Source organism: Microcystis aeruginosa NIES-4325, assembly GCF_008974145.1.
In the GTDB taxonomy this organism is placed as follows: domain Bacteria; phylum Cyanobacteriota; class Cyanobacteriia; order Cyanobacteriales; family Microcystaceae; genus Microcystis; species Microcystis aeruginosa_G.
Genome location: NZ_BJKP01000029.1, coordinates 1 through 47,377 on the forward strand (window position 1 = coordinate 1; position 47,377 = coordinate 47,377).

The following is a 47,377-nucleotide window of genomic DNA, read 5'->3' on the forward strand; positions in this document are numbered from 1 at the left end:
GGGAACCGGCTACAGGCTCGCGAATACCGTCGATGTCTACGGGAGGAGCGGCGATAAAGGCGATGATGAAGCAGGTGGTGGCGGTGAGCAGGGTGGGGATCATGATGACACCGAACCAGCCGACATAGAGACGGTTGTTGGTGCTGGTGATCCACTGGCAGAACTGCTCCCACAGGGAAGCGCTCTCGCGCTGTTGTAGAGTGGTGGTCATTGGTTTATGATTCCTGTATGTATTTAGTTGTCAAGGTTCTTTGTTTGACATGAACTAATAGTATCGTTTTTTTATAGTTATGTAAAGGGGTTTTAAGGAATGTTTTTTTATCAATGTCATAACTTTTACTTATATAGCTGATTGCCCTGTTGACATCCTCCCTGCCTTAAGACACTGTTCGTAAATGAACATCAAGCGGGAATCGGAGCCATCTTATATCATTTAGAAATTTTTCAAGCGATTCTTGCAGGCATTGACTGCGTTAAATAAACCCTATTGCTGAGTTGCAGGGTAAAATAGAAGACATCTCCCTCTGAGATTGAGCAATGAACAGAAATACTATCGAACGGCAACCGATCCTTGCAGCAGTCAGCACTCTTGCTTCCGTTGAGAGTGGTTCACCAGTCATAACCTTAAAATCAAATCAGAAGGGCAAATTATCAAGAATTGCTTGTTAACCCCCCTTTTATAACTGCTAACTGATAACGGATCACCAATAAGGAGGAGAATAAAAGTTGTTAGAAAATGCCAAGAAAATTACGGTTATAGGTGGGGGAATTTGGGGGCAAACTCTCGCTAATTTGGCTAGACGTAATCACTTAGCCGTTCGGGTTTGGTCGCGTCATAGCGGGGAAGATTTAGGGACTGTTATAGCAGATACTGAGGTAATTATTTCAGCAGTTTCGATTAAAGGAGTTGCCCCAACAATCGAAAAATTACAACAATTACAATTAAATTCTCGCATAGTTATCGTCACCGCTACTAAAGGTTTAGATCCAATCACCACTCGTACCCCTTTTCACCTGTGGAATCAAGCGTTTCCTGATAATTCTCTTGTGGTTCTTTCTGGTCCCAATTTAGCTAAAGAAATTAATCAAGGTTTACCTGCGGCGACGGTGGTAGCAAGTTATACTCAAAAAGCAGCAATATTGTTACAAAAATTATTATCTGGGGAATCTTTTCGGGTTTATCTTAATAGCGATCCCTTGGGGACTGAGTTAGGTGGCACTCTCAAAAATGTCATGGCGATCGCTTCTGGGGTTTGTGACGGTTTACAGTTGGGTACTAATGCCAAATCTGCCCTGTTAACTCGCGCTTTACCAGAAATAGTTCGGGTGGGAACTTGTCTAGGAGGTTGTCAAGAAACTTTCTTTGGTTTATCTGGTTTAGGGGATTTATTAGCCACCTGTAATAGTCCTTTATCTCGCAATTATCAAGTGGGTTATCAATTAGCTTTAGGTTTATCTTTGCCTGAAATTTTAGCTAAGTTAGAGGGAACTGCCGAGGGAATAAACACCACAGAAGTTTTGATGAGAATTGCCCCCCCCAAAAATTTATATGTACCGATTACCTGTCAAGTTGATCGTCTTTTACGCAGGGAAATTTCTCCCCAAGTTGCCGTGGATGAATTAATGCGTCGGGATTTAAAAGCAGAATTTGATTAAGAGACAAGAGAAGGGAGATTTTTCAGTGATCAGTCAACACTGATCAGTGGGGAGTGGGGTAGGGCTATTTCATTTAAATTAAGTAAAACTGATTTTGAGTCAATAGATTTGAATTAAGATTCTCAAGTTGATCTTTCTCTAACCCCAAGAGTTGGGCATAGTAATGAATCTTTAATATTTCTCAATAAATGTTGCAGGCTCTACCCCACAAAAGCGTTCTCTTTTAACATAAACAACATCAAGGGATTGCGGGGGGGGTTGGGGTTTTAGGGTTTTGGGTTTTTAGTTGCATTTACCCATTTCCCCAGAATAAGTCATGGTTTTTCTGAGTGTTTAACTTTATTTTATTTGCCTTTTGCCTCTTGCCTTTTGCCTCCCCTGATATGTAGCCTATACTCAACGGATTTAGTATTAGATGGCGGAGTTTTGATTTCTCCTCCTGATTGCTTCGAGATATTTCCCCGAAAACTTGACAGGGAGGAGATAAAGCTTAACTAAATGTTACAATAAAAGCGGACTGCCTCACCGGCCTAGGACTGGAGAAAAATCAGCGATGCTACGACTAGAGAGAATTAGTAAGATTTACCCGACGGGAGAAGTGTTAAAAGATGTCACTTGGGAAGTAAAAACTGGCGATCGCATCGGCTTGGTGGGAGTCAATGGGGCGGGAAAATCTACCCAACTAAAGATTATTATGGGGCAAGTGGAACCTACAGCTGGGGAGATCATCCGTCCTACCAGTCTCCATATCGGCTATCTTACCCAAGAATTTGAAGTGGATCCCCGTCGGACGGTACGGGAGGAATTTTGGACAGTGTTTCAAGAAGCGAATCAAGTCCACCATCAACTAATAGAAATTCCCCAGCGCATGGAAAAAGCTGAGCCCGAAGAGTTAGATCGCTTAATTCATCAATTGGATCGCCTACAAAGACAATTTGAAGGGTTAGATGGTTACGGATTAGAAGCGCGCATCGAGAAAATTTTACCGGAAATGGGCTTTACTGTTGATGACGGCGATCGCTTGGTCAGTTCCTTTAGTGGTGGTTGGCAAATGCGGATGAGTTTAGGCAAAATTCTCCTACAAACTCCCGATATTTTACTCCTCGATGAACCGACTAACCATTTAGACTTAGAAACCATTGAATGGTTAGAAAAATTCCTCAAGGATTTAACCACTCCCATGGTCATAGTTTCCCACGACCGAGAATTTCTTGATCGTCTCTGTACCAAAATTGTCGAAACTGAAAGGGGAGTTTCTACCACTTATTTAGGTAATTATTCTGCCTATCTAGAGCAAAAATACGAACAACAATCCTCTCAGTTAAGTGCCTACGAACGTCAACAAAAAGAACTAGAAAAACAGCAAGCTTTCGTGGATCGTTTCCGGGCCAGTGCCACCCGCAGTACCCAAGCAAAAAGCAGGGAAAAACAATTAGAAAAGGTGGAAAAAATTCAAGCACCAATTGCAGATGTGCGTACCTTAAAATTCCAGTTTCCTCCGGCAGTGCGTAGTGGTCGAGAAGTGGTAACTATTAAAAATCTTGTTCACATCTATGATAACAAAATTCTCTTTTTGGGAGCAAATCTGGAAATAGAAAGGGGCGATCGAGTGGCGTTTTTAGGACCAAATGGTGCGGGAAAATCGACGCTTTTACGTTTAATTGTTGGGTTAGAAAACCCCACAGAAGGCTCGATCGAAATCGGTAAACATAACGTTATTCCTAGTTATTTTGAGCAGAACCAAGCGGAAGCTTTAGACCTAACTAAAACCGTTTTAGATACCATTCATGATGAAGTTCCCGATTGGAAAGATGTGGAAGTTCGTAGTCTGTTAGGGCGATTTTTATTCAGTGGGGAAACGGTATTAAAAAAAGTAGAATCCTTGAGTGGTGGAGAAAAAGCGCGTCTTGCTTTAGCTAAAATGTTACTTGCTCCCGCTAACTTATTAATTCTCGATGAACCTACTAATCACCTCGATATTCCCGCCAAGGAAATGTTAGAATCGGCTTTAAAAGTTTATGAAGGCACGGTTTTAATTGTTTCCCATGATCGTTATTTTATCTCCCAGGTAGCTAACAAAATTGTCGAGATTCGGGATGGCGAATTAATTGCCTACGCGGGAGATTATCACTATTATCTAGAAAAACTAGACGAAGAAAAACAAAAAGCCGAACAAAAACGCATTGCAGAGGAAAAAGCGGCCAAAGCTGCTGCTAAACGGGCTAAACAAAAGGCCAAAAAAGGTTAGAATATAAAGTACCACCCTATCCACGATTATCTATTCATTAATTAATCTTATGGCATCTATAAAAGTAGGCGATCGAGTTCCCAATTTTTCCCTCCCTTCCCAAACAGGGGCAACGATTAATATCGGCGATTTAATCGGTAAAAAATCCCTAGTAATTTATTTCTATCCCAAAGATGATACTCCCGGTTGTACCGCAGAATCCTGCGCTTTCCGCGATAGTTACGAAGTGTTTACCGATGCGGGTGCGGAAGTTATTGGGATTAGTGGCGATAGTTCCCAATCTCATCAACAATTTGCCCAAAAATATAATCTTCCCTTCACCCTTTTAAGTGATACCGATAACCGAGTGCGGAAATTATTCGGTGTTCCCTCTACCTTATTCGTTCTCCCTGGACGAGTTACCTATATCATTGATAAGGAGGGAATCGTCAGACATATTTTTGACTCTATGTTAGATTTTAAGGCTCACGTTACCGAATCTTTGAACACAATTAAATCTTTTTAGGTTGACGAGAATGGCTCAGTCCACCACAATAAAAGAAATTGCCACCCTCAGCTTGGAAAGCTGGTCAGCTTTTACAACTATGTCGCCAGAATCTTGATAATAATCAATGGGAGAGAGTGACCAATAGGAGAGGCAGCCATCTCGATCGCTGATAATCAGGATTATTTCCTAACTTTTAACTGCCGACATCTGCCGCATTTCTAAATACACTAATAAAGCGTTAATATCGGCGGGATTGACTCCGCCAATTCTCGAAGCTTGGCCGATGGTAGCGGGTTTAATTTTTGTTAATTTTTCCCGCGATTCCATTGACAAAGTTTCGATTTTCATGTAGTCAATATCGGGAGATAAATGACGGTTACTGTGGCGACTAATTTGGTCGATTTGATTTTGTTGTCGCTTCAAATAACCGGAATATTTAATCTCAATTTCTACCCCTTCTCTTTCGGCTAAATTTAAATCGGGATTACCCAAACCATAGCGATCGAGATCGAGATAATGGAAGCTAGGACGACGCAGTAAATCAGCTAAAGAGAGAGAACCTTTGATTTTTTGTTCTGTATCCTTAACGATGGTAATTGCCACCTGATCCCGTTCTTTAATTCTCGTTTCGTGTAGGCGTTCTTTTTCAGCGATAATATTAACCTGTTTAGTTTGGAATAATTGCCAACGCCGGTCATCAATTAAACCAATTTCTCGCCCTAAAGGTGTTAATCTTTGATCGGCATTATCCGATCGCAATACTAATCGATATTCAGAACGACTGGTTAACATTCGATAGGGTTCCCGCAGATCCTTAGTACACAAATCATCGACCAAAGTTCCCAGATAACTTTCCTCCCGGGGAAAAACAATTAACTCTTTTCCTAAAGCAAACCGCGCCGCATTAATCCCCGCCACCAGTCCTTGGGCTGCCGCTTCTTCATAACCGGTTGTCCCGTTAATTTGTCCCGCACAAAATAACCCCTCAATTTTCTTCGTCATCAGGGTTGGATAACACTGAGTTGCTGGTAAATAATCGTATTCCACTGCATAGGCAGCCCGCAACATCACACAGTTTTCTAAACCGGGTAAAGTCCGCAGCATTGCTAATTGAACATTTTCCGGCAGTCCGGTTGAAAAGCCTTGGATATAAAGTTCGGGAATATCGCGCCCTTCCGGTTCAATAAAAATTTGATGACTTTCTTTATCGGCAAAACGGACGATTTTATCCTCAATACTAGGACAATAACGCGGCCCTTTAGAGTCAATAAAACCGCCATAAATGGGGGATAAATGTAAATTATCTCTGATTAATTGATGAGTTGCCGCCGTGGTGCGGGTGAGATGACAGTTCATTTGTTCTCGTTTGATCCACACCTCCGGATCAAAACTAAACCAACGTACCTCGTCATCGGGCGGTTGCGGTTCCATGCGGGAGTAATCCACCGAACGCTTATCCACACGGGCAGGAGTGCCAGTTTTTAGGCGATCGGTCTCGAATCCGAGACGATTTAGGGTTTCTGTTAACCCCACCGCCGCAAATTCGCCCGCGCGTCCGGCGGCCATAGACTTGCCGCCGATCCAGATTTTGCCGCCTAAAAAAGTGCCAGTGGTTAAAATGACGGCTTTAGCGGCGAAACAAGTGCCGAAATAGGTTTCTACCCCTAAAACTTGCTCATTTGCCCCTAAAATCAGGTCTGTGGCCATGCCTTCCCGAATAACCAGATTTGCCTGGGTTTCGACGATACCTTTCATCACCGCCGCGTATTCCCGTTTATCGGTTTGGGCGCGTAGGGCCCAGACTGCCGGTCCGCGAGAGGCATTAAGAACGCGTTTTTGCAGATAGGTGCGGTCGGCCATTTTGCCAATTTCGCCGCCTAAAGCGTCCACTTCGTGGGTTAATTGGGATTTAGCCGGACCACCGACGGCGGGGTTACAGGGTTGCCAAGCGATTTTATCGAGATTAAGGGTGAGGAGAAGGGTACGACAACCGAGACGGGCGCAAGCTAGGGCCGCTTCACAGCCGGAATGGCCCGCCCCGACGACGATGACATCAAATTCATCTTGAAAGTCTGCGGCTGAGGAGAAAGTCATACTTGATCGAGGGGAAAATTAATTAATCAGGCTAATATTCTAGCAATTTTTCTGAGTTTTCCCTCAAATACAATACAATAATACTAACTAAAATCATTGACTACCACCAAAGCGATTGCGTAAATCTAAAAACAATCTATATAATTCCTATTTAACCTTGCCTTTTCAGGGCATTGCCGGCTAATTATAGCGTTTCCTGTTCGCAAGAGGTACATTATCAATGTTGAAAAGCTTAATTATCAACGGTTTAATTGTGTCACACAGGTATGAGAAATGCTATATATTGGGTTAGCTATCGATAGAACTACGCAAGAAGTAATTGGTTGTTATTTAGGAGATAGAAGCTGTGAATCATCTAAAAAGCTCTGAAAAAGTCTTCCGGGAGTTTATCGACAATATGCTGTTACTTACACAGATTTTTGGAAGTCATATAAGACAGTAATTCCTCGTAAATGTCATCGGGCAGTAGGTAAAAAAACTGGTCAAACTAATCATATTGAAAGATTAAATAATACCTTTCGACAAAGGATTTCTCGGCTGGTGAGAGAGAGTCTATCTTTCTCTAAAAAAATGGAGAATCACGTTTGGGAACCCTTTGGTATTTTATCCATGACTACAATGCACAGCAAAGCAAAGGATTAAGTCGCCATCACTACCACCGAATCACACTAAATCCGGTTATTAAAAACTGATTATCTATTTCCTCTTTTGCATTTTGCCTCTTGCCTTTTGCCTCTCCTCATAACTAGCCTGTACTCAACGGATTTAGTATCACCACCTACGGTTTTTTTATGCACATCTAGACCGGCACAATGTTGGTTGGCTACTGGCATAGCTTTTCCTTCCTACTCTGAGTGAGTTGGGCTAATACATGGATACCTAAACCGGTAGATTCTGACTTGCGTGCTTACCTTGACCTTGGTTAAGGGGTGGTAGCGACAATGGGCGATGCCTCTGGGTATCCTGGTTCGACTGACTTTCAGGCTAGAAAGCGCTATTGAGGGAACAACCTTTTTGTCTTAGCCTTAATTGGAGGCTATCATATTTTCATGCTTGGCGGTGCCAACTTTGGCATCGGGACTGCCTTCTGAAATATAAAGTCTCGATTACAAAAACTCACTTGCGAGCAATTCTAACCCCACCATAGAAACAGAAGCCCGTAGAAAAATCAGCCATGAAAGAACACGATGTCGTTATAGTGGGCGGTGGGTTAGCAGGATGCCGCGCCGCCTTAGAAATCAAACGCCTCAACCCGACTATCGATGTTGCTGTCGTTGCCAAAACCCACCCGATTCGTTCCCACTCCGTCGCTGCCCAGGGGGGTATCGCCGCCGCCCTGCAAAACGTTGACCCCAACGATAATCCCAAGGCCCACGCCTACGATACTGTCAAAGGGTCCGATTTTCTGGCTGACCAGGATGCGGTGGATATCCTCACCCAAGAAGCCCCCGAAGTTATCATCGAATTGGAACATCTAGGCGTTTTATTCTCCCGTCTCGAAGATGGACGCATTGCCCAAAGAGCCTTTGGCGGTCACAGCCATAACCGGGCCTGTTACGCCGCCGATAAAACCGGTCACGCCATGCTGCACGAATTAGTCAGCAATTTACACCGTAATCAGGTAAAAATCTACGATGAATGGTACGTTTTACGCCTTATCCTCGAAGAAGGTACAGCTAAAGGGGTAGTAATGTACCAAATCGCTACCGGACAGTTAGAAATCCTCCGGGCAAAAGCAATTATGTTCGGTACGGGGGGCTATGGTCGCGTTTATAACACCACCTCCAACGATTTCGCCTGTACAGGAGACGGTTTAGCTTTATCGGCAAAAGCGGGTATTCCTCTAGAAGACATGGAATTTGTCCAATTTCACCCCACTGGACTCTACCCAGTCGGTGTTTTAATCTCGGAAGCAGTCCGGGGTGAAGGTGCTTATTTAATCAATAGCGAAGGTCGTCGTTTTATGGAAGACTACGCCCCCTCGCGCATGGAATTGGCACCCCGGGACATCACTTCCAGGGCTATTACCCTAGAAATTCGCGCCGGCCGGGGGGTAAATCTGGACGGTAGCGCCGGGGGTCCCTTTGTCTATCTGGATTTACGCCATTTAGGTCGGGAAAAAATTATGAGTCGGATTCCTTTCTGCTGGGAGGAGGCCCACCGTCTCGTCGGTGTCGATGCCGTTGATGAACCGATGCCTGTCCGTCCTACAGTTCACTATTGTATGGGCGGCATTCCCGTTAATACCGATGGTCGCGTTCGCTTAAGTGCCGATACCCTCAGCGAGGGATTTTTCTCCGCCGGGGAATGTTCCTGTGTCTCCGTTCACGGGGCCAATCGTTTGGGCAGTAATTCCCTGTTAGAATGTGTGGTCTATGGGAGAAGAACTGGCAAATCGATCGCTAAATACGTCGAAAAACGCGCTTTTCCCGTCTTTAATCCCGATATTTACCTTCAGGATGCTAAAGAGGAAATCACCGCTTTATTGACCAAAAAAGGCACGATTCGCATCGGTCAACTACGTCAGCAATTCCAAGACTGTATGACCCAACATTGCGGCGTTTTTCGCACCGAAGCGACCATGCGCGAGGGAATTAAACAAATCGGTGAGTTAAAGCGTCAATACGAGCAGATTTACCTCGATGATAGGGGGGATTGCTGGAATACGGAACTAATAGAGGCCTGGGAATTACAAAGTCTCATGGTGGTGGGGGAAATTATCCTCACCTCTGCCCTCAATCGTCAAGAAAGCCGAGGGGCCCACTCCCGCGAGGATTTTCCCCAACGGGATGACCAAAATTTCCTTCAGCATACCCTCGCCTATTATTCCCCCTCCGGCATCGATATCGACTATATGCCCGTGGTGATTCAGGATTTCACCCCCGTGGAACGTAAGTATTAACCTCTGGTCGGACGGTAAATGTAAAGGAATATTACAAACTCCTTGGCATTTACCGAAATTTAGTTCTATACTAGATAAAGCAACGCGGGATAGAGCAGTCTGGTAGCTCGTCGGGCTCATAACCCGAAGGTCAGTGGTTCAAATCCGCTTCCCGCCATTAACCTGAAATAGTCCTAATACTGAAAGCCTAGCTTTTAATTCTGGGCTGGTTTTTACTGCTACTATGACCAGAAATTTGGCTAGAAACCTTTAGCGTAAGAAATTCAAAGAATGCTAGAGGAATTCTGGGGTTAGAAGGATATTATCTTGGCATTTTGTCTGCTAATTCAGCATAAAGAGTAACCAAGAGCCTTATTTCGCCGATTTTTTCGGCCACTGTTGACGGTGATAACTGCTATACTGCCCATGAACATTGACCAGATAGGGAACTAGATAAGTCAGTAATGCCGCCAACCAGCGATCGCTTGTCATCCGCCCGTTGAATATAGCATAACCGTGGTTAATTGTCAATAAAATTGTCCCCACTACTACAGCCACTTTTATCCCGGTGGGGGCAAATTGGGGGGATAATAAAGCCCGAAAATAGCCGATAATTCCTTTCATTACCTATAAATCGCACTCTATCAGGCGAGTAAAGCAGAAAGTCACCATTTTTAACCCGTAGGGAGACTTCCACCAGAGGGCAGGAAAACAGCCTTGAGGAGCTGCTAGACTAAAATCCCAGTGATCATAATCATCGATACGCCATTCATCTTTGTCGCGCCATCCTACCAATTCCCCAAATTTTCTAATCGTTTCCGCGTCTTGGGTACGCAGGGTGTTAATACTACCCCCGACGGCAAAATATAACTTCACCTGATTGCTAAAACCGAAATGATCGCCGCTATAATTTTTCCAAAGGCGATCGATTACCCGAATCACATTAACGGGAAACCGCATCATATCCTCTGGGGTTAAAGTATCGCGGGTTCTGCCGGCAGCTTCGAGGATAACTCGCAGAGTTTCTGCATCTGCTTCCCTAAAGTTCCCCTCAGCTAGGAATTGCTGTAATTTACCATAGCGCTCGATGTCCGGCACTAACATCTGACGAGCTTCGATGAGGGCAACCCGTTCGGTTAAAGATTGCAATTGAGCTAAAATATCCTGAAGTTGGGCGTTAATATCTGACATAAATGTAAGGGGGTTTGTTGGCTGCAAAAATTACCGATTTATCGGCAGAATAATTATTGATTTACCGCTTCTAATCTTGACTTAACAAAGCGATTCATCCATGCTTCTAGATAGATGCGATTGGCTTTTTGTTCTTTTAAATCTGTGGTAGTTAAAGAATAAGGTGCTAATCCTTGAATGGCTGCCGTTGTGACACAAAACATCGACTTTTGAAAAGTTTCGCAGATCTGGACTAATAAATCTTCCTCTTGACGAAAACTCTTTTTATAAATGTCGTGGAGATAATCTGGTAAAAAGTGACGCATATCCTGCATTAGTAGTGTGGGAGGAATCCCTGCACCTCCGATGGGTAAAGGATCTGCATACAAAGCACCATAGGCAAACATTCCTTGATCGTAGGGAATTTGATAAGCTTGGGCATTATAGGAAATTGTACCGGGGAAAGGTGTTCCGCGAAAGAAAACCGCCTCAACGTAGGGGATTGCCGTATCCGCAAGAAAGGTTAATCCTGCCGACTTGGGGATAATATCATAGGTTTGTCCTTTGATTTTTACCTGATAGACAATTGCCTTACTAGCATTATCGACTAAATTTTTCTTAATGTGTGCCACCACTTCGGGAATACTGGTAATTTTTCCGGCATCGTAGAGATCGGATAAACTTAAAAAAGTATCGGCCATAATTCGCCAAAATTGACCTAAACCGCTATAATAGGCCATCATCCGCATTTGTTCTGGCAAAAATTCAGGAAAGGCTTTATTTAAACTTAAAACCAGGGGATTATTCCCAAATTTGGCTTGAATAACCTTGGCTGTCACTTCCCGAAAAGCGGCACCATCTACATAACTATCTAAACCACCCCCACCATGCCAAAACATCGCTTTCATACAGTATTCGGCATACTCAAAATTAATGCGATCGTGCCACCAGTGTTGTAGTAATTTCTGCCAAGATACTTGACCATTAAAATATTTAAAGAAAGGGAAAAAAACCAAAAACTGATTTTCCGCAATATAAATTAAATTTTTGGAATAAGCATCCAACACCACACCGTAACTTTTCAGGATACCCACTACCTCAATTAAATTCTGGGGAGTATCTTTTAACAATGCTTCCCCAGACGTGAGACGATCAATATAGGATGCTAGGGGATGAGAGGAGGACTTGACAGGGATAGTGACCATGCTAGAAGCTTGATAAAATAACTTTCCTTATCTATTTTAACGCATAAAAGCACAACCAATTAGCGGCGGTGGCACGGCGAGTCATACGGGGATTGAATTCACCAATTTTATAACCAGTAAACCCCAATTTATCTTTTAATAATTGTTTATTTTCTGGCAAGATCGATCGAGTTAATTTTACTGTTGGGGGACGATTGGCAATAAAATCCGGGGGTTCGGGATATTCCCGGCGCCAATCTTCCTCTACTTGACTATTATCCCATTTTCCTTGACTTTCATCGTAGCGATAACCTAAAGTTTGCCAAACCAATTTATTAACGGTTTCGTCGTCAATTTCATCGTTAATAATCGCCCAAATTGTCTCTATATTTAATTCTGGTAGTTCCATAGATCAAGTAAATAGCAGATGGGGGGGTCACTGCGTGCGCAACGTTCGGCGTGAGACTTCGGTTCGACAGGCTCACTAACACGAACGCTCAGTCGATCCGTTGCGGGGAGGGGGATGCTTACAGGTGTAGGTATTTTACAACTAAAAGCAAGGGGAGTAGTAAAAAGCATCAACGCGGGTGGGAGGGAAAGAACTCCAACGATGAAGGTGAATCGACAAGCCTTTTAGTAAATCAGCAACGCCTGGTAATAGAACCCAGAAGAAAACAAGAAATCTAACGTCAGGATTTGAGGTGGAGAGTTTTTCTCAAGACAGTGTGTTGGGGGGGAAGTGGCGACAAAGATGCTCTGAAACTATGCACGACCACTGCTTGAGATATTTGTTTTTCAGCATTGCCTTTCACGATGCTAATCTAAATCTCTAGCTTGATTTTCTCACCTTGAGTGTGTGACTGCTCACCTCTTTTTAATAAACCTACACCTGTCAGGGTGGGGTGATGGGGTTTTAGGGTTTTAGTTGAAATTCCTCACTTCCCACTTCCCACCCAATCCAGAAAAATATTAAGTTTTGTTAAGAAGTTGGTGACAAAACACCAGCTTTAATCTCTATTATCGTAGTAAGTGGCTTTTGACCGGAATCAAGCTGGTCAAGATAAATAGTAACTTTTGCCCATCATCAAACAACGATTGTCAGTCTAACTAAAACAGTCGCTGTGGCGATGCCCTCGTGATCAATTCCTATGTCAACCCTGGTTATTGTCGAATCTCCCACCAAAGCTCGGACGATCAGTAATTATCTGCCTAGCGGCTATCGAGTCCAAGCCTCCATGGGCCACATCCGCGATCTGCCCGCCTCCGCCGAAGAAATTCCCCCCGCCCATAAAGACAAATCCTGGGCCAACTTAGGCGTGGATGTGGAGAATGATTTCGATCCCCTCTACGTCGTCCCCAAAACCAAAAGTAAAGTCGTCAAAGAATTAAAAGAAGCCCTCAAAGGCGCGAGCGAATTGATCCTCGCCACCGACGAAGATCGGGAAGGGGAAAGCATCAGTTGGCATCTCCTACAGGTACTCAACCCGAAAGTTCCCACCAAAAGGATGGTATTTCATGAAATCACCAAAGAAGCAATCCAAGCGGCCCTAAAAAATTGTCGCTCGATCGACGAAAATTTAGTTCATGCTCAAGAAACCCGCCGCATACTCGATCGCCTCTACGGTTATACCCTCTCCCCCCTACTCTGGAAAAAAATCTCTAAAGGTTTATCCGCCGGCCGGGTGCAATCGGTGGCGGTGCGTCTGCTCGTGCAACGGGAACGGGAACGACGGGCTTTTAAAACCGCCAATTATTGGGATCTGAAAGCGACTTTAGAAAAGGACAAAAATCAATTCGAGTCGAAATTAGTCACATTAAACGGTCAAAAAGTGGCAAATGGGAGCGATTTCGCCGCCGACACCGGCAGACTGCTCCCCGGTCGCCAAGTCACCCTTTTAGATCAAGCCGCCGCCGCCGCCTTAAAAGAACGCATCCAAGACAAAGTCTGGCGGGTTAGCCACACCGAAGAAAAACCCACCACTCGCAAACCATCCCCCCCCTTCACCACCTCCACCCTACAGCAAGAAGCTAACCGGAAACTCGGCATATCCGCCCGCGACACCATGCGAATCGCCCAAAATCTCTACGAACAGGGCTACATCACCTATATGCGGACCGATTCCGTCCATCTTTCCGATCAGGCCATCACCGCCGCCCGTCATTGCGTAGAACAAATGTACGGAAAAAACTATCTCAGTCCCCAACCCCGGCAGTACACCACCAAAAGCAAAGGCGCACAGGAGGCCCACGAAGCTATCCGGCCCGCCGGTAGCAGCTTTCGCCTGCCCCGGGAAACCGGCCTGAGCGGACTAGAATTCGCGCTCTACGACCTAATCTGGAAACGTACCGTCGCCTCACAGATGGCCGATGCCCGTATTACCCAGATCGCCGTCAATATTCAGGTAGAAGATGCCGGATTTCGCTCCTCCGGTAAAAGAATCGACTTCCCCGGCTTTTTCCGCGCCTATGTGGAAGGTTCCGACGATCCGGAAGCCGCCATCGACGACCAAGAAATAATCCTACCCCCCCTCAACGTCGGTGATACCCCCAATTGTCGCAAACTAGAGGCGATTAGCCACGATACCCAACCTCCCGCCCGTTATAGCGAAGCCTCACTGGTAAAAACCCTCGAAAGTGAGGGAATTGGGCGACCCAGCACCTACGCCACCATTCTCGGCACCATTATCGATCGCGGTTATGCCCAAATGCGGAATAAAACCCTCATTCCCACCTTTACCGCTTTTGCCGTCGTCGGTTTATTAGAAAATCATTTCCCCGACTTGGTAGATCCCAAATTTACCTCGAAAATGGAGGAAACCCTCGACGATATCGCCACTGGTTCCGCCCAATGGTTGCCCTATCTCGATCGCTTCTATCGCGGGGAAAAAGGGCTAGAAAGCCAAGTCAAGGAGCGTGAGAGTCAAATTAACTCTAGCACCGCTAAATCGGTAATTTTAGAGGATTTACAGGCAACTATCAAGATCGGCAAATACGGACCCTATCTGGAAGTCCCCCGGGGGGATGAAATCCTCACCGCTTCCATCCCGGCCGATTTAACCCCGGCGGATCTGAACCCCGAACAGGTAGAAACCCTGCTGCGACAAAAAACCGAAGGTCCCGATAAAATAGGTCTTCATCCCGACACCGGAGAGCCGATTTATCTGCTGGTGGGTAGTTACGGACCCTACGTCCAGTTAGGAGATATCAGGGATGACAATCCCAAACCGAAACGGGCCTCCTTACCCAAAGGAGTCAAGCCCGAGGACATCACCCTTGAACAAGCGGTGGGTTTATTAGCACTGCCGCGACTGCTGGGAACCCATCCCCTCACCGGAGGCAAAATTAAAGCCAGTTTAGGTCGTTTCGGCCCATATATAGTTCAGGAAGAGGGCAAAGAAAAGGAATATCGTTCCCTGAAAGCCGGCGATGATGTCTTAAATATAACCCTCGATCGAGCCTTGGCCTTATTAGCCGAACCGAAAAAAACTCGCGGCGCCCGTGGTTCCACTAAACCAGCTTTAAAAGAATTGGGTAAACATCCCGACGATGGGGAATTGGTGGGATTGTACGAAGGTCCCTACGGAATTTATATCAAGCACGGTAAGACTAACGCCAAGATTCCCGAAGGAGCAACCGCCGAAACCCTGACTCTAGAACAAGCTTTAGTCGCCCTAGCGGCCAAGACAACCACTGCCAAGAAAACCACTACCAAGAAAACTACTTCTAGCACCACCAAAAAAACTACTTCCCCAGGCCGTAAAACTGGCAAAAGTAAGACGGTTTAGCGGTTACTGGTGGGGCGATTTTCTCCATGGTTAATTCCTCACCTGATGCGAGGACAAATCTGGCTGGCTTTTTTGTCTTTTGCACCACTTTGACCGGGCTGCTCCCATAGCCCAAATTCCCCTACTGTAAAGCAATCGCCATCGCTTCTTGGGGAATTTGCCGGTAAATTGGTTTTAAAAATTGTTCTATGGCATCCGATTCGGGGGCAGCGAGGGGAAAATTGCCTAAAATGTCGAGAATGGTTTGATTTTCATTCCCCGGCGTGATGACAACGAGGGAGGGATCTAGTTCTTCATCGTACTGCCAAAAGCGATCGATAGTGCTGTCGGAGGCAGTTTTTTCAACTACTGTCGGGGTTTCACTGACTGCTAAAGGTTGATTATCAGAGGAATAGGAGCGTTTTTCTCGTAAAGCTTCCAGAATTTGGTTTTTGGTTCGGCCGCGCAGTTGCAAAAGCAGGAAGGGATCGACACTAAAACGATCGCCCAATTGATAATATACTGCTCCTATATGTTTGCAGGGGTTGGCTTGATCGGGACAGGTACAACGGGAGCGAATATCGGCCAGGGAAAAGGGAAATAAATTCACCCCACTATCGATAAAAACACGCTCGATATGATCGGGCATTTGTCCAGTGAGCAATTGGGCGGAATAAATGGCCTTTTTGGAGAGAAGCTTAATAATATAGTCCCATTCTTCATCAGTAAAAGCGACTAGGGATAAATCCACTATATAAGGCTCTGGTTCACTGCCTTGTACTCTAGCAATAACTTGCGAGTCTTCAAAGTCAATACTTAAAACATTGCCCTCTCTGGCGTAAAGTCTAGCTCGTTCCAAGCGTTTTTTAAAGCGATAGGAATCGAGTAGTTCTAGCCATTTTTGTACCCACCAAGCTTGTTCTGTCATTCTTTATTTACCCTACAGCTGATCAGCTTCGTTACCAACCAAAAGATATATTTTGAGTTACCTATGATTACTGCTCACTGACTACTGATTACCACTCACTGATTAAAATCCGCCGGGGCTTAAATAACTGGGATTTTCCTGTAGGGAAGTATCGAAGGGATTGGGTAAATCTTGGGTGCGAATTAGTGGTCCAGACTGTTGCTGTTGCATGACATCATAGTATAAAGTTTCGGTCAACTTAGCATCCCGGGTAATCATATTATCGAAATAGGAACCTTCGGGAAAAGTTCGCCAACCAAAAAGAGAGTTTAACTGTCCTAAAATGTTAGTGTAGTCGTAGAAACGACCCGTATTGTTATTAACAGCGCGGTTAAACAAACCGGGGATATTATTGAATCCCACCGCCGTATTGGGAGAGGGAACAATTTGCAATTGTTGGGTTTTTACTGGTGCGGGACTGGTGGCGGGTGCATTTTGTGCGATCGCACTAGAGGAACTCAACCAGACTAAACCAGTTAAACAAAACAGGGAAGGAAGTAAAAATTTAGCGCGCATGGGTAAAAATCTCCTCACAGGGATAGGGTTAATTAAAAAATCGCGTCAATGGGATGAGAAAGAAATCAATACTAGCGATCGAGTCAATATATAATGACTTTTGGCTTAATTGTAACCGAAATTTTGGAGTCAGTCAGACTCCCAATCCTGAAAATATGGCTAATTCCTCGGTAGCGAATCTTGATACTGCTTCCCTGCGTCAATTTCTCCTCGATGCTCTTGTCCGTCTTGCCTATCGGGAGGGGGATTTCACCCTGTCTTCGGGGCAAAAAAGCAGCTACTATATCAACGGTAAACAAGTTACCCTTACTGCTGAAGGAGCTTTAGCCGTGGGGCGTTTATTGCTATCTCTACTGCCTCCAGATACCCAAGCGGTGGCAGGATTAACCCTAGGGGCGGATCCGATTGTCAGCGCCGTTAGTGTGGTATCTGCCTACGAAAATCGCCCGATTTCAGCTTTAATCGTCCGCAAAGAGGCAAAAGGTCACGGTACCATGGCTTATATTGAGGGGCCGACTTTAAACCCCGGGGCTGCGGTGGTTGTCCTCGAAGATGTGGTGACAACGGGGAAAAGTGCCATGGTAGCGGTAGAAAGATTACGGGATGCGGGTTATCAAGTAGATTTAATCATTGCTTTGGTGGATAGAGAGCAAGGAGGGGCGGAATTTTACCAATCTCAGGGAATAGAGTTTCAAGCTTTGTTTTCGATTCGGGATCTACAGGCGGCTTATCAGAAAAAATAGCGGCGATTGGCGAGAAACGCTCGATAACTGGGTTTTAAAAGTCGGATTGGCTGGAGGGGATCAACCACAAAGGCACAAAGAACACAAAGAGGAAGAAAGATTCAAGCGGGCTGCTTTAACTGCCTAAACGATAAGTTATCTCCGTTTTTTTCCTGTGAATAATTGGTAACTAGCTGAGGTTGTCAGCCCGAAGAAACAGTGGGGAACATTGATAGATTCAGAGTCTAACTATTGACTAATAGCTATTCTCGGCGGGGGAATCAAGATTCCTTGACTTTCTTGTCTGCTAAGAGTTGAAGCCTTTGTCACTTTCTGATAACCCTCAGACCGACTAACTGTATACTAGGCTATAAGATTTGCTTAAAAATCTTCAGACCACGCCGAACTATTGACAGTACAGCGATCGCCAAATATGAATCAAGGCATAGATTTACAAGAAAGTTTCATTAAATCCCTAACAGACTTGGGATTAAGTGGAGGACTGGCTAAAGCGATTTGGATGCCTTTACCCATGTTCCTGATGATTATAGCCGCCACAGTGGGGGTTTTAGTCTGCGTCTGGTTAGAAAGAAAAATTTCCGCCGCCGTCCAACAGCGTATCGGGCCCGAATACGCAGGACCCTTGGGCGTTTTACAACCAGTCGCCGACGGTCTGAAATTAGTCTTTAAAGAAGATGTCGTCCCCGCTAAGGCCGACCCTTGGTTATTCCTCTTTGGGCCAATTTTGGTGGTGATGCCGGTGTTTGTCTCCTATCTCATCGTCCCCTTCGGTCAAAATCTGCTGATTACTGACCTAAACGTAGGTATCTTTTTATGGATTTCCTTGTCCAGTATTGCCCCCATTGGTTTATTAATGGCGGGTTATGCCTCCAATAATAAGTATTCCTTACTGGGAGGCCTGCGGGCGGCGGCGCAATCGATTAGTTACGAAATTCCCTTGGCTTTATCGGTATTAGCGATCGCGATGATGTCTAATAGTCTCAGTACCATTGATATTGTCGAACAACAATCCGGTTATGGCATTTTAGGCTGGAATATCTGGCGCCAACCGGTGGGTTTTCTGATTTTCTGGATTGCTGCTTTAGCTGAGTGTGAACGTCTGCCTTTCGATTTACCTGAAGCGGAGGAGGAATTAGTCGCCGGTTATCAAACCGAATACGCGGGGATGAAATTCGCTCTCTTTTATGTGGGTTCCTACGTTAACCTAGTGCTGTCGGCCCTAGTTTTCGCTGTCCTCTATCTTGGCGGTTGGGAATTTCCTATCCCCGTCAATGCTTTGGCCGGCTGGTTGGGAGTGAGTGAAACCAATCCCTGGCTACAAATTATCACCGCTTCCCTAGGGATTACGATGACAGTATTAAAGGCCTATTTCCTCATCTTCATCGCTATTCTCTTGCGTTGGACCGTACCCCGGGTTCGCATTGACCAATTACTCGATTTAGGCTGGAAATTCCTCCTACCGGTATCTTTAGTTAACCTACTACTTACCGCCGCGCTAAAACTAGCTTTTCCCTTTGCTTTTGGCGGTTAATTCCCTTTTTTGCCCTGTTAACCTACTACCCCTCTGACCATCATGTTTAACATCCTCAAACAAGTCAGCGATTACGCCAAAGGTAGCATTCAAGCGGCGAAATATATCGGCGAAGGTTTATCCGTTACCTTTGATCATATGCGTCGTCGTCCAGTTACCGTCCAGTATCCCTACGAAAAGTTAATTCCTTCGGAACGTTATCGGGGTAGAATTCACTTTGAGTTCGATAAATGTATCGCCTGTGAAGTCTGTGTGCGAGTTTGTCCGATTAATTTACCAGTAGTGGATTGGACTTTTAACAAGGAAATTAAAAAGAAAGAACTCAAACACTACAGTATCGATTTTGGGGTCTGTATTTTCTGCGGTAATTGTGTGGAATACTGTCCGACTAATTGCCTATCGATGACCGAAGAATACGAACTAGCGACCTATGATCGTCATGAATTAAACTATGATAACGTCGCACTAGGCCGTTTACCCTACAAAGTCACCCAAGATCCGATGGTAACACCTCTGAGGGAATTAGGTTATCTGCCTAAAGGTGTCATCGAACCCCACGATTTACCCGCCGGTAGTCAACGCGCTGGTAAACGTCCGGAAGAAATTACCGATTAATTAGCAGTTAGGAGACTCCGAGATAGCTTTTTCTCCCCAATCCCCCCCGCAACGCGCACGCAGTGACCACCCCATCACCTAATCCCTGACTGGTGACTAATAATTAATAACTCTCAAACATAAAAGGAGATGAAACTACTGTGAATTTAGCCGAGGGCGTTCAAATAGTATCTTTTGGCATTTTAGCAGCCCTGGTAATCGGGACAGCTTTAGGCGTGGTACTATTATCTAATATCGTTTATTCCGCCTTTTTGTTGGGTGGTGTTTTTATCAGCATTTCGGGTTTATATCTCTTACTAAATGCTGATTTTGTAGCGGCGGCACAAATTCTAATTTATGTGGGTGCGATTAACGTTTTAATTCTCTTTGCTATTATGCTTGTTAACAAGCAAGAGGACTTTTCTGATATTCCTAAACGTTGGATTCGTCAGGCATCTACTGCTTTAGTTTGTGTGGGTTTATTTGTGCTGTTATCGACCATGGTTTTAATCACGCCTTGGTCAATTTCTAGCACTTCTCCCGCAGTTGTGACTAACACTTTAGTAGAAATCGGTAAGCATTTCTTTAGTGATTTCTTGCTACCCTTTGAATTAGCTTCCGTGCTATTATTAATGGCCATGGTCGGAGCAATTATTTTAGCTCGTCGTGACCTTATCCCCACCCTGAAAGCTGAAGAACCTACGGCCACAGCCTTAACATTACCCGAACGACCTAGAGAATTAACCGCCCCTAAATAAGACAAAAGAAAGAGGTATCATGCAGATTCAGTTAGAGTATTATTTGTTATTAGCGGCGGCTTTATTTTGTATCGGAATTTATGGTTTAGTTACCAGTCGCAATGCAGTCCGGGTTTTAATGTCGATCGAATTGATGCTCAATTCTGTTAACATTAACTTAATGGGTTTTTCCAACTATCTTGACCCCGCTAATATCCGAGGCCAAATTTTTACTATTTTCGTGATTACCGTAGCGGCAGCCGAAGCAGCCGTGGGTTTAGCGATTATCCTGACTATCTATCGTAACCGCGACACGATCGATATGGAACAGTTTAATCTGCTCAAATGGTAAGCTTTTAAATATTTACCCCCCCTCTCCCTTTTCTGGGGAGAGTTTTTTTGGCCAATTTTCCCTGTTAACGGGGATAAATCTCGGTGACCACTCGATCGGGGGAACTACTGGTAACAACAATGTTATTATCTTCTAAAGTGCCGATCGCTTTATCGCCAGTAAGATTAAATTTTGGTTCCTGTTGTTCATAGATAATATTCCCCTCGGCCTCGACAATTTTTTCCGACATTTTCCAAGTTAAGATCTGACTATACAATTGCGCACCAGTTTTCTGATTAATTCCCTTAACCCCATCCTTGAGATAAGCGATGCGATTGCCTAATTCCACCACCACACGATTACCAGTAATAGTGATTTGATCTTGATATTGAAAAATTTTCGTGGGGCGATCGGACGTTAAGGTACGATTTTGATAGTTCCAAATTGCCTGAGAACCAGAAATCTGTAAAGGTGGTTCTAAAGAGCGATATTCGAGGTTTTCTTGGAGGATAACCTGATTATTTTTTCTTCCCCAACGACCGCCGATAGCAGTAAGGCGATCGATAATAGTTTTACTAATATAGCGATCAAAAGCGACTTTTTGATCGGTACTAATGACCTGTTGCGGAATTTCCCAGTACAGGCGCTCGGTTTGCAGGACAACACGAGATTCCTTGGCGGTAGCCACCACTTGACCTTGTAATTCTAGTTTTTCTTGGCGCGTGTCGTAGCGTCCTTGGCGGGCCTTAGCTTCTAGTTGTAGATGACTACCTTTGATCCCTTTGGGGGAGATTAAAACACCTTCCTTGGGTAGCCAACGCAATTCTGGCGCGTTAATAATGGCCTTATTGCGGGGGTCCACAGCCACAATATTATCTTTGAGCAGAATTTCCTGGCCTTCCTTATAGACTTCACCGCGGTCAGCACTAACCTGTAAAACTACTTTCCCATCTTGATAGATATTACCCTTGATATTTTCCAGACGGGCGATTTTTTGGTCTTGGGTGTAGGTAGCTTTTTTGACCTGAATTTTCCAGAGGGGTTGTCCCGAGGGGTTAGCCTGTTCTAAGGTGGCATTATTGAGAATTAAGCGGCCAGTTTCTTCAATTTTAGGCGATTCTGTCGGCGAAATTTTCGGCGGATCGGGAGGTTGACAGGCCGTTAATCCCAGCAAACCGATTAGAAGGGCAGCCCCGCGCCCAATTGATGATTTTAATTGTAACCGCTGCCTCAATTTCGATCGCTCCGCTGCTATTTTATTAGGGGTCGAGAATAGATTCGCCTCCATCCCCTCCCATCCAGAACCGTACATGGAACTTTTACCTCATACGGCTCCTCGTTTGACTGTTCCCTTGTTAAGGGCCTGACATTCACTGGCTGTCTATATATCATTGTAGTTGACTCAAGGTCAAGTTAACTACGGATGATTCTAGGCTTCCATTGGCTGCCGTTTGTTCACTGAAGACCTGACTAGGCCGTTATTTCAGGCATTTCAGCCTTATTTCATGCCTAAACGTTTCGCACATCTTTAGTTATTTTATCTTGACCAAATTTCAATAGCCAGATCAGCTAGATAATTGGCTCGCTTTTCAATTTCTTCCTTATTCCAGACATTTTTGTCAGAAAAGTATTTGTTCAAAGAAACATTACTGTCTTTCAACAAACTAACTTTCTCCGAAAATTGTTTATTAGATAAGCCTGAATTGTCGGCCGTCAAAGTCAGATTACCTAAAGTATGTAGCCAAGTTTTATGTATTTGTTCGTGATTATCACCAAGCATATCTTGCCAGTGCGCTGTTAATTTCTGGGGCATTATATGCTCTATTGTCAGGTTCTTAGTATCAACCATCTCTTTGGTCATGCGGCGTTCTATGGTTTCCAGAATAAGCTTAACTTTATCATTTGTTTTGGCATCTTTACCATAGATGTCTTTTTTGATTAGTCCTTCACGAAATTCATCGTCTGATGGCCATGACTTTTCTCCTTGATAATTTCTCAGAAATTTTTTTAGATTAAACAGTGTATTATTAGAGTTAGTTTCTTTTTTTATGTCTTTATATAAATTTTCAAAAATTTTCCCTAAAATTTTTGTAGGTTTATTGACAAAGGAGCGTCGAACAAAGTATGATTCTAAACAATCAACAATTTCAAGGAAATCCTGAATAGATAAATGCTTGTCTTGAAAATCTCTATAGATATTGAGAAGAAAAATATGACAAGTACCAAAACGTAGGCGATTTAATCGACTAAATCTATCTTTTAGTTCGTCATTATTTTCACTTTCTTTGGGAAAAACAAGACACTGATAATATTCAGCAAAGTTAATCAACTCATCTAGTTGATATTTAATATTAAAACTATTGTTTTCCGCATTTTTGTCTAGGCGTTTTTTAATTTCTTTATAAACTTCTTTTTGAATAATTGATTCACCGTCTTTGCGAAGATAGAACCAAAAAGAATTAGTCAATGATTCAGCATATTTTTCCTCTCTTTTTCCCTCTATAGCTAGTCTTTTAAAAGATGCTTCAAGAGGTTGCCACTTTTGTTTGTATATATCTTCTCGTTGTTCACTAGGTAACTTCATAAAAACATAGTTGCGGACTAAATCGGCTTGGGTAAGTTTTTGTCCTTTTGTATTGAGACTTTCAAAAATAAGATAAGGATTTTCTTCGCTATCAGAAGTAATATTGACTAAAATTAAACGCTCTAAAAGAATATTTTTGAAGAGTTTATGTTCTCCCTCTGCAAAATTCTTCTTTTTAAGACGTTCCTTAAAGTATTGATATGCCTTATATATTGTTTTGTTATCAAATTCTCTGCTATTTTGGTTTTTGATGATACTTTTGTAAGCTTCACGATCATCTTGAGTTGGCAAGATTTTATAATAATCATCATCTTTTTTAAACTTATTTATCAGATAGTATTCATATAATTCTTCCGCCAACTCTGTATGGTTTTTCTCTTGTAAATAATTTCGCAAAGCCGCTATGATGATGGCAAGAGTAGTAAGACGTTGTTGTCCATCTATTACGACATACGGAGATATACCTTCGGCTGTTCCAGGAATTGACTGGGTGACAATAGAACCAAGAAAATGAGGTTCTTGCTCCTTATCATAGAGACTCATTAGATCTTCCCATAAAGTCTCCCATTTTTGCTTGTCCCAAGAATAAGGTCTTTGAAATAGAGGGATCTGAAATTGTTTAGTACCTTCAAGTAAATTACGAAGACTGGTTTCTGATGCTTTCATGATTTGATTTGCTCCTGCAATCGTTTTGTCTTTGGTAAAAGTGGCAAAAATTGTCTCAATTTGATTAGCCCATAAACGCCGAGCTTGGGGAACCGTCCGAAACCTTCCACGGCGAACTAAGGTAATCAACCAACTAAATAAAATCGCCCAGTTAACGGGAGAATGACCCCCACCGAGGCGGTTTATCCTCCTTCAAGGTGACATCTTTCACCCAGTTTAACTGATTTTCAATACTCCAATGCCCCTGAATTGGCTTCAAAAAGGCTTCCGCAGACAATCTTTCACTACTGATGAAATAAGTCTTCTCCTCAAAGCTCTTTCCCCCCCGTTTGCCTTGACGTTCCACTAGGACAAAGCTTTGTCAACCTTTCCATCCTGCTCATGGTTATATACTGAAACGATGCTGACTCACATCTTGCTCGCAAGTCTGTCCACCTTTTACCGTACACTTAATACTTTTTGCCCCAGTTGCCAGGATGGTCTGGTATTTGCTTTAATCGCTAGTTTTGCTGGGAAAAACCCCCGGTTGAACGGTGAGAGTTTGTTGTTTACCCCTGCGGTTAATCTCGATTTCCAGATTACCACCGATCGCACTGGTTTCTACACCTTGCTGCACATCCGAAGCGGTTTTAACGGGGTTTCCTGCCACAGTTTCGATGATATCACCGGCTTGCATCCCGGCTTTTTGGGCGGGGGAATTTTCCACCACTCGCAGGACGATTACCCCTTCATTTTGGTCAATATTAAAGTTTAATTCTTTAGTTTCGTTCAATTGCTGCCGTAATTCTGGGGTTAGCGTCACCATGTGGATGCCGATGTAGGGATGTTCCGCTTTACCCTTACTAGATAGCTGTCCTGCCACTTTTTGGGCGGTTTCGATGGGAATAGCAAACCCTAAACCCTGGGCATCGGCCCGAATTGCCGTATTAATACCGATAACTTCCCCCTTGGCGTTTAGCAACGGGCCGCCGGAATTGCCGGGGTTAATAGCGGCATCGGTTTGGATAAAACGAACCCGTTTATCTGGAACCCCCACTTCGCTGCTAGTGCGTCCTAGGGCGCTAATAATGCCCACTGTCACCGTATTATCTAAGCCCAGGGGATTGCCAATTGCGATCGCCCACTCCCCGGGGATTAAAGTTTCGGCCTTGCCAAAAGTCACCGTCGGTAAATTTTCCGCCTCAATTTTCACCAAGGCCACATCGGTCATATTGTCAACCCCCAATACTTTACCCTGATAGGTTTGACCGTTTTTCAAAGTCACTTTTACTTGGGTTGTCCCTTCCACCACATGGGCATTAGTTAAAAGTAATCCATCTGTACTAACAATAAATCCAGAACCGGTTCCTCGTTCCAAATGCTCCTTGGGAATCGGCACTTCATTACCAAAAAAGCGCCGAAAAAAGGGCTGTTTAAATTCTTCGGGAATTTGGTCGGCCACTTCCCGGGCCGAGTCAATCCGCACCACCGCCGGCCCGACTTTCTGCACGGCCTGGGCGATAAAATTAACATTACCGTCGGTTTGGGGAATAACAGGGAGAGAGAGGGAGGCGGGGAGGATTGCCGGCGGTTTATTTACCTCTAGGGGTGCTTTTCTGCTTAAATACTGATTTCCTAGCACACCCACAGTACCCCCTAGGGCGAGTAATCCCAGTGAAATCCCCAATCTTGTCAATAAACCCATAAGCCCTAGCCCTAAAATGTCGTGTGCGGTAGAATCGGCCCCAAACTTACCTATATTATAGGCTGTCTTTTTTGTCGGTAGAAAAGAATCAATGGGAACTTGCCCCGTTTACGGGTCTTCTTTTAGGGGTAAAATCACGAAACAGCTATAAAAATCTCACTTCATGCAATTGTTTGATCGCATCCGTTTAGGGATAGCCGTAGCAGTGGCTAAAACCGTTACTGCTGTGGTTAAAGGACTCCGTTTAGGGGCTGCCAGCGTCTTGCCGGGGGAAATTGCCCGTCGTCTCCATCCCCGTTTGTTGCCGCTACTTTGTGGGCAAGTCCGACGGGGGGTAATCTTGGTGGTTGGCACGAATGGAAAAACTACCACTTCCTTACTGCTAAGAACTATTCTAGAGCGTCAGGGGGCAAAAGTCACCCATAATACCACTGGGGCAAATTTAATTAATGGTTTAATCACTGCTTTATTAGCCGATGCCAATTTATTCGGCACTTTAAAGGCTGATTATGCCATTTTAGAAGTGGATGAAAATATTCTCCCTTTGGTTTTAAAAGATTGTCGTCCTCGCGCTATTTTAGCTCTTAATTTGTTTCGCGATCAACTTGATCGCTATGGGGAAGTGGATACAATTAGTCGCCGTTGGCAAGGGGCCATATCTCCCCTACCCACCGATACTTTAGTGATTCTCAATGCTGATGATCCGACCCTTTCCCATTTGGGTCAACAACTGCCCCAAAGAGTTGTATATTTTGGCTTAAGTGAGCCGGAATTATATCTAGAAGAAATTCCCCACGCTGTCGATTCTATTTACTGTCCTAAATGTGGTGCTTCTTTGGATTATCGCGGGGTTTATCTCTCCCATTTAGGGGATTTTAGTTGTCCTAGTTGCGGCTTTAAAAAGAGTAATCCTGCTTTTCATAGTCACGATTGGCCGCAGATTTTAATCGGTGTTTATAATAAATATAATACTTTAGCAGCTGGTTTAGTAGCCCAAGAATTGGGTATTAAAGATCGAGAAATTTTTGAGACAGTTCAGGGTTTTAAAGCGGCTTTTGGTCGAGCGGAAGAATTAGAAATTGAGGGTAAAAAAGTTAGAATTTTACTGTCTAAGAATCCCGTGGGTATGAATGAAACAATTCGCGCCGTGGCCGATATTTTACAGAAAGAAAAGTCTTCTACTACTCTCTTAGTTCTCAATGATCGCATCCCCGACGGGACGGATGTTTCTTGGATTTGGGATGTGGATACGGAAAAATTAACCCGTTTGGGAACAACTTTAGTAGTAACGGGCGATCGACTTTATGACATGGCTTTGCGCTTACAATATAGTCAGGATAGTCTCGCTTATCCGGTTGATTTAATTGTTGAATCCGATCTAAAAAAGGCGATCCAAATTGCCCTTAATAACACCAAAAATGAGGAAACTTTACATATTTTACCCACCTATTCTGCTATGTTAGAAGTACGAGAGATTCTCACAGGTCGAAAGATTTTGTAGAAATTAGAAAAGGGGGACATAAGCGCAAGCTTACATTAGCTTTTTTTGTGAGATGCTTACACGCAGTTGTTTATATATTTGTAATAATTTTCGATATTTATACAAACTTGAGATACAGACTGTTTCTTATCCCCCATACCCTCATCCCCTAATCCCCTAAGAAATTATGCAAGAACTAGAACTAAAAATCGGCTGGTTATATCCAACCTTAATGAGTACCTACGGAGATCGAGGTAATGTTATTACTATCCAAAGAAGATGTCAATGGCGTGATATTCCTGTGACAATTATTCCCCTAGATGCTCAAACAGAAGCCGAGACATTTTACCAAGTAGATATAATTGTTGGGGGTGGGGCGCAGGATCGGCAACAGGAGATCGTTATGCGGGATTTACAGGGTAAAAAAGCGGCGGCAATGAAAGAACAATTATCGGCAGGAATACCGGGGGTTTTTACCTGTGGTTCCCCACAATTATTAGGGCATTATTACGAACCAGCTTTCGGTCAAAGAATCGAAGGATTGGGATTATTAGACCTAGTAAGTAAACATCCCGGCCCCAATGCGAAACGCTGTATCGGTAACGTGGTTTTTGAAATTACGGCCTCTCCCTTAGCGGAAGAAATAAAAGCTATGACTGGGGAAAAACCGCTAGTAATTGGCTTTGAAAATCACGGGGGTCGTACCTATTTACAGACCGTTTCTCCCTTGGGAAAGGTGATTACTGGCTACGGAAATAACGGAGAGGACGGTTATGAAGGGGCATTTTACCACAATGCGATCGCTACCTATGCCCACGGTCCCCTACTACCCAAAAATCCCTTTTTAGCCGATTGGTTAATCACAAAAGCTTTAGAACAAAAGTATCAAAAACCCGTTTTTTTAACAAAACTTGATGATTCTCTGGCCTTGAAGGCACGATTTGCCATGTTTGAACGACTAGAACTAACCGGCGTGACCAATAAAGCCTAAACTGGTCATATACACTTATGGCAGGAGATAGTCAAACTAGCCATTAAGAATTTTAATTCTGGCAGCTTATGAAATTATGACTGGAAAAATTATCGATCGTCAAACGGCGGGGTTTCTCGTCCTCATCATCCCCCTAGCGGTGCTAATCATCCTTGTTTTTACCGCTTGGCCATTGATCCTACTTGTCTTCTTCTTAACCCTGGCGGTCAAGGTGTGGCAAGACTATCGCTGGTCAAAATTATCGACGGTGATTAACCCCTATTTCAATCAACTTTTACAGGACAATCAAGGTTGTCTCACCCCGATTGACCTATCGGCAAAAGCCAATCTCACGGCCAAATTAGCCAGACAATTTTTAGACAAAAAAGCTGAGGAATTTGGAGCGCAAAAAAAAGCTGTAGGCGATAAGGGTATGGCCTATTACTTTATCACCGCCAGTACCTTGGGTAGTATTTTTGATGAGAGTGACCCCTCTTTAGAAGAAATAGAGGAAAAACAAGTTCCTGCGATTACGGCATCGAGATCACCTCTGACCAATTTAGAGCAATCCCAGGAGGCTAAATCCCCCCTGATTGTCGCCGAAAAAAGCGAAAATTCTGTCCCGGAGGTTCCTGTTATTTCCTCCTCCCAATCCCTGACTAATTTAGGTAAATTATTTGAGGAAAAAGAGGAAGGAAATACCGCAGCGATCGCTGTTCAAGAAACGGTAATTCAAGAACCGGAGGAGATAATTAATCCTAGTTTAAACAGTCCTGACAGTTCTTTATCCCAATCAGAAGCAGAAGTTAGGGAAGAATCACTAACCACTGTATCTGAAACCATCTCATCGATGAGTTTGGCGGATTTGGCTAAACGTTTAGGAGTTACCCCGGCCGTTTTGGGTAGAAACAAGAAAAATAAATCGGAAGCAGAATTTGCCGATTGGAGTCGCATCAGAGATCCCGATGGTATTGCTTGGAAATTTGACGCCAAAAACTCCTTATTTGTGGTTAGCTAATAGGTAATTTGTTTTGTTTTTTAGACAGGCATTGAGCCTGTCTTTTTTAGATCTAGGATTTAGGGAGATGGCAGCGCCAGAGCAGTCCCAGAATACCCGACTGGAAGCTCCTTCTTTCAAAAAATTAAGGAAATGGTGAGTCCCGACAACATTGGCGACGAATAACGGTAGGATGTGTTAGCGAGTGCGTAACGGATCATTTTTAGTTTCAAAAGTCAAGGGTGCGTGGGACGCGTCCCACCTGATCAGCGATCGCAATACGATATCGGCGATCACGCTCTTCGGGGATCGCTTTGTAACTGACGTGGTTGCTTTAATGGACGTGAGATGATTTGCCTACCGCTCTCAGCCTGCTTTCGCCGCAAATCATCGCAAAGGGCATTAGTATTGTATTGATTTAACTCAGGCTCTGTAAGACTTTTAGCCATAGCTAGTATATTTATATGGGAAAGTTCAGTTATATTGATAGTATCGGGGATTCGGGGCAAAATAAAGGTATGCTTCCTCAAAGCTGCTCCCAAGAATATCGCCAGGGAACTCTCTAATTTTTCAACTTTTTAGGCAATATGTCTTATCCGCAAAAGCGATTTGTCATGGTCTGTCAGCATTCTTCCTGTTTGGTAGAGGGTGCGTCCGAGCTTCTTTTAGCTTGGCAAACGGCAGCTCTCCCAGAAGATGTCATCGTTATGACCAGTGGTTGTCAAGGACAGTGTAGCACTAGCCCCACGGTGAGAATTATTCCTGAAGAAACTTGGTACTGTCGTGTTAAACCAGAGGATGTCAATCAGATTGTCGAAGAACATTTAAAAAACGGTCAACCAGTTGAGTGTTTACTCCATCCACGCATTCACCCTCAATAGACCTCTGGTAAGGGTCAAAAATTGTCCTGATAGGTTAGAGAGTCATTAGTCAGTAGTCAGGAGAATTAAGAATGAATAATAATCAATAAATGGTTACGGAAGAACCCTATCGGCCCTCCCTTACTTATGGTTATCAGAAAAAGTTATCTGAGGGAGGGCTTATGCCCTGGCCCCCACATAACAACTAATATGGGGTAATTTAGGGGCGCAATGCTTGCACCCAATATGTGACATTAACAAAAAGCTTACACAATGATGTAGAGAGAGAGCATTTTTTTCTCCTTTGTCTTTTTTTCAAGTCTAACTTTCGGCTCTTCTTTACTTTGTGTGATAAGCACTGATTATCATTCGTAGGAGTCTTGCTAGGCAAGGCTTTGAAGACTATATTTCTATAAAATTATCCCTATTATTCTTCCCTCCACACAGAAACCAGAAGAGCCGAACTTTCTTCTGGACTATTACCTTTGGGGAAAAAGTTCAAGTTGTGAAAGTGCAAAGTATATAAACCTAAATTTTTAACAGCTTAGAACGGTTTTTGACCGCAGACGACGATATTCCAAGCGATTTTGCTCATAATACCACTTAGATACTTCTCCAATACTTGATCGACCAAACAAGCGACCTGACTGATTGGATTCATCAACCATTGTGGAGAAAGCATGACTTCTGCAAAGGGAGTAGAGAAAAATCCTTGCGGATAAGACAGAGTTTTGACAAAACCAGAAGAGCGGAATAGTTTTAACAATTGTGCTTCATCAAGCTGCTCCTGTTCTGCGGAGTAGGATTTGTCCATCTTAGTCCGAACTTGTCTAAGATATTGAAAGAGAGGATTGGCATCTTGGGGTTCATTGACTACAAGAAAACCACCTGGTTTTAACAAGTATAGACATTTTTCCAGAGCGGCGGGCAAATCTGACATATGATGGAGAACACCGATCATGAAAATGACATCGTAGAGATGATCTGTTTGATAATCAAAAAAATCTGCTGTTTGGAAGCTGGCATTGGAGAATCGATTTCGTTGTTGGGCACTCAAGATTAATTCTTGAGAATAATCAAGTCCCGTATAGGTTCCGTAGCGTCCACGCAGATACTCAGCAGTAAAGCCAGCACCGCACCCCACTTCCAAAATGTCAGACTGATTGTTGAGGTGTATTTTGTTAAGGGTTTGGACAAATCTTAAAGCCCGCGCTCTCCTTGAAGGTGGATAAATATCCTTTTTTGCGTATTTGAGGGCAATAGCATCGAATAACTCTCGGTCTCTCCGCGCTCTGTTCTGGTCTAGATTATATTTCACAATCAAATCTCCAAAATTGTAGTTATTTATACAGATTTTCTTACACACCTATGTTTCATAGTAGTCCATCTTGAAGCCATTTGGATTAGAATTAAGCTAAGACGCATTTAAACTGGGTGTTGTTAAGTTGGCCAAAAAAGCGGACAATCCTTTTACTGTTCCAGTGTTCTGGCTTTCTCCATTTCCTTATCCACATCCACCTAGACTAATTTAGATACGCGGGCAGCTTATTATGTCTAAATCCAGAGTCATTGACCTGATAATAGAGCCATTCTAATACTCTTTTGCCACTAGGTCAACCCATTTGATACTAAATCCTGTTTAAAAGGCATAGGAGATCAGGGAGCAGGGAGAGGGGCACGCCAGAGATGCGGAGAAACAATCCATAACTGGGTTTTTAAAGTTCGATTGGGAGTTAATCATACCATTAAAAACGGATTTGGTTTGAGTGCCTGTGATTTCAATCTAGAGACTTAATTCTCGGATAATACATTTGTTTTAAATTATTGGTTTCCTCTCGGTATTTCTGAAAAAAAAGGGGATAAAACCCCTTTTTCTGGATTAGTTAATTATTTTTTCGGCGATAACATCATCATCATGTTACGACCTTCTTTTTTTGGCGCTTGCTGTACCTCAGCTACATCCTGTAAATCTTTGGCCATGCGCGCCAGTAATTCTTCCGCTAGGTTAGAGTGTTGAATTTCCCGTCCTCGGAAGGTAATCGTCGCTTTTACCTTATCTCCCGCTTTTAAAAAACGTTGCGCTTGGTTGACTCGCACGTTGTAGTCATGCTCATCGATTTTATAGCGCATTTTAACTTCTTTTATATCGGCTGTATGCTGTTTTTTCTTGGCTTCGCGGGCTTTTTTCTCCTGTTCAAACTTGTATTTCCCATAGTCCATAATCCGGCAAACGGGAGGACTTGCCGTTTCACTGACGAGGACGAGATCAAGTTCCTTTTCTTCGGCCACGCGTAAAGCTTCGGCAGGAGTAATAATGCCTAGTTGAGAGCCGTCGCTATCGATAACGCGGATTTCAGGAAAGCGGATTCTTTCGTTAATTTGGGGGAGATCGCGAGTAGTGCGTCTTTTATCTATCACAGGCGTTCTGGGTTATCTCTATTCTGGTTAATTAATCGGCTGGAGTTTACAAAATGATTTACTTGCTATTCTACCTACTCGATCGAGTTTCTTGGCCAATTGTTAAGTTTTCTTGCAATGTTAATTTTTAGTCGTCGGCCGTCAGCTGGCGGCCTTGAGCTAGATAAGCTGTTGTGCTTGGGCTTTGTTAGACTAAGATTCCATACTATCGGGAATTGATTCGGTAAGGTGCGTTCTCCCTGGTCGATTAGTTGCTTAGTCAGAGTTACAGCAAGGAACGCATCCTATTAAGTACCTAAGCAAAATTAATTACACATTTCGATAAAGCTTTTGCCTATTGCCTATTGCCTATTGCCTATCCTAACCAAGAAATTAATTTTGCACGACTACTTAGTAGGAAAGGATCAGGCGAAAGTTGAGAAAATTGTTCAGTATGGTGGTATTCGTCATAAAACTTCCCTTCCCTTTTGAGAATTTGTTGAATGCTTCGCTGATGTTTTAATATTACCTATTGCCTAAAACTATAGATTACTTATATTAAAGTTCATGGCTTTAAATACTTTGATAATTTTGAAATGGAATTTAGGATGCTTACTGTAGTTACTGGGGTTAATGGGGATGGTAAGAGTAATTTATGTGATGCTTGGCAATTGTTGGCGCGGCTGGCACAAGTCGATCTGAAGAGGGCTTTTAGCAAGCAAAGAGGACATACTAGGCAAATTTTTACCCAATATGACGAGGACGAATACGCCAAGAAAAGGGAATTTATAGTTGAGATGTTAGTCAATCGCAAGATAAAAGATAATTGGGGTAGATAAGTCGATCTTAAATATAAAATTTTGCGCTCTTAATTAATAATAAAACGAGAGTTTAATGTAATCAAACTATAAGATTTGTCCATGGTAAACTGGCACCTATTTATACCGTTAAAACCGAAGTAATTCTTAATACCAAACAGTATCATTATCTCTTGTTTTATCTTGGTTAGAGTGACAGAATCACGCAGATTTAGGTCTGTATAATTCCCGTTGATATTATCAATAATAAAATCTGGGTGCAGCAGGACGGCACGGCAGCAGCGATCGCTGATAAATTGGTAGCGAGGAGAGTTCCCAAACAAGACATCGTTTTAGCTTACCATAGGCCCCATGTGCGACAATATACCGAGTTTGCCCTTGGCTAAAACCATTAATTGATGACCTTGCCCATACAAGTTTTACCCCAAGACGTAATCGATTTAATTGCCGCAGGAGAGGTAATCGACTCTTTAGGCGCTGTGGTGCGAGAATTAGTCGAAAATGCCATTGATGCGGGGGCAGATAGGATTACCATCGATATATCTCCCCAAAACTGGCGAATACAAGTATCGGATAACGGTAGGGGAATGTCTAGAGAAGATTTGCAACTGTGTAGCTATGCCCACAGTACCAGCAAAATCCGCCAACGGGACGATCTTTGGCAGATTACCAGTCTCGGATTTCGTGGTGAAGCTTTGCACAGTATCGCACAGGTGGCGCGTCTGCGGGTTGCCAGTCGCCATGACGAGGATTTAGGTTGTTATTGTCTTTACAATCACCAAGGCGAGCCGGATAATTTAGAAACGATTCCTATAGCTATCGGCACTATCGTGACGGTAGAGAATCTCTTTGGTAACTTTCCCGTCCGTCGTCAAGCTTTACCGTCAATTAACAAACAATTAAAGGATATACAGACTTTAATCCATAATTTTGCTCTCTGTCATCCCCAAATTACTTGGCAGGTTTTCCAAGATCATCAAGATTGGTTACGCATTAGTCCGAGTAAAGATGCCAGTCAAATATTACCGCAATTAGTTAAATCTCTGCATTTTAACGATTTAGCATCTCTAAAACTTGACTTAACGACTCCTGACGCAGAATCCGCCCAAATTGAATTAGTCATTGGTTTGCCCGATCGCATTTCTCGCCATCAACCAGATTGGGTTAAAATTGCTGTTAATGGGCGAATGGTGCGTTCATCGGAGTTAGAACAGGCAATATTTCAAGCCTTCGCTCGTACAGTCCCTAAAGATCGCTATCCCGTTTGTTTCCTCCATCTACATCTTAACCCTCGTTCGATCGACTGGAATCGTCACCCAGCTAAAGCAGAAATATACCTGCATAACCTCATTTTTTGGCAAGAACAGATAATTTCAGCCATAGACAAGGCGTTAGGACTAAACCCCGAACATATACCCGAAAAAGCGCAAAATCAGCGCGTCAGTCAAATTCTCAAGGCTGCCGAAGAAAAAAGCACCTATACAATAGGGGAGAAATCCAGGAAAAATCGGCTGGAATTAAAGGCACTGGCCCAAATTCACCAAACTTACATAGTTGCCGAACATCCTAACGGATTATGGTTAGTCGAACAACATATTGCCCATGAGCGGGTTTTATACGAACGTTTAGAGGATAACTGGGCAATTGTGCCGTTAGATACTCCGATCATCTTAAATCAGTTAACTACTCGACAAATCGAACAATTACAACGTTTAGGATTAGAAGTTGCTAGTTTTGGCGATCGCTCTTGGGCAATTCGTAGTATTCCTGTTCTACTAAAAGAACGCGAGGATCGGGCTGATGCTTTACTAGAATTAAGTTTAGGGGGCGATTTACAAACCGCTCAGGTTGCTACCGCTTGCCGGAGTGCGATCCGCAACGGTACAGCTTTAAGTTTAGAAGAAATGCAGAAATTACTCGATGATTGGCAAAATACCCGTAATCCCCGCACCTGTCCCCACGGAAGACCGATTTACTTATCCTTAGAAGAAACTTCGCTCTCTCGCTTCTTCCGTCGTCATTGGGTAATCGGCAAAAGTCACGGCATTTAATCAGTTATCAGTTATCAGTTATCAGTTATCAGATGTGAGTTTTCAGTTTACTGATTACTGATTACTGTTCACTGAAAATTGGGAGATATTGCTAGGGAAAAACGAAAAGTGCTGCCTTTACCTAATTGACTTTCCACCTCGATTTGACTTTGGTGTAATTCCACTAAACGACGGGTAATCGCTAAACCGATACCACTACCCCCAGAATAACGGGAACGAGAGCGATCGGCCCGCCAAAAGCGCTCGAAAATCAAGGGTAAATCTTCGGATGCGATGCCAATTCCCGTATCGATAACGGCAATTTGTAGGTGGTTTTTGTCCCTTGTCACTTGCAGGGTAATTGCACCATGATCGGTGTAACGAATGGCATTACCGAGCAGATTCACTAAGATTTGTTCCAGGCGATCGGGATCGGCCATGACAGATGGTAAATTGGGGGGACAATTTAACTGTAAATTCGGTCCATCTTCTAATAATTGATCGGCAAATTTTTCGATGAGAGAATTTAACAAAGGTAATAAATTAACAGGTTGCAGTTTAATCGAGAGATAACCAGATTCCGCTCGCGATAGCTCCTGTAGATCGTGGGTTAAACGTTCTAATCTGCGGGTTTCTTTGACTAATTTCTGATAAAGTTCTGGATTAGGTTCGATCGCACCATCGGCTAATTCTTCTAAATATCCCCGCACCACAGTTAAAGGGGTGCGTAATTCGTGGGTAAGATCACCAATTAATTCCTGGCGCCGTTTTTCCACATCAGCTAAACTAATCGCCATCTGATTAAAACTAATGGCTAATTGATTTAATTCTGGAATTTCGCTTTCTGGAACTCGCGCCGATAAATCCCCTTCAGCAAAATTTTTAGTGATTTGTTTCATTTGTTTTACCGGTTTCATAATGCGTTGAGAAACCAAAAAACTTAGATAACCAGCCGTACTTCCTCCCGCAATGAATGACCAAATAGCACTACTATCCCAAGCTGTCTCAAAACCCCTAACCAAGAAAGTTCTCGCTGATCGCACGGTAAAAAATCCCTGCCTTTCTAACTGTTCCAAACGCAAAACAAACATTCGCGGAGAAGATAATTTAGCAATGATAATAAAGCTACTCAATCCCACCACCATAACGAGGAGATGGGATAAAAATAATCTGGTTCCTAAGCTTAATTTTGGTGGATGCATATTTGTTAAAAAACTCTATTTGTCGTCAATATTATTGACAGGGGTTCTCATAAAGATGAAGTATAACAGGATTTGGTATCGACGACCGACTCCCGAAAACAAAAACTTTGTACCTCACTATTAAGATAACTGCCATATATTCGGCTACAGTATCTTGAATAAAGAACTCTATCGGGTTCTTCCTGTGGAAGAATCTCCCGTCAAGCTATGCTCTGAGGGAAGAGTAGGTCAAAACTTAACTTTTTGCCGCTCTATGCTATGGTATCAAGATGCGCTACTCTGTTAGGAGATGATTTTGCTTGAGTCATCTGCTCAAAGTAGCGTCTGTTTTTTTAACCCTTATCCCCAAAAGAGAATCTTTTCTGTATGCTAGAGGCTAATAATCAGGGAGAGAATCAAATATTTCTCTATGAAGTTGTTTTTTCGGGTTCTTCTGGCTCTTGGCCTCAACGCTTCTCCCGGACAGTCCTGCGAGTGCCTAAAAGCCGCATGAGTCAAGAAACACAGCGCCTCCTGCGCCAAGGGGCCAAGATTCTCAGTATAAAGCCTCTTGACCAAGAAACTGTCCCGATCAAGCCTAGTTTACCTCCTCAACCCTGGTGGGTAGAGATCACCACCAGTCAGCCGAAATGTCTCTATTATTTTGGGCCGTTTGAGAGTTTTTCTGAAGCTTTATCCCATCAATCCGGTTATATCGAAGACCTACAATCGGAATCCGCTCTGGGAATTAACAGCGAAATTAAACAATGTCAGCCAGAGGTTTTAACTCAAGAAGATTTTTAATTTATGGTATCTAATTATAGAGATTTTTAGGAATAGTTAGCTTCCTCTTGTTTTCGTTGAATAATGCCTTTACCCTCACAGAATTTACAGGGGACGGATTCATTCTCTGTCTCTAGATAGATTCTTCCTTTGCCTTGGCAGCGGTGACAGATAACTTTTTCTTCCCACCAATAATTCTCTAAAAAAGCCTCATCGGTAATATAGGTAAAATCTTCAAACATTGGCTTGTCCTCTTATCGTTGAGATAGCTTAATCTGGATTAATCTTTCAACCTGAGAAATTGAAAATCAGTTTTACCCCCATCCTAAAAAAGATCGGGTTCATTCTTCTTGAAACTTAAATTACTTCATATTTATTTATATTTATTAATATATAATGAGTGTTCACTATCAATCTGCTGTACCTCACATTTGAGTGTTTTACATTGCGGAGTTGCGATTTTTGCAGGAGGTTTACTGTTTACCGATCACAGCAAAAAAGCTCCAGTGCTCCCGTTCGGACCTCGGTGTGAGCTTTTGCGTTCGACAAAAGCTCACGGCCGAAGCCTTCTCCGGTGCAGTCTTAACGAGTAATTTAGATAGTCAACAGCTTATTAGCCACTCTTTGTGCTAGTTTAAGCCTAGTCGGTTGGAAAAATTTCGGTTCCCTGTTACGCACGCTCAAGAGGTCAGAATAGGAATGAATCGCGATCATCGCCGATCGATTGAAAATGATTAGCCGTAGCAATAAGGCAATAGAATTAAAATTTGAGGACTAAAAAGTAATGACCACAGAATTAGAACCCAAAAAAGTTACTCCTACTCGCTGTTTAGTTGGGGCGGCAATTTCGTCCGCATTGGGGACAATTCTCTATTATCTCACGGCAGCGATCGGTCATTCTTTTTACTCAAAACCGATGGTTGCTCACAGTCCGATCGCCTTGAGAATTGGCAGCGCTGTCCGCACTTTAGTTTTTGGTTTAGCTTCTCTAGGAACCTTTATCTTTGCTTTTGTCACCATTGGTTTAATTCTTTTGGCTATTCAATTACTACTTAAACGCCCTCAACAAACTAATTCTTAAAATTACAGTTTTAAACCGCCCAATTCCCGACCGATACTGGGAAGTAGGGAAGTCGGGAAGTTGTCTCATCACCCTATCACCCCAAAACCCCAAAACCCCAACATCTAACACCTGCCTCCTATCTCCTATCTCCTGATAACTGATTAACGGACATTTTGAGAGATAAAATCTTCGATGAGTTGTTCTAAAGCCGCCGAGGATGCGCGGGTAATCAGAAAACATCTAAACTCCTGGCCTTGACTGAGATATTGGGAATAGGCGGCCTGTAAAAAAGGTTTATAGCTGGGGTTTTTGCGAATATACACCTCAAAAAAGGCCAAAGATAGGGAATGGGCGTAACTATCGATCACATAGGGTGCCGGCAGGGTAAGATCGGCTACGGATTCGATCGCTTCGTTAATTCCCGCATCTAGTACCGAAAAATCGACGTGAGCTTGACCTTCAATCAGAGCTAAATATTTATTTTCGGTATTGATCAGGGGAAAAGAGCGCACCTGTTCAAAAATAGCGGGAGTAGCGGGATCGTAGGTTCCTGCCGCTACAAAAGTGGGAATTTCGATCTTACCTAGTCCTTTAGCCCCGAAAATACTCCAATTAAAGGGATTAACTGCAAAAATCGCTTTTATTCTCCGATCGCGAAAGTTATATTCTTCTCGGGGTAAATCCAAAGCACGACACTGCAGCAAGAGGGAGACATTCAGAAAAGCTAATCTTCTTTGGCAGTCCCGTTGTAAATTCTCGAAATCGATCGTCGCCCCACCCACGGCTAAGGCTGTATAACCGCCGAAGGAATGTCCAGCAACTCCCACATGATCTAGATCTAATTGCCCCTGAAATTCCCTAGTGTTGCGTCTTTGCAATTCATCGATCACAAAAGATATGTCCAATGGACGATTGACAAATTCGTTGCTATAAAAAACCGTCCGCGATAAACCGGCGAGCAGATTCTGCACCTGTATAGTATCACTGCCGGGGTGTTGGGGCATGGCGACGAGATAACCGTAACTGGCCAAGTGTTCTGCGTGTCGGACAAAATCTTCGGGACGGGAAGCTAAACCGTGGGAAAAGACGATAACGGGGGTTTTCTGGGTTAATTGCCCCTTCGGTTTGACAATGATTAGATAAAGTTCCCTCTGACGACGGCTATCGGTTAAATCCAGCCGCATTTGTTCCACTTGTTGCGGTCCTGGTTGTCGGGGGTCGGTCATGGCGGTAAAATTAATTTCACTGGCCTTTTTAGCTTCTTCTAAGGATAATTGCGCCACCTTTTCCGTGAATACTGTGGTGGCTTTCAGGACGGTATCGATCGCCCGGGCTAATCTTTGCACTCTTGTCACATCAATCTGCATATTAGTGGGCAGATTACGCAGCAGGTTAAGAATAGTTACCCCTCCTGGTTCAAAAGCTGATTTAATTAGGGCAGAACGCAGGGCAAATTTACCATTAATATCCCCTTGAATGGTGATCAGTTCCCCTAAAAGGTTGAGAATATCTTCCCCCATTGTGGTGTTAAAAAAGCGCGAGATCAGGACGGGATTAATTTCTTTACTTGTGGTTAAAGCTTGGCGAAATTCTTTTTGTTGTTCGGGGGTGGTATTACCTAAATATTGTCTTAGATTAGCGTCAATTCTGCCAGTCTTGGCAAAGTTTTCTAGGGAACTAATTTCTAGGGTACGACTAAAGGGCGCTAAGATAAAAGTGATTCTCTCGGCCGAGAGGACAGGAAAGCTAGTCAGTATCGTTCCCAAGCAACCCAGAGCGATCAAGCGGCCAATTTTAGCTAATTGCACAAGTTTTTCTGCTCCTTTTCTTCCTGCGTTCCTATTCCCTCTGGATTATAACAGTAACCTGGCAGTTTTTAACGGTTTTCCTGCTTGATTATCAACAAAAATTATCAATTTACCGCATTCGATAATCTTGACCTAGAATAATAGGTAACAAGTCTCGAAAATTTCCATCTTGCTGATTTCAAGCTACCATTGGTGGTCAATAATAACCGATCACCGCTCGTGGTTTCAGGGTAAAAATGCCAAAGTTGCCACTACTTTCACCCCAAATTCTTCCTCAAAAACAGGTTTTTTATAGTCTAAACTCCACAATTCTAAAGCACAATCATCTTCAGCATTATTGGGAAAAAGATGCAGATGTAGGGTTCTATATTCGGGATCGTACTTACATTCAATCTTTTTAATTGCTCCTATTTGTCGTCGATCTAAAGCCACGGACAAGCGCAGTATAGCACTTAAATGTCTGACCATATACTGATAATATTCCGTTAATTTCATAAAATCATCGTGCCTTTTCTTCGGTTTACTTTTGCGGTGATAACGAGCGATATTAGCGATAACTTCTAACTCTATTTCCGTATAGCCCAACAGTTCACCATTGCGAATTAAATAATAGGAATGTTTATGATGGGCAGCATGACTAACATATAAACCACTATTATGCAAAATTGCCGCCGCCCATAATAAATCTTTAGCCTCCTGATTCCAAGAATGTAATTGTGCTTGGGTTTGCTCGAATAAAGACAGGGAAAATGTTGCTATTCTCTCGGCCGATTCTAAATTAACTTGATACTTTTTCGCTATTTTCAAGACACTGCGCTGACGGATTTCACTCTGATAAAGTAACCGATTATCAATTAAACCGTGGGTCAGCATCCAATCGACGATTACCCCTTCTCGCAAGGCCCTTTCACAGAGAATCAACTTATCAACATCTAACATGGTCATCGCTTCCAAAAGCACGATCGAACCAGCTAGAATTATCTCGGCACGTTTATCGGACATCCCCAAAATTGCCAGTCTTTGATGATAGTCCAAAGTGGCGAAACGTTTGACTAATTCTTTGACATCTTTGCGGGTTAATTGATAACCATTTAAAGGATTTGGAATTAACCCCAACTTCTCCAAAGCATGGATAGTCATCAAAGTTTCAATCGTCCCAGAAGTTCCCACTAAACGCGGCACTTCTCCCAGCTGTAAATGATGTTTAATTTCCGACCCTGCCCGCTCTAACATTCCCCTGGTGTATGCTCTTAAATAAGCCAATTCTGTGGGACTAATGGGATCGGTGGTAATGAAATCTTGGGTCAAACGCACCGCGCCGATTTTGGTACTACTAAGAAAGCGAATTTCTTGACTATCGGCTAAGATTAATTCCGTGGAACCGCCACCAATATCGATAATAATATGGGCTTGATTTTGGAAATCCATCCCCGAGACGACACCGAGATAAATCCGGCGCGCTTCCTCCTGTCCAGAGATGAGATTTACGGAGATACCGACTTCTTTCTCGATTAAAGCCAAAAATTCGTCGCCATTGGCCGCTTCCCGGGTGGCGCTGGTGGCAACGGCGATAATTTGATCCGCATGGAGACTAATAGCCAGATCGTGACAGCGCTTTAAAGCGGCGATCGCTCTTTCCATGGCCGCTAGGGTTAATTTACCAGTTTTCCTATCTCGATCGCCCAGGCGGACCGTATCCTTTTCTCTGGCAATAATCGTAAAAGCGGGTAAAGACGGTTCAATTTTCACTACTACCATGTGAACCGAATTTGTGCCAATATCGATCGCCGCTAGGATTTGGGCATCGGAGGCTTTTGCCAGGGGTGCTAGTCCCCAATTGGGTGTAACTTGATTAGAAATATTGACCATCGCTTATCAGTGATCAGTTACCAGTCAGGGGATAGAGGTTAGGACTGGTCTTATTATCCCTCTAATTGCCCGCCTCGGCCTCGCAATTTTAGCTTGATCTGGCATTGATCTTAATAATGAGGTAGGAAGTTTTCCTTTTGGGCAGTCCTTCGTCGGTCGTCAATACCCGATCCAGTTATGCTTAATCTTTATGAGAAACCTCCTAATTAAGAAAAATAAACTGTAGCGAAATATACTGTTTTTCCATGTTCTAATGGGGATAGATAGGGGGAAAAAAATCATGTCGAAATCACTCTTTACCGATGCCAGCAGTCGCCTAGAACGCGCCCTTAAGTATGTCTCCATTTCCGATGATGCGATCGAGCGGTTAAAATATCCCAAAGCTAGTCTTAGCGTCTCCATACCCGTCCGTATGGACAACGGCACTTTAAGAATCTTCCAAGGCTACCGCGTCCGCTACGATGACACCCGCGGCCCTGGCAAGGGAGGGGTGCGCTATCATCCCAACGTCAGCATTGATGAGGTACAGTCCCTAGCTTTTTGGATGACCTTTAAATGCGCCCTGCTGGATTTGCCCTTTGGTGGGGCTAAGGGAGGTATTACCCTCAATCCGAAAGAATTGTCAAAAGCCGAGTTAGAACGCCTTAGCAGGGGCTATATCGAGGGTATAGCCGACTTTATCGGTCCGGATGTCGATATTCTTGCCCCCGATGTCTATACCAACGAGATGATCATGGGTTGGATGATGGACCAGTACAGCATTATTCAGCGTAAAATTAGTCCGGCGGTGGTGACGGGGAAACCTTTAACCATGGGAGGCAGTCGCGGTCGCGATACGGCGACGGGAACGGGTGCTTTTCATGTTATTCATTCTCTTTTGCCGAAATTAGACAAAAAACCCGCTAATACTACCGTAGCCGTCCAGGGATTCGGTAACGCTGGGGCCGTAGTAGCGAATCTCTTAGCCAAAGCTGGTTATCAAGTGGTGGCGGTAAGTGATTCCCAGGGCGGCATTTATCGGGAAAAAGGGCTAGATATTGCCAGTATTCGTGAGTATAAACAGGAACATCGCGGAATTACTGCTATTTACTGTCAGGATAGCGTGTGTAATATCGTGGAACACGAGGCGATTAGTAATGAAGAATTATTAGCCCTAGATGTGGATATTTTGATTCCAGCCGCCCTAGAAAACCAAATTACCGCCGAAAATGCCGATTGCGTGCAAGCGAAATATATCTTTGAAGTGGCCAATGGTCCCACTACCTCAGAAGCCGATCGCATTTTAGAAGCAAAAGGGATTCTCGTTTTCCCCGATATTCTGGTGAATGCGGGTGGGGTAACGGTGAGTTATTTTGAATGGGTGCAAAATCGCAGCGGTCTTTATTGGCAATTAACCGAGATAAACGAGCGCTTAAAAGAAAGAATGGTGACAGAAGCCGAAAAAGTCTGGTCTTTCGCCCAAGAGTTCGATATATCTCTGCGTACCGCCGCCTACGCCCATGCCATTGCCCGTCTCGGTGAGGCCTTAGATGCGAAGGGAACCCGCGATTATTACGTCAATGGTAAGAGTTATTCCTGAAGTCGATTCGGGAATCACTCTCCCCAAAAACTCCCTTTTGTGACAGGAAAAACACGGGATTACCAATATCAAAACTGCGGTGATCTGGTACAAACCAGTATCAATTACACCCGTTAGTTTGGGTCTAGGTTTTAAAAATCCCACCAAAGAAGATTGATATCTCAAATCGGCAACGCCATCTATTCTCCGTAGGATTCAGCAGTAATTTTACCCCGAAAAATGATGTAATTATAAACCGTATAGGCCAGTAAAATTGGGATTAAAAACCCCACAAAAGTCAGCATAAACACCAAAGAACTAGGGGCGGCTGCCGCTTGATAAATTGTTACTGAGGGGGGAATAATATCGGGAAAAATCAACAATCCCAAACCGATAAAAGAGAGCATAAACAGCAATACTGTCCAGACCATCGGGGTGTTTTCTTCCTTTAGTTGCAAACTCCGCAGTAATAAACCCAGTAAGACCACAGCTAAAATCGGGATGAGGATAAAGATGTAAATTAGTCGAGGGTCAAATAAACGCTGACGGATATGGTCAGAAAGCAGCGGTGTACTGATGGTGATAAAGATAGCACCGATAAAAGTGGTAATAGCGGCAATTTTTGCCGTTTTATAGTGAACTTCCTGTAAATTACCTGTAGTTTTCAGAATTAGGTAAGTGGAACCCACTAAAACATAAGCTTGGATTAAAGTTAGAGACACTAGAATCGATCGCCATGTTAACCAATCAAAGGGGCCGCCGGCAAAATGACCCAATTCATCCACTTTAATGCCCTCAAAAACCGCACCGAGGGCGAATCCTTGCCCCAAGGCGGCCAAAAAACTGCCGAGTCCGAAGGCATAATTCCAGAACAACTTACGACGAGAATGTTCACGAAACTCGAAGGAAACAGCCCGAAATAACAGCCCCACCACCATAATCACTGCTGGTAGGTATAAAGCGTTTAAAATTGTCCCGTAAGCTAGGGGAAACGCCCCAAACAGGGAACCCCCCATCAAAACAATCCAAGTTTCGTTAGCATCCCAAACATTGCCCAAACTGGTCATTAAAATACTGCGACGCTTCTCGGAAGAGGAAGTCAGGGAAAGAATTCCTACCCCCAAGTCAAAACCATCGAGGAGGACGTAGAGAAACAGGAATAAACCCAGAATAAAAAACCAAATTTGCGGCAAAAAATACTGTAACGGTTCCATAGTTCCTCCTATTGTTGCGCTTCTAGGGGACGGGGATTCGCTTCCTGTGAGGTCACTTTTTCCTCTTGAGTCCCCGGCAGTGGTAAGTTAAGATTTGGTCCCTGACGGATAATAAGACTGCCGAAATAGAGAGCAGAAACCAAGAAAACGACATAAATCGCCGTAATTCCGATTAGAGAAGTTAAAATCTCGCCTGCGGGCAGTTTAGAAGCAGCATCCACCGTCCGGATTTGATTGTAAACTGTCCAGGGTTGACGACCGACACAACGGACAATCCAACCGGTTTCAACCGCAAGATAACCCAGAGGGGCTGCAAAAACCCAAGCGCGTAGTAACCATTTTTGACTGTCGATTTTTTCGTTAGATAATTGACCGCGCAGCCATTGCCCGACAGTTACAGCCATTAAAGACGCAAGAAAAAGACCGATAGCGACCATAATCCGGAAGGAATAATAGATTAGCCCCACCATGTGCGGTCTGTCTTCGTATTTCCACGTTTTTAAGCCGAGAACAGGTTCCGATAACTTGGGTTTTAATTCCAAAAGATAACCCAAAGCATTAGGAATCTTCACTTCCCAGCTATTTGTCTCCGCTTTATCCTTGGGTAAAGCAACCAAACTCCAACCGGCAGTTTCTCCCGCAGGAATGGTTTCCCATTGCGCTTCCATGGCGGCTAATTTAGCCGGTTGATAGTGATACACTTGTTCGGCACTAAGATGACCGACAAAAATTTGCAAGGGGGCGATAACAATCGCTAGAGTAAGAATAATTTTGAGAGAACGACTAAAAAAGCTAATGTGACGTTTATTGAGCAAATACCAAGCACTAATCCCACCAATGACGAATAAAGAAGTTTCCAGAGTAGCGAAAAACATATGCAGGAAACTATTAACCATGAAGGGATTGAGAATCGCTTGTAGGTAATCTTGAACGATAAATTTACCATCCACGAAGATGCCGCCGGCGGGGGTTTGCAGCCAAGAATTAGCGGTTAAAATCCAGAAAGTGGACAGATTAGCCCCAAAAGCGACGAGAATTGTCGCTAGGAAGTGAATTAAAGGGGGAACTCGTCCCCAACCAAACAGCATAATTCCCAGAAAACTAGCCTCTAGCATAAAGGCCATGGTTCCCTCGAAACCGAGGATAGTTCCGAAAAAGTCCCCCACTGCTTCCGAAAAAGGCGCCCAATTCATGCCAAACTGAAAAGCCATGGGTAAACCAGAAGCAACTCCAATGCCGAAATTGAGAATGTAGAGTTTTGACCAGAAGCGAGCGTGATGATAGTAGTCAGGATTGCGGGTTTTTAGCCATAATCCTTCGACAATAACTAGATAAATGCCCATACCAGTGGTTAACACCGGCCAAAGCATATGGAAAATAGCGGTGATGGCGAATTGTATCCGCGACAAAGCAACGGGATTGGCAAGTAAATCCATGATTATAATCTTTGAACGATCGTGAAGATATCATAAGCACCTATAATATAGCGGTTCTCACGCCCTTGTGACACACTTAAACCTTTGATAATTAGGGCTTGCTGAAAAAGCCTGAAATGCCGATAGGAAAAAGGTTTCGACTCAATAAAGTCGAGAAAAAAGGCCCAAAAAAAGGTAAAATACACTAAAAGCCAAGCACTTTTTTTCATTCAGTGCAGATGTATTGTATATCGACCGCAACTCCATCAGAACCCGAATCATTTGAACTGCCCTTTGGCGGAAAACTATCAGATGAAAACCGTTGGGTTATTATGGCCAACTTAATTCTCTGGGAAAAATTTGAAGAAGAGTACGCAAAAAGCTTCTGCGAAAACAAGGGTGCGCCCGCCTTACCATTTAGGGTAGCAATGTCCGCATTAATTATTCAAGAAAGATTAGGAATAAGTGATAGAGAAACCGTCGAACAAATTAGGGAAAACCCTTACTTACAATACTTTATTGGGCTAACAAACTATCAAACAGAAGCCCCATTTGATGCCTCAATGATGGTATATTTTCGGAAAAGAATTAAGTTAAATGTCCTTAACAAAATTAACCAAGAAATGGTGAAAAAAGGCCGAGAAATTATCGAGGACAAAGAATCTGATGCCAGAAGAGAAGAGCGAGGAGAAGAAAGTGAGCGGTTCAATGCAGGAAAATTAAGATTAGATGCGACGGCTCGACTGAGCATCGCCGAACGTCTTGTGCGCCCGCTGATATTAAGTATCCCACAGATTTAGACCTATTAAATCAAGCTCGTCAAGGAACGGAAAAAATCCTAGATTGTCTCTACCTAGAAGTCAAGGAAAAGTTAACTAAGAAACCAAGAACTTCCCGAAAAATAGCGAGAAAGAACTATTTAAAAGTCGCTAAAAAACGTCGTCCCTCTCAAAAAGAAAGACGTAAAGCCATTGGTCAACAACTGGGATATATTCAAAGAAACTTAGGTTATATAGACCAACTAATTGAATTAGGAGCCTCCTTAACTTGTTTAAGTAAAAGACAATATAAACTGCTATTAGTCATTGAAGAAGTCT

Annotated in this window: 37 protein-coding genes, 1 tRNA gene and 5 pseudogenes; 24 read left to right on the forward strand and 19 right to left on the reverse strand. The window is 43.5% G+C overall.

Annotation, left to right across the window (positions count from 1 at the left end; translation table 11 throughout):
- A pseudogene (locus MiAbW_RS14630) lies at positions 1–211 on the reverse strand (photosystem II q(b) protein); the annotation flags it as partial.
- Between the two features lie 515 nt (positions 212–726).
- Here MiAbW_RS14630 and MiAbW_RS14635 point away from each other — a divergent pair.
- From MiAbW_RS14635 to MiAbW_RS14645, 3 genes are all read left to right on the forward strand, one after another.
- On the forward strand, positions 727–1,656 hold the full coding sequence (locus MiAbW_RS14635) for an NAD(P)H-dependent glycerol-3-phosphate dehydrogenase (protein ID WP_151696705.1): 930 nt from the start codon (positions 727–729) through the stop codon (positions 1,654–1,656).
- A 553-nt stretch (positions 1,657–2,209) separates the two neighbouring features.
- Positions 2,210–3,904 (forward strand): ABC-F family ATP-binding cassette domain-containing protein, encoded by a 1,695-nt coding sequence (locus MiAbW_RS14640; protein WP_151696706.1) that lies wholly within the window; start codon positions 2,210–2,212, stop codon positions 3,902–3,904.
- 49 nt (positions 3,905–3,953) lie between these two features.
- Positions 3,954–4,409, forward strand: a complete 456-nt coding sequence (locus MiAbW_RS14645; protein WP_151696707.1) for a peroxiredoxin — start codon at positions 3,954–3,956, stop codon at positions 4,407–4,409.
- 168 nt (positions 4,410–4,577) lie between these two features.
- Here MiAbW_RS14645 and mnmG read toward each other — a convergent pair whose 3' ends face one another.
- Entirely contained in the window at positions 4,578–6,485 is a 1,908-nt protein-coding gene (gene mnmG, locus MiAbW_RS14650) for a tRNA uridine-5-carboxymethylaminomethyl(34) synthesis enzyme MnmG (protein WP_151696708.1), read from the reverse strand.
- Between the two features lie 279 nt (positions 6,486–6,764).
- Between mnmG and MiAbW_RS20190 the strand changes: the two are divergent.
- From MiAbW_RS20190 to MiAbW_RS14665, 3 genes and pseudogenes are all read left to right on the forward strand, one after another.
- Positions 6,765–7,177 (forward strand): annotated as a pseudogene (locus tag MiAbW_RS20190) (IS1 family transposase); the annotation flags it as partial.
- 482 nt (positions 7,178–7,659) lie between these two features.
- Positions 7,660–9,387 (forward strand): succinate dehydrogenase/fumarate reductase flavoprotein subunit, encoded by a 1,728-nt coding sequence (locus tag MiAbW_RS14660; protein ID WP_151696709.1) that lies wholly within the window; start codon positions 7,660–7,662, stop codon positions 9,385–9,387.
- An 83-nt stretch (positions 9,388–9,470) separates the two neighbouring features.
- Positions 9,471–9,544, forward strand: a tRNA-Met gene (locus MiAbW_RS14665).
- A gap of 194 nt (positions 9,545–9,738) precedes the next feature.
- Here the strand turns inward: MiAbW_RS14665 and nrtS are convergent.
- Genes nrtS through MiAbW_RS14685 form a run of 4 tightly spaced genes read right to left on the reverse strand, consistent with a single transcriptional unit; the run spans position 9,739 to position 12,129 of the window.
- Positions 9,739–9,990 carry a nitrate/nitrite transporter NrtS gene (nrtS, locus tag MiAbW_RS14670; protein ID WP_151696710.1) on the reverse strand — a complete coding sequence of 84 codons (252 nt, stop codon included), beginning with the start codon at positions 9,988–9,990 and terminating at the stop codon, positions 9,739–9,741.
- A gap of 3 nt (positions 9,991–9,993) precedes the next feature.
- The gene (locus tag MiAbW_RS14675) at positions 9,994–10,557 is read right to left on the reverse strand and encodes a GUN4 domain-containing protein (protein ID WP_151696711.1); all 564 of its coding nucleotides are present in this window, start codon (positions 10,555–10,557) and stop codon (positions 9,994–9,996) included.
- Between the two features lie 53 nt (positions 10,558–10,610).
- A complete protein-coding gene (locus MiAbW_RS14680; protein ID WP_151696712.1) occupies positions 10,611–11,741 on the reverse strand; it encodes a CO2 hydration protein in 1,131 nt (376 codons plus the stop codon).
- A gap of 31 nt (positions 11,742–11,772) precedes the next feature.
- Positions 11,773–12,129, reverse strand: coding sequence for a DUF1823 family protein (locus MiAbW_RS14685; protein ID WP_104398085.1), 357 nt, complete (start codon positions 12,127–12,129; stop codon positions 11,773–11,775).
- Between the two features lie 739 nt (positions 12,130–12,868).
- Between MiAbW_RS14685 and topA the strand changes: the two genes are divergently transcribed.
- The gene (topA, locus tag MiAbW_RS14695) at positions 12,869–15,505 is read left to right on the forward strand and encodes a type I DNA topoisomerase (protein WP_151696713.1); all 2,637 of its coding nucleotides are present in this window, start codon (positions 12,869–12,871) and stop codon (positions 15,503–15,505) included.
- A 121-nt stretch (positions 15,506–15,626) separates the two neighbouring features.
- Here topA and MiAbW_RS14700 read toward each other — a convergent pair whose 3' ends face one another.
- A complete protein-coding gene (locus tag MiAbW_RS14700; protein ID WP_151696714.1) occupies positions 15,627–16,412 on the reverse strand; it encodes an SWIM zinc finger family protein in 786 nt (261 codons plus the stop codon).
- A 102-nt stretch (positions 16,413–16,514) separates the two neighbouring features.
- Positions 16,515–16,967, reverse strand: a complete 453-nt coding sequence (locus MiAbW_RS14705; RefSeq protein ID WP_151696715.1) for a porin — start codon at positions 16,965–16,967, stop codon at positions 16,515–16,517.
- A 53-nt stretch (positions 16,968–17,020) separates the two neighbouring features.
- Between MiAbW_RS14705 and pyrE the strand changes: the two genes are divergently transcribed.
- The 5 genes from pyrE to nuoK all read left to right on the forward strand — a co-directional run bounded on the left by pyrE (position 17,021) and on the right by nuoK (position 20,924).
- Positions 17,021–17,710, forward strand: coding sequence for an orotate phosphoribosyltransferase (gene pyrE / locus MiAbW_RS14710; RefSeq protein WP_151696716.1), 690 nt, complete (start codon positions 17,021–17,023; stop codon positions 17,708–17,710).
- Between the two features lie 412 nt (positions 17,711–18,122).
- Positions 18,123–19,241: an NADH-quinone oxidoreductase subunit NuoH gene (gene nuoH / locus MiAbW_RS14715; protein WP_002734266.1), complete on the forward strand. Its 1,119-nt coding sequence runs from the start codon at positions 18,123–18,125 to the stop codon at positions 19,239–19,241.
- A 42-nt stretch (positions 19,242–19,283) separates the two neighbouring features.
- Positions 19,284–19,856 carry an NAD(P)H-quinone oxidoreductase subunit I gene (gene ndhI, locus MiAbW_RS14720; protein WP_002767981.1) on the forward strand — a complete coding sequence of 191 codons (573 nt, stop codon included), beginning with the start codon at positions 19,284–19,286 and terminating at the stop codon, positions 19,854–19,856.
- Positions 19,857–19,996: 140 nt separating this feature from the next.
- A complete protein-coding gene (locus MiAbW_RS14725) occupies positions 19,997–20,593 on the forward strand; it encodes an NADH-quinone oxidoreductase subunit J (RefSeq protein ID WP_002734810.1) in 597 nt (198 codons plus the stop codon).
- A 25-nt stretch (positions 20,594–20,618) separates the two neighbouring features.
- On the forward strand, positions 20,619–20,924 hold the full coding sequence (nuoK, locus tag MiAbW_RS14730; protein WP_197533180.1) for an NADH-quinone oxidoreductase subunit NuoK: 306 nt from the start codon (positions 20,619–20,621) through the stop codon (positions 20,922–20,924).
- A gap of 64 nt (positions 20,925–20,988) precedes the next feature.
- On the opposite strand, the gene lptC is transcribed toward nuoK, so the two are convergent.
- The 3 genes from lptC to MiAbW_RS14745 form a co-directional block, all read right to left on the reverse strand.
- A complete protein-coding gene (gene lptC, locus MiAbW_RS14735) occupies positions 20,989–22,137 on the reverse strand; it encodes an LPS export ABC transporter periplasmic protein LptC (protein WP_151696736.1) in 1,149 nt (382 codons plus the stop codon).
- Between the two features lie 303 nt (positions 22,138–22,440).
- Positions 22,441–24,282: a DUF262 domain-containing protein gene (locus tag MiAbW_RS14740; protein ID WP_238707303.1), complete on the reverse strand. Its 1,842-nt coding sequence runs from the start codon at positions 24,280–24,282 to the stop codon at positions 22,441–22,443.
- A gap of 364 nt (positions 24,283–24,646) precedes the next feature.
- Positions 24,647–25,837, reverse strand: coding sequence for an HhoA/HhoB/HtrA family serine endopeptidase (locus MiAbW_RS14745; protein WP_151696717.1), 1,191 nt, complete (start codon positions 25,835–25,837; stop codon positions 24,647–24,649).
- 163 nt (positions 25,838–26,000) lie between these two features.
- On the opposite strand from MiAbW_RS14745, the gene MiAbW_RS14750 reads away from it, so the two are divergent.
- From MiAbW_RS14750 to MiAbW_RS14770, 4 genes are all read left to right on the forward strand, one after another.
- Positions 26,001–27,338, forward strand: a complete 1,338-nt coding sequence (locus tag MiAbW_RS14750; protein ID WP_151696718.1) for a Mur ligase family protein — start codon at positions 26,001–26,003, stop codon at positions 27,336–27,338.
- 166 nt (positions 27,339–27,504) lie between these two features.
- Positions 27,505–28,308, forward strand: a complete 804-nt coding sequence (locus tag MiAbW_RS14755) for a type 1 glutamine amidotransferase (protein ID WP_151696719.1) — start codon at positions 27,505–27,507, stop codon at positions 28,306–28,308.
- 76 nt (positions 28,309–28,384) lie between these two features.
- Entirely contained in the window at positions 28,385–29,305 is a 921-nt protein-coding gene (locus MiAbW_RS14760) for a hypothetical protein (protein ID WP_151696720.1), read from the forward strand.
- A gap of 566 nt (positions 29,306–29,871) precedes the next feature.
- Positions 29,872–30,165 (forward strand): (2Fe-2S) ferredoxin domain-containing protein, encoded by a 294-nt coding sequence (locus MiAbW_RS14770; RefSeq protein ID WP_151696722.1) that lies wholly within the window; start codon positions 29,872–29,874, stop codon positions 30,163–30,165.
- Positions 30,166–30,688: 523 nt separating this feature from the next.
- Here the strand turns inward: MiAbW_RS14770 and MiAbW_RS14775 are convergent.
- Together MiAbW_RS14775 and infC are read right to left on the reverse strand one after the other, a co-directional pair.
- The gene (locus MiAbW_RS14775; protein ID WP_172967381.1) at positions 30,689–31,462 is read right to left on the reverse strand and encodes a class I SAM-dependent methyltransferase; all 774 of its coding nucleotides are present in this window, start codon (positions 31,460–31,462) and stop codon (positions 30,689–30,691) included.
- Positions 31,463–32,031: 569 nt separating this feature from the next.
- Positions 32,032–32,562: a translation initiation factor IF-3 gene (gene infC / locus MiAbW_RS14780; RefSeq protein ID WP_002797889.1), complete on the reverse strand. Its 531-nt coding sequence runs from the start codon at positions 32,560–32,562 to the stop codon at positions 32,032–32,034.
- A gap of 575 nt (positions 32,563–33,137) precedes the next feature.
- Here infC and MiAbW_RS14785 point away from each other — a divergent pair.
- The 3 genes and pseudogenes from MiAbW_RS14785 to mutL form a co-directional block, all read left to right on the forward strand.
- A pseudogene (locus MiAbW_RS14785) lies at positions 33,138–33,410 on the forward strand (AAA family ATPase); the annotation flags it as partial.
- A 206-nt stretch (positions 33,411–33,616) separates the two neighbouring features.
- Positions 33,617–33,745, forward strand: coding sequence for an element excision factor XisI family protein (locus MiAbW_RS20730; RefSeq protein WP_202981361.1), 129 nt, complete (start codon positions 33,617–33,619; stop codon positions 33,743–33,745).
- 12 nt (positions 33,746–33,757) lie between these two features.
- Positions 33,758–35,410: a DNA mismatch repair endonuclease MutL gene (gene mutL, locus MiAbW_RS14795; protein WP_151696724.1), complete on the forward strand. Its 1,653-nt coding sequence runs from the start codon at positions 33,758–33,760 to the stop codon at positions 35,408–35,410.
- Between the two features lie 68 nt (positions 35,411–35,478).
- Here the strand turns inward: mutL and MiAbW_RS14800 are convergent, their stop codons facing one another.
- Positions 35,479–36,591, reverse strand: coding sequence for a sensor histidine kinase (locus MiAbW_RS14800; RefSeq protein ID WP_151696725.1), 1,113 nt, complete (start codon positions 36,589–36,591; stop codon positions 35,479–35,481).
- 366 nt (positions 36,592–36,957) lie between these two features.
- Here MiAbW_RS14800 and MiAbW_RS14805 point away from each other — a divergent pair, with 366 nt between their 5' ends.
- Entirely contained in the window at positions 36,958–37,374 is a 417-nt protein-coding gene (locus tag MiAbW_RS14805; protein ID WP_151696726.1) for a DUF1816 domain-containing protein, read from the forward strand.
- 26 nt (positions 37,375–37,400) lie between these two features.
- Here the strand turns inward: MiAbW_RS14805 and MiAbW_RS14810 are convergent, their stop codons facing one another.
- Positions 37,401–37,595, reverse strand: a complete 195-nt coding sequence (locus MiAbW_RS14810) for a hypothetical protein (RefSeq protein ID WP_151696727.1) — start codon at positions 37,593–37,595, stop codon at positions 37,401–37,403.
- A 542-nt stretch (positions 37,596–38,137) separates the two neighbouring features.
- On the opposite strand from MiAbW_RS14810, the gene MiAbW_RS14815 reads away from it, so the two are divergent.
- Positions 38,138–38,434, forward strand: a complete 297-nt coding sequence (locus MiAbW_RS14815; protein WP_151696728.1) for a DUF3082 domain-containing protein — start codon at positions 38,138–38,140, stop codon at positions 38,432–38,434.
- A gap of 143 nt (positions 38,435–38,577) precedes the next feature.
- Here MiAbW_RS14815 and MiAbW_RS14820 read toward each other — a convergent pair whose 3' ends face one another.
- Positions 38,578–40,224 (reverse strand): alpha/beta hydrolase, encoded by a 1,647-nt coding sequence (locus tag MiAbW_RS14820; protein WP_151696729.1) that lies wholly within the window; start codon positions 40,222–40,224, stop codon positions 38,578–38,580.
- Between the two features lie 225 nt (positions 40,225–40,449).
- Positions 40,450–42,093 carry a Ppx/GppA phosphatase family protein gene (locus tag MiAbW_RS14825; protein WP_151696730.1) on the reverse strand — a complete coding sequence of 548 codons (1,644 nt, stop codon included), beginning with the start codon at positions 42,091–42,093 and terminating at the stop codon, positions 40,450–40,452.
- Positions 42,094–42,373: 280 nt separating this feature from the next.
- Here MiAbW_RS14825 and MiAbW_RS14830 point away from each other — a divergent pair, with 280 nt between their 5' ends.
- Complete coding sequence (locus MiAbW_RS14830; protein ID WP_194163186.1) at positions 42,374–43,672, forward strand: Glu/Leu/Phe/Val family dehydrogenase; 1,299 nt, start codon at positions 42,374–42,376, stop codon at positions 43,670–43,672.
- A 1-nt stretch (position 43,673) separates the two neighbouring features.
- A pseudogene (locus MiAbW_RS20585) lies at positions 43,674–43,775 on the forward strand (phosphoribosyltransferase); the annotation flags it as partial.
- Positions 43,776–43,851: 76 nt separating this feature from the next.
- Here MiAbW_RS20585 and cydB read toward each other — a convergent pair.
- The gene (cydB, locus tag MiAbW_RS14840) at positions 43,852–44,865 is read right to left on the reverse strand and encodes a cytochrome d ubiquinol oxidase subunit II (protein WP_151696732.1); all 1,014 of its coding nucleotides are present in this window, start codon (positions 44,863–44,865) and stop codon (positions 43,852–43,854) included.
- A gap of 8 nt (positions 44,866–44,873) precedes the next feature.
- A complete protein-coding gene (locus MiAbW_RS14845) occupies positions 44,874–46,301 on the reverse strand; it encodes a cytochrome ubiquinol oxidase subunit I (RefSeq protein WP_151696733.1) in 1,428 nt (475 codons plus the stop codon).
- Positions 46,302–46,519: 218 nt separating this feature from the next.
- On the opposite strand from MiAbW_RS14845, the pseudogene MiAbW_RS20195 reads away from it, so the two are divergent.
- Positions 46,520–47,377 (forward strand): annotated as a pseudogene (locus MiAbW_RS20195) (transposase); the annotation flags it as partial.

Excerpts from the sequence above, each read along its gene's own strand:
- MiAbW_RS14680 (WP_151696712.1), bottom strand. The coding sequence starts at position 11,741 with ATGGTCACTATCCCTGTCAAGTCCTCCTCTCATCCCCTAGCATCCTAT.
- nuoH (WP_002734266.1), top strand. The coding sequence starts at position 18,123 with ATGAATCAAGGCATAGATTTACAAGAAAGTTTCATTAAATCCCTAACA.
- MiAbW_RS14770 (WP_151696722.1), top strand. The coding sequence starts at position 29,872 with ATGTCTTATCCGCAAAAGCGATTTGTCATGGTCTGTCAGCATTCTTCC.
- MiAbW_RS14660 (WP_151696709.1), top strand. The coding sequence starts at position 7,660 with ATGAAAGAACACGATGTCGTTATAGTGGGCGGTGGGTTAGCAGGATGC.
- MiAbW_RS14805 (WP_151696726.1), top strand. The coding sequence starts at position 36,958 with ATGCTAGAGGCTAATAATCAGGGAGAGAATCAAATATTTCTCTATGAA.
- MiAbW_RS14810 (WP_151696727.1), bottom strand. The coding sequence starts at position 37,595 with ATGTTTGAAGATTTTACCTATATTACCGATGAGGCTTTTTTAGAGAAT.
- MiAbW_RS14645 (WP_151696707.1), top strand. The coding sequence starts at position 3,954 with ATGGCATCTATAAAAGTAGGCGATCGAGTTCCCAATTTTTCCCTCCCT.
- MiAbW_RS14750 (WP_151696718.1), top strand. The coding sequence starts at position 26,001 with ATGCAATTGTTTGATCGCATCCGTTTAGGGATAGCCGTAGCAGTGGCT.
- nrtS (WP_151696710.1), bottom strand. The coding sequence starts at position 9,990 with ATGAAAGGAATTATCGGCTATTTTCGGGCTTTATTATCCCCCCAATTT.
- MiAbW_RS14700 (WP_151696714.1), bottom strand. The coding sequence starts at position 16,412 with ATGACAGAACAAGCTTGGTGGGTACAAAAATGGCTAGAACTACTCGAT.
- MiAbW_RS14705 (WP_151696715.1), bottom strand. The coding sequence starts at position 16,967 with ATGCGCGCTAAATTTTTACTTCCTTCCCTGTTTTGTTTAACTGGTTTA.
- MiAbW_RS14640 (WP_151696706.1), top strand. The coding sequence starts at position 2,210 with ATGCTACGACTAGAGAGAATTAGTAAGATTTACCCGACGGGAGAAGTG.
- MiAbW_RS14755 (WP_151696719.1), top strand. The coding sequence starts at position 27,505 with ATGCAAGAACTAGAACTAAAAATCGGCTGGTTATATCCAACCTTAATG.
- pyrE (WP_151696716.1), top strand. The coding sequence starts at position 17,021 with ATGAGAAAGAAATCAATACTAGCGATCGAGTCAATATATAATGACTTT.
- topA (WP_151696713.1), top strand. The coding sequence starts at position 12,869 with ATGTCAACCCTGGTTATTGTCGAATCTCCCACCAAAGCTCGGACGATC.
- MiAbW_RS14760 (WP_151696720.1), top strand. The coding sequence starts at position 28,385 with ATGACTGGAAAAATTATCGATCGTCAAACGGCGGGGTTTCTCGTCCTC.
- MiAbW_RS14815 (WP_151696728.1), top strand. The coding sequence starts at position 38,138 with ATGACCACAGAATTAGAACCCAAAAAAGTTACTCCTACTCGCTGTTTA.
- MiAbW_RS14845 (WP_151696733.1), bottom strand. The coding sequence starts at position 46,301 with ATGGATTTACTTGCCAATCCCGTTGCTTTGTCGCGGATACAATTCGCC.
- cydB (WP_151696732.1), bottom strand. The coding sequence starts at position 44,865 with ATGGAACCGTTACAGTATTTTTTGCCGCAAATTTGGTTTTTTATTCTG.
- MiAbW_RS14830 (WP_194163186.1), top strand. The coding sequence starts at position 42,374 with ATGTCGAAATCACTCTTTACCGATGCCAGCAGTCGCCTAGAACGCGCC.
- MiAbW_RS14675 (WP_151696711.1), bottom strand. The coding sequence starts at position 10,557 with ATGTCAGATATTAACGCCCAACTTCAGGATATTTTAGCTCAATTGCAA.
- mutL (WP_151696724.1), top strand. The coding sequence starts at position 33,758 with ATGACCTTGCCCATACAAGTTTTACCCCAAGACGTAATCGATTTAATT.
- MiAbW_RS14685 (WP_104398085.1), bottom strand. The coding sequence starts at position 12,129 with ATGGAACTACCAGAATTAAATATAGAGACAATTTGGGCGATTATTAAC.
- ndhI (WP_002767981.1), top strand. The coding sequence starts at position 19,284 with ATGTTTAACATCCTCAAACAAGTCAGCGATTACGCCAAAGGTAGCATT.
- MiAbW_RS14825 (WP_151696730.1), bottom strand. The coding sequence starts at position 42,093 with ATGGTCAATATTTCTAATCAAGTTACACCCAATTGGGGACTAGCACCC.
- MiAbW_RS14800 (WP_151696725.1), bottom strand. The coding sequence starts at position 36,591 with ATGCATCCACCAAAATTAAGCTTAGGAACCAGATTATTTTTATCCCAT.
- mnmG (WP_151696708.1), bottom strand. The coding sequence starts at position 6,485 with ATGACTTTCTCCTCAGCCGCAGACTTTCAAGATGAATTTGATGTCATC.
- MiAbW_RS14745 (WP_151696717.1), bottom strand. The coding sequence starts at position 25,837 with ATGGGTTTATTGACAAGATTGGGGATTTCACTGGGATTACTCGCCCTA.